We start from the raw sequence: 57,671 nt of genomic DNA on the forward strand, positions 1-57,671 counted from the left end.
GCCGCGATCTCATCGCGTGTCCAATCATTACGTAGCATCATTTCAACCTATCCTATTGCCGAAAAACAATCTAACCTGAATCTAACCGTTTTATGCAGAGCGTGCACGTGTAAAACGTGACTGCAACTTACGCGCATGTTTGAGCGCAGGCTTGACTTTGGCCAAGATCGGTTTCGGAATCTTTGGCACAATCATTTTTGAAGCTTGGTTAAACCACATCAATAAACTAAAGTCGCCTTCCATTTGTACAGAGCCATCTTGCATGCCGGTCATAAATGCCGCTGGATTCCCCTGTTTGAGAATCTGTACCGCTGAGTCGCCATCTTTAAAACGTAAAGTGAAATCTGGTTTTGGTGCAAGACCACTAGCCATGCTGACCTGATTATTCAGCACCGTAAAATTACGGGCGATGCCATCTTGCGACTCAATCTGAATGGTGAATGAACGATTTTCTAAAATCGCCTTAAATTCTGGACTGGTATACGCCAACTGAATCATGCGTAGCCCTAAACCCGCTAACAACAAATCAAACGGATGCGTAGATAGATTGAGCACTGGTAGTTGAACGACAGGAAGAGTCATAGTAGAAGCTCGCATGGAGGATATAAGTTGGCATATACACATAGTGCTTAATCAAAAAAAAAATTAGATGCCGATGTTTAAAATATAAAATACCGTCTCAATGAGACCCATCATAGACACGATGCATTTATGCAATACAACCTGTCAAAAAGACAAAACGGCATTCACTCTAGCACCAGTTGTTGATGCTGTCACTGACATTAAGATCAAAAATAGTGGGCTTTTGTCGATAATCTGGGCGAATTACGGGATGAAAGACGATAAGCAAGAATCTTGCCGTAATCAAACCGTAACAATATTCGTTGTAATATTACTGTCATTATTAGTTTGACGTTGCTTTTGGATATTGTTTAACTATCGTTAAACTTAAAAATATCCTAAACAATTGTCACGATCTGGTTATCACGCATTGCACTGGGCAGTGTGTTGCCAGCAAATGGATCACAGAAACCATGACAGACCGTATTTTAATTGTTGACGACGAAGCCCCTATTCGTGAAATGATTCACACCGCGCTTGATCTCGCAGGCTTTGACTGCGTGCAAGCCGAAGATGCCCGTACCGCACATGCCATTATCGTCGATCAACGCCCAGCACTCATCTTACTCGATTGGATGATGCCGGGCAGTATGAGCGGGATTGAGCTTTGTCGCCGCTTAAAGAAAGATGAGTCCCTCTCTGAAATACCCGTCATTATGCTGACCGCTCGCGGAGAAGAAGACAACAAAGTGCAAGGTCTTGATGCAGGCGCCGATGACTATATGACCAAACCCTTCTCGACTCGTGAATTAGTCTCGCGCATAAAAGCGGTTTTGCGCCGTGCCAGTGCGCTTAATGCCGACCGTGCAATCAATGCCGATGGCTTGACATTAGATCCGGTGAGCCAGCGCATCAGTGTTGGAACGCATACGGTTGAAATGGGGCCGACTGAATATCGCCTGCTCGCTTTCTTTATGACGCACCCAGAACGTGCATACACCCGCACTCAAATGCTTGATCAAGTGTGGGGTGGTAATGTCTACGTGGAAGATCGCACCATTGATGTGCATATTCGCCGTTTACGCAAAGTATTAGAGCCACATGGCTTTGATCGCTTTATTCAAACGGTGCGAGGTACAGGATATCGTTTCTCGACCCGCATCGACTTGCAACCGGCAACTTAAAGCCATAAGGGCAGATCATAATGATTCACAGCATTCTGCTGAAATCGGCTAAACTGCCCACATGAGTAATTCAACGACCTCTTTATTAGACTTTGTCTATCAGGATTTATTACGTTTAATTGGGCTGGTGCTAATCTTTTTTTGCATCGGCTGGGTCGTTGGTATGCCTTGGCTGGCGGTCTTGCTGGCTTTGTTTCTATTTTTACTTTTACAGTGGTATTCACTGTATCGACTCTATCGCTGGATGCAGCACACGCCCGATCAAGAACCTCCTGAACTGGGTGGTGTCTGGTCTGCACTGTTGTACAACATCACCCGTATCCAGATCAGTGAACATCGTTCACGCAAAAATCTGCTGGGTGTCATCAGCCGTGCACAAACCTCTGTTGCCGCGCTTGAAGAAGCGGTGGTCCTGATCGATGCTAGTTCACTGATTGAGTGGTGGAATCCTGCTGCAGAAAAAATACTGGGCTTAAAGTCTGGCGATCAAGGTCGCAATATCCTGAATTTCTGCCGTGCCCCAGAGTTTGTCAGTTACTACCAACAAGGTAACTATAGCCAAGAGATTAAGCTTAAATCGTGGATTAATGAAGCGCGTTACTTTCAATGTAAACTCACCCGCTTTGGGCAAAATGATCGCTTGCTGGTCGCTTACGATGTTACCCGCTTGCATAATTTAGAGTTAATGCGCAAAGACTTTGTAGACAATGTTTCGCATGAGCTACGTACCCCGTTGACTGTACTGTCGGGCTATCTTGAAACCTACATGGATCAGGATGACCTTAACCCACGCTGGCGCCGTGGCTTTGAACAAATGCGCCAACAAACCACACGCATGACTAACATTGTCAAAGACTTGCTATTGCTATCACGCCTGGAAAATAGCAGTGCACAGACTGAACGCAAAGTCATTGATATGCCCTATTTATTGAACAAAATCTTTGATGATGCTCAAGCCTATAATGCTGAATTCAAGCACGAGTTGAATCTGGAGATCGAAAGCTTCCGCAGTATTCTCGGCGCTGAGCAAGAGCTGACCAGTGCGTTTACCAACCTGATTACCAATGCAATTAAGTACACACCCAAAGGCGGCATCATCAGAGTCCGCTGGTTTGATGATGGCGATGACTGCTGCTTTAGCGTGACGGACAACGGGATCGGCATTGAGTCGCATCATATTAATCGTTTGACAGAGCGATTTTACCGTGTTGATAGTGACCGCAGCCGTGATACCGGAGGTACGGGGCTGGGGCTCGCTATCGTGAAACACGTTATGCTGCAGCATGAGGGACGCTTGGAGATCACCTCAAAGCGTGAGCAAGGCTCGACGTTTCTATGCCGCTTTCCTAAAGAGCGATTGGTTGAATAGTCAAGTAATCCTTAAGTTCCCCCATAAAAAAAAGCCAGCGTCATATACTCTGGCTTTTTCAGATTTCTCATCACCACATCAACATCAAAAGTCCGCTTTTAACACCACGCGATAACGCGCTTTGCCACTTTTAACATGCTCAATGGCTTCATTGATCTGCGACATTGGAAACTCTTCGACTTGCGGCGCAATCCCATGGCGGGCAGCAAAATCAAGCATAGTACGCAGCGCCCAGGGTGAACCCGTGGGTGAACCTGACACACTCTTCGCACCGCCAATCAAGCTAAAAGCAGGAACAGGAATCGGCTCTAGCACGGCACCAACCACATGCAGCGTGCCTTCTGGGGCAAGCGCGGAAAGATAAGAGTTCCATTCCAGCGGTACATTCACCGTACTTACGATGAGATCAAGCGTGCCTTTGATCTTGGCAAGTTCAGCTTTGCTGCGGCTGGATACCACCTGATGCGCGCCCATTGCTTTGACTTCATCAATCTTTTCTGGATTCGAACTGAAAGCGGTAACTTCACAGCCCCATGCCTTAAACAATTTGATCGCCATATGACCTAGACCACCAATGCCCACCACACCCACTTTATGAATCGGCAAGGTGTTATGTTGCAAGAGTGGTGCGAATACCGTGATACCACCACATAGCATTGGACCCATTTTGGCCGGATCGACATTGTCTGGTAGCGGAATCGCCCATTGCCAACTGGCACGAACTTTTTCAGCAAAGCCGCCATGATGACCAATGATCGTTGCGGTTGATGTTGCGCAGAGGTTTTGTTTACCGTGGATACACGGATCGCAATATTGACAACTGTCGGCAGTCCAACCGATACCCACCGTTTGCCCGATTTCGAGTCCACGGGCTTCTGCACCCAATGCTGTAATCTTGCCAATAATTTCATGACCACCAACAACGGGGTAAATACTATTGCCCCATTCGTTATCAATCACAGAAATATCAGAGTGACAGATTCCGCAATATTCAACTTTGACTTCAACTTCATGCGCTTTGAGCGCACCAGCTTCATATTGAAAAGCTTGTAAGGGTTGATTGGCCGCAAGTGCGGCATAGGCACGAATTGTCGTCATCACAGTTCCACTCATCCAATTTGAAATGTCTGTTTTAGCCCCAAATCAGCAAAAGATAAAGGGGACTCTTGTGACAACCAGAATCAGTCCCTCTCCCCTCAATCTTCATATCACCGAGCGGATTAAATTATGCAGCGGATAAACCGTGATGATCTTTGACTTTATGCTTTTTGGACAATTGCCGCCAAAAACCCAATAAAGCACGCGCCGTCATTTGCGGCACTTCAACCATGGGCAAATGCCCAACTTCACTGAAGACTTTCACCTCGGCTTGCGGAATGAGCTGTTTGAATACGGTGGCGCAGGAAGCATGTAGTATGCGATCTTTCTCTCCCCACAGCACCAAAGTCGGCGAAGTGATATGGGCAATTCCTTCAAACATGGTCGGTGGGGCATGCTCAAGTAACTGGTGAAACATATGCTGATTGATATGGCGTCTTGAAACCAGCTCCTGATACATCAAGGGCACCAATAACGCCGTCAATGTCCAGCGGTTATAAGACATCACAGTACTCATCATACGGACAACATCGGTCAGACGATGCGCAATCAAATGATTGTTCCCCTTTTTCAGCTCTTGCTCAAAATGAGTCGACTCGGGGCCAAATACCCCTAATGCATTCATGAGCGTTAAGCTGAGTATTTTTTCTGGGTGGCGCGCCGTAAAGAGAGCAGCAATGCCTCCACCCATCGAACTGCCCACGATATGAAACTGACTGGGCATATAGCGCCCAGTCCAATTGTCGACGCGATCAAGCTGTTTTTCTAAACTATATTGCTCAACATAGTTAAACTCACTCTCACCCCAACCCGGTAAATCCAGTACAAATACCCGATAACGTCGGGTTAGAAACGGCAGTAATAACACCCAGTTTTCTTTACTCGAAGCAAAGCCGTGCAGGAGTAAGACAGGCTCGCCATGCGGATTACCGCCTTCAAGCCAGACAATCTTTTGAGATTTAACGAAAGTACTGCGACGTTTCATACCTGTCGCGTAGCCTTGAACTTTACGCAGTAGTGCGGTCGTGAGGCCCGACGGTTCCCAGTTTTTAAGGGCTTTGATATTGATGGGTTTTGGATTGTTCTTTAAAGCCGATTGCAACTCATCAATAAACGACTCTACACTATTCTCTACGAAATCAGACATTCACTACGCTCCACATCTTGCTTAACCGCTCAAATGACACCCCCAATGAAGTGTCCGCTTAATCACAATTTGTAATATGATCAGACTGTATCTGAAAGCTTGAAGTAAGCGATTAGCATTTTCTTCCAGATGGATGAAAGATTAGGCGCGGAATGTCAAGTGAGGCATATGACTTATTCAAAATAGGTTATCGCTCTTGGTATGATTCTTTCATAACTATTTAAGACTGATCAGCAATACCCGCAAAAGGAAGCACCATGGAACTCACGCCGCACGAAAAAGACAAAATGCTGATATTCACCGCAGGACTTGTGGCAGAAAGACGCAAAGCTCGCGGTTTAAAACTCAACTATCCTGAAGCCATTGCCTATATCTCTGCGGCGCTATTAGAAGGTGCTCGTGATGGCAAGAGCGTCAGTGAGCTCATGCACTACGGGACTACCCTGCTCACCCGTAATGATGTAATGGATGGTATTGCGGACATGATCCATGAGATTCAAGTCGAAGCGACCTTTCCTGATGGCTCAAAACTGGTCACGGTTCATCAACCGATTATCTGATCGCAGCAAATCAATGATCTGTACAGCACACTAAAAAGGGAAAACATGATGATTGCTGGTGAATATTTCCTCGATGAAGGCGACATAGAACTCAATGCCGGACGCGAAACACGCACGCTTGATATTACCAATGTCGGTGATCGTCCAATTCAAGTGGGTTCGCATTTTCATTTCTTTGAAGTCAATGATGGGCTGCTATTTGATCGTGCAGCCGCTCGTGGATTTCGGCTCAATATCGCTGCGGGTACTGCCGTACGCTTTGAGCCCGGTCAAACACGCCGTGTGGAATTGGTTGAACTGGCAGGACTAAAAACGGTCTACGGCTTTCAAGGACGGGTCATGGGTCCGCTATCAGATACAGACGGCAATACTGCTACCGAGAATTAATCATGAAAATGTCACGCCGCGCTTATTCAGAAATGTTTGGTCCAACCAAAGGGGATCGTGTTCGTCTTGCCGATACCGACCTCATCGCCGAAGTGGAACACGACTACACCGTATACGGCGAGGAAGTAAAATTTGGGGGCGGCAAGGTCATCCGTGACGGCATGGGTCAATCCCAACTGCTGGCTGCAGATGTTGCCGACACCGTCATCACCAATGCGCTCATCATCGACTACTGGGGTATCGTCAAAGCCGATGTCGGCATCAAGAATGGTCGCATCTGGAAAATCGGTAAAGCAGGCAATCCAGACATCCAGCCCAATGTCGATATCCCTTTAGGTGCAGCAACCGAAGTCATCGCAGGCGAAGGACAAATCCTGACTGCTGGTGGTATTGATACTCATATCCACTGGATCGCCCCCCAGCAAGTTGAAACCGCTCTGATGTCTGGCATCACGACCATGGTTGGTGGTGGCACGGGTCCTGCGGCTGGCACCAGTGCAACGACCGTGACACCGGGTCCTTGGCATATGGCGCGTATGCTACAAGCGATTGATAGCTTACCGATGAATATTGGTTTATTGGGCAAAGGTAATGTCAGTTTGCCACAGCCCATTGAAGAGCAAATCCGCGCGGGCGCAATTGGATTAAAACTACATGAGGACTGGGGTACAACACCAGCAGCAATCGATAACTGTCTATCGGTCGCGGATCGCTTTGATGTGCAAGTTGCGATTCACTCAGACACCTTGAATGAAGCGGGCTTCCTTGAAACTACTCTTGCAGCCTTTAAAGACAGGACCATCCATACCTACCATACCGAAGGCGCTGGTGGCGGTCATGCACCCGATATCTTAAGAGCCATTGGTGCAGCCAATGTGCTGCCCTCCTCAACCAACCCGACACGACCATTCACGGTTAATACCATTGATGAGCATCTCGATATGCTGATGGTCTGTCACCACCTTGATCCCGCTATTGCCGAAGATGTCGCCTTTGCTGAAAGCCGTATCCGCCGTGAGACGATTGCGGCTGAAGACATCTTGCAGGACCTCGGTGCGATCTCAATGATGAGTTCGGACTCGCAAGCCATGGGTCGTGTCGGTGAGGTGATCATCCGCACATGGCAAACTGCACATAAAATGAAAGTACAGCGTGGAGGCCTCATCCTGCTCGACGGCTCAAGCGATAGCTCACGCAATGACAATAACCGCATCAAACGCTATATCGCCAAATACACAATTAATCCTGCGATTACTCACGGACTCTCCCATGAGGTCGGTTCGGTTGAGGTCGGTAAACTCGCCGACCTCGTACTCTGGCGTCCGCCCTTCTTTGGTGTAAAACCGTCGATGATTATCAAAGGCGGGATGATTGCAGCAGCGCCGATGGGTGATATCAACGCCTCAATCCCAACCCCACAACCCGTGCATTTCCGTCCGATGTTTGGGGCATTGCCTGAAGGTGTACATGCTTCTAGCCTAACCTTCCTCTCGCAACTGGCGATTGACGAAGGCGTGCATCATCAGTTGAAACTGAAGAAACAAGTCAGTGCAGTCTCTAAAACCCGCGAACTACGCAAAAGTGATATGAAACTCAATGACTATTTGCCAGTGATGGAAGTTGATCCTGAGACTTATCATGTGCGTGCGGATGGGGTATTACTGACCTGTGAGCCTGCGGATGTGTTGCCGCTGACGCAAAGGTATTTTTTATTTTAAGGAAATTTCCATTTATTAAGACTAAAAAATCAATATTGCCTTGTCTAAAAAGCTGGGCAATTCACCCCAATGGAATACATTCATGAACCTCTACACTATCCGCCTCCCAAAGGACTTCCAGCCCAAAGCAGACGTTGAAACCCTTGCCCTGCCTTTTGACACCCGTCAAAAATCTCGCTTCCGCGCAACCCTCGCGAGCGGCGTTGACATCGGTGTGGATCTGCCGCGTACGGGTGTGCTACGCAGTGGCGCATATATTGCGACGCAGACCGATGAAGCCTTGCGAATCATTGCAGCTCCTGAGACGGTCATGCAAGCTTCGGCATCGGATTCGTTCACTTTGCTTAAAGCCGCCTATCACTTGGGGAATCGTCACGTACCGCTCATGCTCACCCCCGATGCCGTTTACTTTGAGCCCGATCATGTACTGGCAGAAATGGTCGAAGGTTTGGGGCTGACAGTGGCAAGGATGCAACATCCGTTTGAGCCCGAAAGCGGCGCTTATGCGCAGCATGCGCATGAAACACGATTGCGCCCACTACCAGTTCACCACTAAAGGTTGATCCAAACAACTCATGTCTAATCTGACTCAAAGCGCCATCCCGATCACGACACCACAATCCTTATTGAGATTGTTGATGTTGAGCTCGACTGCACTGCCCGTGGGTGCATACTGCTACTCTCAAGGCGTGGAGTCGGCGATTGATCGGGAGTGGATTCGGAATGAATCGACTGCTCTTGCCTATTTTGAAGATGTGCTGGAGCTGATGCTTACGCGATTTGAACTGCCGATGCTGGCGCGTATGATGCAGGCAAGCCGTGACAAAAATAATGCAGAGTTCCAGCAGCTTGCAGCGCAATATTGTGCCAGCCGGGAAAGCAGTGAACTGCTCGCAGAAACACGGCAATTGGGATTCTCTCTCACCGCTTGGGTACGGGAAGTCGCCAAAATTCCGGTGACGGTTGATGAGCGTTTGGGCTTCCTACCTGTCTATGCGGTGCTGTGTGTCAGCCTAGGGCTGCAAACAGAAGAATGCCTAACCGCATATGCCTTTACCCAACTTGAGAATCTTGTACTTGCAGCGGTTAAAACCGTGCCCCTCGGGCAAATCAGTGGCCAGCGAATTTTATGGGCAGTCTATGCACAAGTCCCCGCAGGTGTGGCGCGCGCTTTGCAAAGTGATGCGATCATCAGCAGTAGCTTACCAGGACTTGCGATGTTATCGATTGGGCACGAAAGTCAGTATTCACGTTTATTTAGATCTTAGTACATCACCTATATTTAAAGGAAAAAGGAACATCTCATGTCTGAACGCTCTCCCCTTCGCGTCGGTATCGGCGGTCCTGTTGGCTCAGGCAAAACAGCGCTAACACTCAACCTCTGCCGCGTCCTGCGTACCCGCTATAACCTTGCCGTAGTGACCAACGACATCTATACCAAAGAAGACTCAAACTTCCTAACCCGTAACGAAGCCTTGTCGCCCGACCGTATCGTTGGTGTTGAAACAGGCGGTTGTCCACATACCGCGATTCGCGAAGATGCCTCAATTAACCTTGCGGCAATTGCCGATCTCAATCGTAAATTCCCGAATCTTGAGCTCATTCTAATTGAAAGTGGCGGGGATAATTTGGCGGCAACCTTTAGCCCAGAACTCTCTGACCTTACGCTTTATGTGATCGACGTCGCAGGCGGCGAAAAGATTCCACGCAAAGGCGGCCCCGGCATTACCAAGTCAGACCTCTTGATCATCAATAAAACCGACTTAGCTCCAATGGTCGGCGCGTCTCTTGAGATCATGGCGCAAGATGCCAAACGCATGCGCGGCGATCGTCCTTTTCAATTTTCCAATATGAAAGATGGTGATGGACTGGATGAGATTATCGCGTTCATCGAAAAGCAAGGTTTACTCACCGCTTCTTAAGCAAGTGTCCTCTACATTTTAGATTTCCATGGAGTATAAATATGCGTATTTCTCGACTGGCTGTATTATTCACGACCTTACTGGCCTCAAGCTTCGCTCTCGCCCATCCGGGTCATGCAGGACATCAGGCGGCTTTTGTTGAAGGTTTGCTGCACCCGTTAACTGGACTCGACCATCTCGCGATGGGCTTGGGTTTTGGTTTACTCATGGCACGTACCTTCAAGCGTGCCCGCGTTGCTGGGCTTGTATTTCTTATGGGTGCATTGGTTGCGGGCTTTAGTTTAGGCGTAGCCGGATTGATCGGTGCGGATTGGGCTGAGTACGGGATTGGTGCTTCACTGCTTGTGCTCGCAGTCGCCTTATGGATGCGTTCGCATTCGGCATTTCTCGGCATAGTGGCGGCCTTAGGCCTCTTCCATGGCGTTGCACATGGGGCTGAGGTTCCTGCCGGACTCAATCCAGCAGTGTTCCTCGCAGGAATGCTGGTGACTTTGGGCGGCTTATATGGCACTGGCTTACTACTGGGTCGTACGCTACAGCGCTACGCCAGCCAGTATGTCAAAGGCGGTGAACGTCTTGCAGCAGTACTTGCAGGCTCTGCCATTTTCTTTGGCTAATGTTTTTTGAGTAAGGATTGTAAATCATAAGCGCTATCCTGCTTTGATAGCGTAAGCTTTGATACTTTCTGCCTTGATAAGAAGCGAAATCGTATGACGTCCAGCAGCGACACGCCAAGTATGGCATCTGATAAGCCCCAGAACTATAGACCACTCCTGTGGCTAGTTGCGATGGGGTTCTTCATGCAAGCTCTGGACTCTACGATTGTAAATACCGCCTTGCCCGCCATGGCACGAAGCCTTGGCGAAAGCCCACTGCGCATGCAGTCAGTCATCATCGCCTATATGCTCACCATGGCGATCATCATCCCAGTCAGTGGCTGGCTTGCAGATCGCGTTGGTACGCGTAAGATTTTCTTCAGTGCGATCTTCCTGTTTACGCTGGGTTCGATTCTTTGCGCCAGCTCACAAACACTACCGCTGCTCGTGGCTTCTCGTGTGGTACAAGGCGTCGGCGGTGCAATGCTACTCCCTGTAGGGCGATTGACCATGCTGCGTGCCTTGCCACGTCACTTGTTTTTGCCCGCGATGAGTTTTATCACTATTCCCGGTCTTATAGGTCCGCTGATTGGTCCGACTCTCGGGGGCTGGCTCGTTGAAGCATTATCGTGGCATTGGATCTTTCTGATCAACGTTCCGATCGGGATCATTGGCGGACTTGCCACATTACGTTTTATGCCCGATATCCGTAGTGATGCGTTGATGCCTTTTGACAGTGCAGGGTATTTCCTATTGACCAGTGGCATGGTGGCATTATCGATTGCTCTGGATGGACTATCAGAACTCCATCTGCCTCACGCCACCGTGATGCTGCTCCTGATTTTTGGATTTGTATCCCTCACCACCTATTGGCTACATGCGGGTCGTAAAGGGGATGCTGCCTTATTTAGTCTTAAACTTTTTATCTTGCCGAGTTATCGAATTGGGGTTTTGGGCAATCTGTTTGCACGCATCGGTAGCGGCAGTATGCCGTTCTTGTTGCCACTGCTACTACAAGTTTGCTTAGGTCATACTCCTGCTGAAGCCGGGATGATGATGATCCCAGTGGCCCTCGCAGCGATGCTGTCCAAGAACTTTGTCACGCCACTGGTACGTAAGTTTGGTTATCGCCAAGTGCTGGTTGCCAATACGGTATTGGTGGGACTCAGCATCGCCAGTTTTGCGCTGATGACCGGTGACGAACCTACATGGCTGCGTGTGATTCACATGGGACTCTTTGGCTTCTTTAACTCCATTCAGTTCACCTGTATGAATACGTTGACCTTAAAAGACCTCGATGGCAAGCTGGCCAGCAGTGGCAATGGACTGCTGTCAATGGTGATGATGCTGTCGATGAGTTTGGGGGTTGCCAGTGCTGCAGCGGTCTTGGCTGGGTTTACCCAGATCATGGGTAATGTGGCAAATACCTTAGAGGCCTTCCACTCCACCTTTATTTGTGTAGGGCTCATGACCTCGGCTGCTGCATGGATTTTCTGGCAATTGCCACACGATGAACCTGTTGTAACTGAAAAATCGGATACAGCGCTGGTTGAGTGAGTCTAAAACTCTCGGTGCGGCCCCATTCTTATCCATGAAGAACTTCTGAGTCTGAGTACGTTATGTCTACGCTCCGTATTGCCGCCGCACAATCGATATCTCTCGCAGGGGACATTGCTGCCAATATCGACATTCATCTGAAATTCATGCGTGCAGCGCATCAAACAGGCGTAAACTTTTTGGTTTTTCCAGAGCTATCGCTCTCTGGTTATGAACTACCTTTACTCAAGAGTCTCGCGATCAAACCCGACGATACCCGCCTAGGTCCCATTCGGAAATTGGTCAACGAAATACAGATGACCGTGGTGATCGGTGTTCCTCTTGAAGCAGCGGATGGTATCACCATCAGCGCGATCACTTTTTTTCCCGATGACACGATGCAGACATACCATAAACAATATGTACATAGCAGCGAAGCACCTTATGCAATCAGCGGCGAAAGAATTAATCTCAAATACCCGCTTGGAGACGAGTCATTTGCACTTGGAATTTGTGCGGATACCACGCACCCCATTCATGCAGAACAGGCCGCAGCGACGGGGGCTTCACTCTATGTTGCCAGTGTATTAGTCTCTGAATCGGGCTATGCTAAAGATGCGGCTCTACTACAAGGCTATGCAAAGCAGCATCACATAGGCGTGCTTATGGCCAATCATGCGGGGCCTTCAGGAGAATATATCTCCGCAGGAAAAAGTGCATTCTGGGCACCTGATGGCAGCTTAATTGTGACCGCTCTCGGCACGGGAAATGCTTTAATAATTGCGACAAAGAATGGAAGCACATGGTCTGGTGAAGTGATCGATGTGACTCTCTAAGCACTAAGACCAAGAGCATTCAACGCTCCTTTGATTTGCAGAGTATAGAATATGTCCAAAATTGCGCCGATCACGCTTTCAGCAGTCCAGACCGATGACTTCGAGCAACTCGTTGAAATTCGTATTGCGGCGATGCGAGAGAGCCTGGAACGGATTGGACGCTTTGATCCGGAGCGCGCGAGGGAGCGTTTTCGCCAGGGCTTCTCACCAGAGCACACGCGCTTTATTGAAATCAATGGTCGTAAAGTGGGCTTTGTCGTAGTCAAACCCGTACTCAATCAATTGTTGCTCGACCATCTGTATGTCCTCCCCAAAGCACAAAGAAAAAAAGTAGGCAGTCAAGTTTTAGCCCATATCTTTATCGAAGCTGACACTCAAGGTCTGCCCATACGTGTTGGCGCCTTGAAAGACAGTGATTCCAATCGCTTTTATCAGCGCCATGGCTTTAGGCGCATTGAACAAGATGAATTTGATAACTACTATATTCGACACACGATTAGGAATATTGATTCATGAAATTCATTTCATTACGGGTTAAAACTGCACTACTCGTTCACGGTTATACCGAAGACCATAAAGAAATTACTGAAATCGTCAATGACGAGTTGTTTGTTGAAAAACTGATTGCCGTTGATCGCATTCAATCGGTGACGGAAAAATATCTGCTTGTATCGTCTTCTCATGGCAGGATCATGTATTTGGGATATGAAGGTAATCTGGCTTCTGTCACTGAGCGTTTAAACCGCGCAGGACTGGTGATTCAATAAGCTGTCACAAACAAGATTTATGCTCATCCAATAAAAAGATTCACCCCGCCACAACAACGCAAAACAACCACAAAGGAATGCATCATGGAACTGAATATTTATCTCTCATTTAAAGGTCAATGCGAAGAAGCGTTTAATTTCTACGCCAAGGTTTTGGGTGGAACCATCACCATGAAGTTCACCCATAAAGACTCGCCGATGGCGGCTGAAACAGCTCCTGAATGGCTGGATAAGATCATGCATATGCGTATGAACATCGGTCAATCTGTGCTGATGGGTGCAGATATGCCTGAGGGTCATCAAGTCACGCCACAAGGTTTTAATGCCTCTCTACAAATCAAAGATCCTGCTGAGGCGGAACGTGTATTTGCTGGACTCGCCGAAAATGGCACGATCCATATGCCGATCGCAGAAACCTTTTGGGCGCAGCGCTTTGGCATGTTGGTCGATCAGTTCGGGATTCCCTGGATGATCAACTGCGAGAAAGCGATGTAAATGTCTGCGCTCCATATCTAAGGCCAACGCACAAAATAAAAAATCAGGATGGACAACTTCCTCCATCCTGATATCAAGGGAAAACCATCAAGTATGGCAAACGGCTTAGACTTTCGCCAATGCCTGTTCCAAATCGGCAATGATGTCATCGACATGTTCCAGCCCTACCGAAATACGCACCAGATCGACACTCACGCCAGCTTTCGCAAGCTCTTCAGGGTTAAGCTGACGATGAGTCGTGGTCGCAGGGTGAGTCGCTAAACTTTTCGCATCACCAATATTCACCAAGCGGGTGATCAACTGCAATGCATCAATAAACTTGGTACCGCCTTCCAGACCGTCTTTCACGCCAAAAGACAGAATGCCTGATGCTTGCCCCCCGAGATATTTCTGCGCCAGATGATGCTCTGGATGATCAGGAAGTCCTGCGTATTTGACCCACGTCACCTTGTCATGCTTTTGCAGATATTGCGCAACTTTCAGTGCATTCTCACTATGCCGGGCAATACGCAGCGGTAAGGTCTCTAAGCCTTGTAAAATTTGAAAAGCATTAAACGGGCTAATTGCAGCACCAGTATTACGCAGTGGCACCACGCGCGCACGGGCGATATATGCAGCCTCACCCAACGCCTCAACATAATTCACCCCATGATAGCTAACATCAGGGGTGTTTAGGCGCTTGAATCGCTCCGGATATTTGCCCCATGGAAACTTACCGCTATCAACAATCACACCGCCAATGCTGGTGCCATGACCACTGATATATTTAGTCAGGGAGTGCACGACAATATCCACACCATGATCAAAGGGACGCCCGAGGATGGGTGTTGATACCGTACTATCTGCAATCACAGGTATACCGTGCTGATGCGCGATGGCACTGATCGCTTCTAGATCCACAATATTGCCAAGTGGATTGCCAATGGTTTCGATAAATACCGCCTTAGTGCGGGAGTCGATCAGCTTGGCAATTTCTTCAGGCTTTGAATAATCAAAGAAGCGCACCTCGATGCCTTGCTGTGGGAAGGTATGCGCAAATAAATTATAGGTTCCCCCGTAAAGAGCCGATACGGAAACAATATTATCCCCCGTCTCGGCAATGGTTTGAATTGCATAGGTGATTGCAGCCATACCGGATGCCACCACCAGCGCACCGATTCCGCCCTCCAGCACTGCGAGACGCTGCTCAAGGACGGCTGTGGTCGGATTCATAATACGGGTATAGATATTACCCTGCACTTTCAGATCAAAGAGATCGGCACCGTGCTGAGTACTATCAAATGCATACGAAGTCGTTTGATAGATCGGTACTGCAACCGACTTCGTGGTGGGATCAGGGCTATAACCGGCATGGATGGCAAGTGTTTCAGGCTTCATGATTGTCCTAAGCAATTCTCTAAAAACTCATCATGCCTAAATCAAGACCCTTTTCGGGCATTTGCCATTCTAAAAATTTGAGATATGCTTTTTCAAAAAGCTGCAAATTATCCCGACGACTTATAACTTATCCTGCAAAGCATACTCAAAATGCACATTAAACACATTTTATTATTTATAAACAAATAGTTAATTATTTCACATTTACACAAACTGTTATTGATCATTGCCTGTATTTCAGTGCACCATAGACCTATATCAATTTTTCACTTCCGTCACCACCTTAAAAGATAGAATTATGACTATAGCAGCCCAAGCTTCTGAATCCGTAACGAAAAATTCTGGCATTGCCGTCTACAACTCCAATGCCGAATCGATTGGTAATACCCCGCTGATCCGCCTAAATAAACTGGCACCAGCTGGTGTGACCCTACTCGCCAAGATCGAAAGCCGCAACCCTGCAGCTTCGGTCAAAGACCGTATCGGCGCCAATTTAATTGCTGATGCTGAAGCACGTGGCGTTCTGAAAAAAGGGGTAACGATTGTTGAACCCACCAGTGGTAACACCGGGATCGCCCTTGCTTTTGTTGCCGCTGCAAAAGGCTATGAAATCATTCTAACCATGCCCGCCAGCATGAGTCTGGAGCGCCGCAAAGTGCTCAAAGCATTGGGCGCCAAACTCGTCCTGACCGATGCCGCACTCGGCATCAAAGGCTCTGTAGATGAAGCACAGCGCATCAAGGACAGCGACCCTGAAAAATACTTTCTGCCCCAGCAATTTGAAAACCCTGCCAACCCAGAAATCCATGTCAAAACTACCGGACCTGAGATTTGGGAAGCAACAGGTGGGAAAGTGGATGCCTTGGTCGCAGGTGTAGGCACGGGCGGAACCATCAGCGGCGTATCGCGTTACTTCGAACAAGTCAAAGGTCAGGCATTGCATAGTATTGCCGTAGAGCCCACTGAATCCCCGCTCATTACACAAACACGCAACGGCGAGCCGCTAAAACCAGCCCCGCACAAGATACAAGGTATTGGTCCAAACTTTCTACCGAAAAACCTCGATCTATCGATCGTCGATGAAGTGCAAACCGTCAGCAGTGATGAAGCAATTGCCTGGTCTCGTCGCTTAGCCAATGAAGAAGGAATCCTGAGCGGCATTTCCGCAGGTGCTGCAGTTGCTGCGGCAGTTAAAGTCGCAGAACGTCCAGAGTGGCAAGGCAAAACCATTGTAGTGATTCTGCCGGACTCAGGGGAGCGCTATCTGTCATCGGTACTGTTCGCAGGGCTGTTTGACGAAGAATAAAAATCTAAACTTGCGATACTCACATAATAAAAAATCCCCCTCGGTAACGGGGATTTTTATTATTCACCAGTACTTACTTAATATTCGCTGCGGCCCAAACATCAAGTGGTCGCAAAACCTCACTTAACGACATCCCTAAAGAACTCAAGCGATAGTCCACATGCGGCGGCACTGTTTGATAATCCGTGCGGATTACCCAGCCCTGTTGAATCATTTCTTTCAATGTTTGCGTCAGCATTTTCTGTGAAATGATTTCGATTTTACGCAGTAGTTCATTGTTACGCATCGTGCCGGAATCCAGTGCCCAGATAATATACAGAATCCATTTATTGGAAATCACCTCTATCAGTTGCCGTGATGGGCAGGCTTGGATGAACTGCTCTGCCGCAGAGAGCGGTATCGTTGAATCCATGTTGCTTTCAGGCTGGCGTAAGCTTTTTGTAAGAGAGTTCATGGTTACTCAAAAGTGCGTACTGGTCTACAAGTGACCATAGCGCTAAGCTGTCTGAAAATCAATGTGGGTATAGGTGTCATGGCGTGGCTTTTTATCGCAGCAGCAGGAATGGTAGAAATAGCCTTTGTACTCTTACTCAAATACTCCGATGGGCTCACCAAGCTCATCCCTAGCGTGCTGTGCTTCATCGCAACCTTTGCCAGTATCTTCTTGCTTGCACAAGGTACAAAGCACATCCCTATCGGGACTGCATATGCTGTTTGGGCGGGATTGGGCTCAGTGGGCGTAACGGCTGTAGGCATTGTATTCTTGCAGGAAAGCCCCTCGCCGATTCGCCTCATGTGCATTGCATTGATCTTGACCGGGATTATGGGTTTAAAACTCAGCGACGTGCATTGACCATTGAGTCAGAGGTGAAAGGTTGGGGTTATGAAAAAGATCATTTGTCTATATAATGGACGAGAACCTCTACTTATAGCGCGATGATCTATGGACGGAAAAATCTGGCTGTATTGTCTACTTTGTATATCTTCTACAACGGTTTATGCAGAATTAGGCACCCCGATGCCTCAGCAGATGCTGAATAATCTGAGTAGCGTAGATGTGGCTCCTTTAATCCAGCCCGCACCCCTGCACGATACCCACTTTCGTCAAAAGGGGTTTGATCGTGACTGCTGTCAGGAATCTCAGCAAGATTTGTCTCAAGCTCAAAACCGTTTCCACTTCGAAACCCAAAGTGTCTCAAAGTTCCCCCGACTCTTAAAATACGGAGTAACATTTATTGCACGCTCAATCGCGCTGAGCAGTGGTGTGACAGCACCGCAGGAATCATTTGGCATCGTGCCCAAAAATCTTGACCGTGCCCCGATCATTGCTCAGGAAGGAATTTTCAATATTCGCAACTGATTGCAGAAAATTTTATGCTTCTCATGGCATACTTAAGATATACAAATCACTGAATCTCATAACATGCACGCGCTCTCTTATGCCATCTATGCCATGATCGCCGCCAGCGTTCTACCCTTCTTTACCGCACAAATCTCCAAGATACTGGGCAAATTTAAGCTCAACGACAATCATAATCCCCGTGATTTCCAAAAGAATCTGACTGGTATCGCAGCGCGTGCCCAAGCCGCTCAAATGAACAGTTATGAAACCTTGCCTGTGTTTTTGGCTGCGGTTTTGATGGCTGAATATATGGTGATTAATCAGCATGTGATTAATCAACTCGCATGGACTTATGTCTTACTGCGCATCTTTTACATCGTCACTTATCTTGCTGACTTGGCGACATTACGCTCAATTATTTGGCTTTTGGGCTTTGCTTGTCCGCTACTCCTGCTCTACATGTCTGCAACTGCTGGCTAATTCATGTTCCCAAAGCATGCGTTAAATCGGGTTTTCAAAAAATTTAACGCATTGCTAACATGCAAACTCAAACATTGACGTGATTTGTCGCTATAATACGTAGCGCAAAATTTCCTATTCTAGACTTAATGAGTGTATGCGATGAGCTATAACAACATTCCAGCTGGCAAAGATGTTCCACATGACATCTATGTCGTAATCGAGATCCCAGCAAATAACGATCCAATCAAATACGAAATCGACAAAGATTCTGACGCGCTTTTCGTTGATCGTTTCATGGGTACACCCATGTTCTACCCAGCGAACTACGGTTATATTCCAAACACCCTGTCAGAAGATGGCGACCCACTAGACGTGTTGGTTGTTACCCCGTATCCAGTCGTTGCGGGTTCAGTAATCCGTGCACGTGTTGTTGGTAAACTCGACATGGAAGATGATGGCGGTATCGATGCGAAACTCATTGCAGTTCCACACGACAAATTGACCCCCATCTACAAAGATGTTAAAGAATATACCGATTTGCCACCATTATTGATCAAGCAAATCGAACACTTCTTCACACATTATAAAGATCTTGAGCCAGGCAAATGGGTCAAAATCAGCGGATGGCAAGGTGCTGAAGTTGCACGTCAAGAAATCCTCAAATCAATCGAAGCTGCTAAAAAGTAAGCTCTAATGTTTTGAGCGAAAAAATGCCCCTGTTTTGGGGCATTTTTTATTGTGGATATTCGCACATTACATATTTTTCTATTCAGGAGTCACTGATGAGTATTATTCGTAAACATGTTGGGCCTCGCATGAGTGAAATCGTGATTCATGGCGATACGGTTTATCTTGCAGGTCAAGTCGGTGAAACCGGCAAAACAGTAGAAGCACAAACCGCTGAAGCACTGGCTTTAGTGGATAAATTCCTCATTGAAGCCGGTTCTTCGCGGCAGCACATTTTGCAAGTGATTATCTGGCTCAAAGACATTTCTGATTTTGCTGGCATGAATAGCGTATATGACGCATGGGTTCCTGAAGGTCATACCCCAGCACGCGCAACCAGCGAAGCCAAGCTTGCTGATCCCTCACTATTAGTTGAAGTCATTGTCACCGCGGCATTGGTGAAGTAAATATGAGCATGCCTTGAAGCTTAAGGCATCAATCGTTCAATGACCCACTTCTGAGTTGTGGGCGCCGTCTCGATATCATCTACTAGGCGATATTGCAGACGGTCATGCAAACGGCTTTTTCGCCCCTGCCAGAACTCAAAGACTTCGGGCAATATGCGGTAGCCGCCCCAGAACTCAGGTTTTGGAACGACAGAGCCTTCAGGATATTGCTGCAATAAATCTTTAAAACGCTGATCTAGAACATCACGGGTCGCAATCACACCGCTTTGTGGCAAACTCGCACATGCGGCAACTTGGCTACCATGTGGACGGCTATGAAAGTACGCTGTTGACTCTGCTTCTGTCAGCTTTTCAACTGGACCGGCTATTCGGATCTGTTGCTCAAGCTCATTCCAAAAGAGCAGCACTTCAGCATATGGGTTATTCGCCAAGTCTTCGCCTTTATGACTATCATAGTTGCTATAGAACACCGCACCATGCTCATCAAATTGGCGTAGCAGTACCGTTCTGGCACTCGGGCGACCTGACATGTTGGCGGTCGCCAAGGTCATGGCATAAGGTTCTTTTTGATTGCTGGTGAGGGCATGATCAAACCAGCGTTTAAACTGCTTAAAAGGATTGGGGTCCACATCCGCACGATGCAGCGCCCCTTTCTCATAAGACTGACGTAAAGAAGCCAAATCACTTCGATGGGTTAACTTGGTTAAATCCGTCATGCCTTCAGCACTCAATAAAAAAACTAAGAAAACAAAAGCAATCAGCTTAGACGTGTGCGTACTAGGTCGGCCAGATCATTGGCAAGCTTGGTCACTTGAACTTCGTTCTCGCCCTCAACCATGACCCGAATCATCGGCTCAGTACCAGATTTACGAATCAGCAATCGACCACGACCCGCTAGCGATGCTTCTGCCTTGGCAAAGGCCTCTTTTAGTACTTCATCCGCAAAGGGATCACGCATTTCTGCCAAACGCACATTGACCAACACTTGTGGGAAGACTTTCAGCACAGAGGTGAGCTCCGCCAGAGATTTGCCCTGCTCAATCACCGCAGACAGGACTTGCAGCCCCGCGATCAGCGCGTCACCAGTCGTGCTCTTGTCCAGACACAGGATATGACCTGATGCCTCTCCACCCAATTGCCAGCCCGCCTCATCCAATGCCGCCATGACATAGCGGTCACCGACGTTGGCGCGTTTAAAGGCAATGTTCTGATCACGCAGTGCGAGCTCCAGTCCCATGTTACTCATTAGTGTTCCGACCACACCCGGCGCGGGTTGACTCGGACGCGTGGCCAGTACATACAAAATACTATCTCCATCGACCAGTTCACCGCGATGATCGACCATCACAATACGATCACCGTCACCATCGAGTGCAATGCCGATATCAGCACCATTCTCAACCACAGCTTTTTGCAGTGCTTGGGGATGAGTTGAACCGCAACCGTCGTTGATATTCAAACCATTCGGCGCATTAAAAATCGGAATCACGGTAGCACCCAATTCACGTAGAACGGCCGGGGCGACGACATAGCCTGCACCATTGGCACAATCAATCACGATCTTTACACCGCGTAGACTTAAGTTATAGGGAAAGGTTGACTTACAGAACTCAATATACCGCCCCGCTGCATCGGTAATACGATTGGTTTTACCCAATTGATCTGGTGCTTCAATGGTAATCGGCAATGCGAGTTGGGCACTGATCTCATTTTGTACTGCGTCATCCAGCTTCTTCCCTTCGCCAGAGAAAAACTTAATCCCATTATCAAAATAGGGATTATGCGACGCGGAAATCACAATGCCAGCATCCGCGTGAAATGCACGGGTCAGGTGGGCAATGGCTGGCGTCGGTAGCGGTCCGAGCAAACGCACATTCACACCTGCAGCATTGAGGCCCGCTTGCAGCGCAGCCTCAAGCACATAACCTGACAGCCGGGTATCTTTCCCCACCATCACTTGCGCCCGCCCTTGTGCCGCAAGGACTTTACCTGCCGCATAACCTAATTTTAATGCAAACTCAGGCGTAATCGGATCATCACCAAATTTGCCACGGATCCCGTCAGTTCCAAAGTGACTCATGCCTAATTTCCTGTTCTTTTATTAATGCGTTGATTGTGACAAATTATGTATCTCGGACGCAAATGAAAGCGCGACTGATGATGCAATAATCAACAGATATCACATCTTTCAAACAATTCCACACCGATTTCACGCAAAATTCACTCGTTCTATCGTACGATAGAAATCAATGATCAGGCACTGCGATCCCACTGCCGCAGGTAATATCTGAAAAGATTGATTTTGGAGTAAGCTTTGAAAAATGCGACACCGCTCAAGACCATTCCCACCTGTAGCTCTATGGGCGTGCTCATTTTGTCTACAGAACATGATGCAGAGGCGACTCAGCTTAAAAGCAATATTTTATCCAGTGGTGGCTATGTCGAACGTCAGGCGATTTGTACCGTCCAGATTCATCCCGATATGACCTGTTTATCCTATGTTATTAGCGACTATGCCGCGATTAAAACACTGCGTAAGCACCGCATGATTCTCGCGGCCATAGGCAGTGGTACCCTGCTCTGTTGCCCTGAACGCCAGCAAGTGATCTTGCAACGTCGCTCAAGTTTAGTTGATACTTACCCCCATAAACTCTCGGCTTTTGGTGGGCACTTCTCACCAGATCGCGACAGTCTGGGCCATGGCGCGCTCATCGACACCTTGATCGCCGAACTTCAAGAAGAAGCTGGGATTGACTTACTCACTCTTAGTGCAAACTTTGTTGATGATCTACCACCCATTTATATGATTCATGAGCCCGATACAGGTGCCATTCAATTTACTCCACTTGCTTTTGCACTCACTCCAGATCAAGCCGATCGGGTCATCGGCAGTGAAGAAGGCGCGATTGAGGTTTTCCATCTAGTCGAGGACGTAGAGACGCTGATGGATGACAGCCAATGGTCGCAGATGGGCTTTACCTGTTTTCAGACTTGGCGTGAGCAAGGATTTCCTGTACAGAAGAATTGGGTAGGTCCCACTATCTAAGCGCATAAAAAAACCAGCACGAATGCTGGTTTTTTCTTTAAACAACAATCCATCAACCCACGCGATAGTTCGGCGCTTCTTTGGTAATGGTTACGTCATGCACATGCGACTCTTGCATACCTGCAGCGGTGATCTTGACGAACTTCGGTTCGCTACGCATCGTCGGAATGTCTTTAGAACCGGTATAACCCATCGAAGAACGCAGACCACCCACCAACTGATGCACGATACCGCTCATTGGGCCTTTATACGGTACACGGCCTTCAATGCCCTCTGGCACCAACTTCTCAACACCATCTTTGGCATCCTGGAAGTAACGATCACTGGAGCCTGACAGACCAGACATCGCACCGAGTGAACCCATGCCACGATAAGCCTTGAAGTAACGACCCTGGAAGAGTTCAACTTCACCCGGAGCTTCTTCAGTACCCGCAAGCAATGAACCGACCATGATACAGCTTGCACCCGCAGCGATTGCCTTGGCTACGTCACCAGAGTAACGAATACCGCCATCCGCAATCAGTGGAATCTGCTCTTTCAGTGCGCGGGCAACGTTATCCACTGCAGAAATCTGCGGTACACCGATCCCAGCAACAATACGAGTGGTACAGATCGAACCAGGGCCAATACCGACTTTCACGGCATCTGCACCCGCATCAAGCAATGCAAGTGCAGCATCGCCAGTTGCGATATTGCCACCAATCACTTGAATATTTGGAAACTCGCGTTTAATCCAGCGTACACGCTCAATCACACCGTTGGAATGACCATGTGCAGTATCAACCACCAATACATCGGCACCAGCTTCAATCAACGCGATCACACGATCTGGAGTCTCTTTACCTGTACCTACTGCTGCGCCAACACGTAAACGACCCAAATGGTCTTTACAAGCGCTTGGATAGAGTTCCGCTTTGCGGAAGTCGTTAACGGTGATTAAACCTTTAAGGGTGTAGTCATCGCCAATCACCAGCACTTTTTCAATACGATGCTGATGTAACAACCCTTTGATATGTTCGCTTGATTCGCCTTCACGCACCGTAACCAATTGGTTTTGCGGGGTCATGATGTTACTGACAGGCTGCTCAAGATTAGTTTCAAAGCGCATATCGCGGCTAGTCACGATACCCACTACTTTGTCACCAACCACAACGGGTACACCGCTAATACGATGAGCAGTAGTCAATGCGATAAGCTCGCCTACACTTAAATCAGGGCTAACGGTAATCGGATCTTTTACCATTCCCGCTTCGAATTTCTTAACACGACGGACTTCAGCGGCTTGCGCTGCGATATCCATATTTTTATGAAGGATCCCAATACCGCCTTCTTGTGCAATCGCAATCGCCATACGGGATTCAGTCACAGTATCCATCGCAGCAGAAACAAGAGGAATATTCAGATCAATGCCGCGCGTTAAACGCGTCTTGAGCGACACATCTTTAGGGAGTACGTTGGAAAAAGCAGGAAGTAACAACACGTCGTCGAAGGTGAGGGCTTCTTGTACGATAGTCAGCATGGTGTCCTCATGGTGCTTATAACACTGTAATTTCAATGCGGCATTATACACAAGGGCAACTCATTAGTCTGTAACCTGTTGCATGTACGTCATGAATAACGATCAATTTGCCACTGAATACTGATCAACATCTTCTCTGAGTACTACTAGCGATTCAATTAAAATAAATTGTCCAACAATACTTAAACTAAAAATACGAAATTTGACCGCAAAGGCTACGATCAGTTAGGATTTTTGATACCATATTCCTCTAAAAACACCAACAAACATCTGACTTCTTGTAAGACAAGTGCTATAAAATATGTAGGATAGTATCCTAACGCTCGTCATTGGCTATGTTGACCCAATCCAGAAAAACCTTGATTCTCTTAATTTGCCTGATTCTGATCGCAGCGATCTTAGGGGGAATGTTTGCCAGTTGGTTTATATTCAAACATGTCGATGCCAAACTACTCATCCAAGATCAAAAAGCCACGGTTGAGCTCCCACCCGTTTTTCCTGCCCGAGCTAAAATTCTCAATAACCTTGATATCATGCTACAAGGCAAGATCGAGACTGTCGCCCCTGTCAATCAAACAATCACGGTACCTATCGACGATACCTTAAATATTCTGGCAACTTTCGACAGCAAAATGCCAATCAAGATGAATATCCCGATCAAAGATACGATTCCACTGGATCAAGTGATCCACGTCGACTCCCAAGTTCAAGTGAAAGTACTGGGACGCTATATCACGCTACCACTGCGCGGGGATATTCCAATCAAGACAGCCATTCCGATTGAATTGAATGTGCCGGTTGATCAGGATATCGACTTAAAATTTACCACACCATTGAAAGCCAAACTCAAGCAGAGTCTACACGTGCCACTGAAGGCCGACATCCATACTACCATCCCAGTCAGTGGCATGATGTCGGTGCCTGTTAAGTCCGATCTGGAAACAACAATTCATATTGATCAGCCACTAGATATGATGATTAAGCGAACCGAGCTGAATATCCCACTGCGCACGATTAAGCTACATACCAAAAATTCGACATCACCCACCCCCAAGACTCAAGCACAGCTTGAAGACCTGCTCATAGCACCACCAAGCGAGACAAGTAACACACCTCAGGCCAAACCCTAAATGCGTAGCCTACATATTCTGCTATTTGGACTTGGCTTTCTGGGGCTCATTGCGCTCGGGGGAAGTCTAGGATTTTGGTTATATCGCAGTTTGTTCATTGAGTTGCAGTTGAAGAATCAACCTGCAACCATCGTATTACCGAAGCAGCTTGATGCAGACGCGAATATCACCAATATCGTCAAAATTCGACTCGATGGACAGCTCCATGCCGACGTCCCAATTCATCAGGATTTTGCAATCCCACTGCATTACGATGCCGAGAGTAATATTGAGATGAAAGCCGATGTCCCTGTGCGCTTTACCCTTAAAGTGAATCAGACCATCCCGATCCATAGCTATACGGATATTGAAGCCACAACCGATCTGATTTATCAGAGTCGTTTTTTACCAACCCTACCCATCAAGATTCGCTTACCCCTGGAATTCAACCTGCCCATCGCACTCAATGTGCCCGTAGATAGTCATGTGAAATTTGATTACAACGGCCCGATGAAGCTTCAGTTTAACCAAACGACGCATGCCAACATTCACGAAACACTGCATTCGCTCATCCCCATTCATCGCGATATCGCAGCTCCGATGTATTCAGAGCTGAAGCTACAGATATTCCCACCCACCACGCCGCTACCAATTGTGATCCGTGATAGCACACTGCACTTCCCTGCTCAGGCATTGACCTTAGAATGAGATGAAACCATCACTGATTGATGATGTGATCCATTTGAGCTTGTTTGAATGCCGCAGCCTTTTGTTGTAATGGCGTGGGTTTGAAATTTGATCCTTCTTGATCGGGTTCTTGCTTGGACAACTCGGTATGAAACGTCGTGCCTTTGGTCGTGTCCACAACGCGAGGTCGCGCTTGACCATGCTGTTTATCAGAAAAAGCTGCTTCTCCGCGCTTGCCTTGCGACTCATAGACCGTAATTTTACCCACGGATTCAGCTTGATCAGATTTGATCAGATGCATCACCGCAGTCTTGAGCTTGACATGCTGTTCTTCCGGCATTAAAAAATCAGCCCCGACAACACCTACTGCAATCACGCCTAATACTGCAAAACTATTTTTAATAAGAGACATAATGAACCGTTATATTTATTTATAAAAAAATAAGGACTGATCGATTTAACCAGTCCTTAGTGTACTACTTCTCATTCTAACGTATTTTCAAGATATTGCAGTTACAACTGCAATTACAACAGCACCCGCCTTAAGTCGCCCAATAACACAGCTAGAGCCCGTGCAAAACGGGCAGCATCCACGCCATTAATCACACGATGATCATAAGACAATGACAATGGCAACATCAGGCGTGGCTGGAAGGTCTGACCATCCCAAATCGGCTGCATCGCCGCAGGTGACAAGCCTAAGATCGCCACTTGCGGCCAATTCACCAGTGGGGTAAAGCCTGTGCCGCCCATAGCACCTAAACTGGAAATGGTAAAGGTTGCACCGGACAGGTCATTCGGCCCCAGTTTCTTATCGCGAGCCTTTTGACCCAGCTCACCCAATTGTTTGGCGATCTCACGAATGCTCAAACGATCTGGATTGCGCAGCACAGGCACGATCAACCCATCATCCGTAGCAACTGCAATACCCAAGTGAATTTCTTCACGCACTTTAATGGACTTGTTATCGTCATTTAAATGGCTATTGAAACGTGGCTCTTGCAGCAACAAATGCGCTGTTGCTTTAGCAATGAACGCCAAAATGGTTAAACCAATCCCGGCTTTCTTATAGCCATCTTTCAGCTCAATGCGTAGGGCTTCAAGCTCGGTGATATCCGCATGATCAAACTGCGTCACTTGCGGCATATACAGATTCAGAGATAACTGCGGAATCGCCGCCTGCTGCAAACGGGTCAGTGGCTCATCGTGAGACGCCCCCCATTTACTCAGGTCTGGTAATGGCGGTAAACCAGATGCCGCAGTGAATATACCGCCGCCAGCACTTGCAGCAGGCGCAGTGGTGAGCCGTTGTTTGACATAAGCATAAACGTCTTCTTTAAGAATACGACCATTGAGACCGCTCGCCTTCACTTTAGTCAGGTTGACACCTAACTGACGTGCTGTTTGCCTCACCGCAGGTCCTGCATAGACATCGGCGTTTTGACTTAAGTCTTCATTCACTGTCACGCTTTGTGCGGATTGAGGTGCCGTGCTCACTGCCTGTGCTTTAGTCTCAACAGCCGGAGCTTTTTCTATTATGGCTATGGCTGGTGCCTGTGTATCTTTGTCAGAAGCAGACAATTGCGTAATCTTTGTCGCACCGCCACCAGAAGAACCGCTTAATACCAGTAATGCAACGCCTTGCTTGACCGTTTGACCTTGCGTCACTGCAATACTTTCAACCGTACCTGCCGATGGACTTGGGATTTCGACGCTGGCCTTGGCAGACTCAACCACCACTAGACTTTGACCCGCAGTAACGACATCGCCCACCTTGACCAGAATCTCAGAAATATCGGCTTGATCAACACCAAGATCAGGCACCTCAACCGATTGAGAAGTTGGTGTCGATGACGCCTCAGCCGTAGGCTTTACATCCGCAACTGGCGCGGCGGGTTTTGCTTCCTCAGCAGGCCTACTTTCCACAGGTGCAGCAGTAGCGGTCGAACCAGACAACGTAAACAGTGCAACACCTTCTTGCACCATGTCGCCAAGCTTAATCAGAATGGCTTCAACCACACCATCCGCAGGACTCGGTACTTCGACACTGGCTTTAGCGGACTCAACCACAAGCAAGCTCTGATTCTTTTCAACCTTATCGCCCACTTTGACCAAAATTTCTGAAACTTCGGCTTTTTCTACACCCAAGTCTGGGGTCTTGACTTGATAGCTTTGATCGTTAGCACTCATGATGATACCTCCTGCGAAGTTGCAGGGGTATCGGCGACGGGCTCTCCATCGGCAATATCCGCTTCAATGCCTTCAAGCGGTGCAGCTTGATCGGGAACATGCGGTGCAGGGGCGTCATGGTTATTTTCAAGATGTGGCTGCGGCAACCATGGCGGTGGTAAGGTGGTCTCTAACTCAAAACTTGAAATCGCATCTTTCACCAAACGCACATCAATTTCATCTTCATCAGCCAGTAACTTCAATACCGCAACCACAATGTTGGCAGCATCGACACCAAAGAATGAACGTAGATTTTCACGGGTATCCGAACGACCAAAACCATCCGTACCCAGAGTCACATAAGGACGATGATCAGGCAGGAAGCTACGGATTTGTTCGCTATAGGCACGGATATGATCGGTAGCCGCCAAAACCACACCCTTATGCGGTGCCAGTTGTTCTGCGACCCAAGAGACTTGAACAGGATCATGAGGATGCAAGCGGTTGTGGTAGTCCACCGCCATACCATCACGCGCCAACTCATTAAAGCTGGTTGCACTCCAGACGTTAGCATGGATGCCATATTCATCTTTCAATAGTTTGGCCGCTTTGATCACCTCACGCAGAATCACACCAGAGCCTATCAGTTGCACTGTTGCATCTTCTTCTTTCTGGAAGAGGTACAACCCTTTACGAATCCCCTCTTCCACGCCTTCTGGCATTGGCGGATGGGTATAGTTTTCATTCATCAGTGTGAGGTAATACAGCACGCGCTCGCCTTCAGAATACATGCGGCGTAAACCATCCTGCACGATGACCGCCAACTCGTAACCAAAGCAAGGATCGTAGCTCACAACGTTTGGCACAGTCGCTGCCAAGACATGCGAGTGTCCATCCTGATGCTGCAAACCTTCGCCATTGAGTGTGGTACGACCTGCGGTTGCACCCAGTAAGAAGCCTTGTGCTTGGCAATCCCCTGCAGCCCAGATCAAATCACCCACACGCTGGAAGCCAAACATCGAGTAGAACATATACATTGGAATCATTGGCAAGGCATTGGTCGAATAACTGGTACCCAGTGCAATCCACGCCGATGTTGCGCCCGCCTCGTTGATGCCTTCTTCAAGCATATGTCCAGTTTTATCTTCACGATAATTCATCAACTGTTCATTGTCTTCTGGGGTGTACAACTGACCCACGGCTGAGTAAATTCCCAACTGGCGGAACATGCCTTCCAGACCAAAAGTGCGTGCTTCATCCGGCACAATGGGAACAACACGTGAGCCGATATCTTTGTTTTTGAGCAAAATCGAGATAATCCGTACCATCACCATGGTCGTGGATTGCTCTTTATTTCCAGAACCTTCCAGAACCGCTTTAAAATCTTCCAGTTCTGGGGTCGTCAGTGGGATATGACCACTACGACGTGCGGGTAATGCGCCGCCTAATGCTTCACGGCGTGCATTCAGATAACGAATTTCTGGAGAGTTTTCGGCCGGACGGTACAGCGGCAGATGTTCCAGTTCCTCATCGGTAAACGGTAAGTCGAAACGATCACGGAAGTACTGTAGCGATGGCATTCCCATTTTTTTGATCTGGTGACTTTTATTGGCGCTTTGCACTGCATCGGACAAGCCATAACCCTTCACGGTCTTCGCCAGAATCACGACTGGTTGCCCGACCGTTTTCATCGCCGCATCATAGGCTGCATAGACCTTCACGGGGTCATGACCACCGCGATTCAGATCATCGATTTCCTGATCAGACATGTTGGCAACCATTTCTGCCAGTTCTGGGTATTTGCCAAAGAAGTGCTCACGAGCATATGCCCCACCATGCGCTTCAAACGCTTGGTACTCCCCATCCACCGCGTCCTCCATACGCTGTCTTAAAGCACCAGTCACATCGCGAGCCAACAAGGCATCCCAACGACGGCCCCAGACCACTTTAATCACACGCCAGCCGGCACCGCGGAAACTGGACTCTAGCTCCTGAATGATTTTGCCGTTACCGCGCACAGGGCCATCAAGACGTTGTAGATTACAGTTAATCACCCAGATCAAATTGTCGAGCTTTTCACGACCAGCCAGACCAATCGCACCTAAGCTTTCTGGCTCGTCCATCTCACCATCGCCTAAGAATGCCCAGACTTTACGATTTTGTGTTTCCAGTAGGCCACGGTTCATCAGATACTTTTGCACATGCGCTTGATAGATCGACATGATCGGTCCCAAGCCCATTGATACAGTTGGGAATTGCCAATAATCCGGCATCAAATAAGGATGCGGATAGCTGGATAAACCTTTACCGCCGACTTCACGACGGAAGTTCTGTACTTGCTCTTCGGTCAGACGTCCTTCCAAAAAGGACCGTGCGTAAATACCGGGTGCCGAGTGACCTTGGTAATAAATCATGTCACCACCAAAATGATCATTGGCGGCACGGAATACATGGTTAAAGCCCACATCATAGAGCGTTGCTGATGACGCAAACGTTGCTAAGTGTCCACCGAGTTCATCATTATTTTTATTGGCGCGGAGTACCATCGCCAACGCATTCCATCGGATCAAGGCGCGAATACGGCGTTCCATATGCGCATCACCCGGAATACTCGGCTCTTCTTCAGTCGGGATGGTATTGATATATGCGGTGTTGAAGCGTTGGATCGGGACATGGGCACTAATGGCTTGCTGGTAGAGCGTTTTAAGCAAAAAAGCGGCACGATCTACACCAACATTCTTAATTACTGCATCAAAGGCTTCTTGCCATTCTTGAGTTTCGAGCGAATCTGGGTCTTGATAAAATGGCATATCTGGGGTCTCTTAAAATCCTTCTTGGTGCCTTCTATGAAACGCTTTTTATGTGACAGAGGCAAGATAGTTATAGCGACTGGAATAGATATTTTGTTGTATTTATAGTGCTAAAAAAACAAAATACCATTTGAAATAAATACAGGGCGATCTTAGACCTCCGCCCTGTAGTGAACAATGTCAAAAATGGTCATTTCTCTAGACTTGAGTAATATCCCGACTTACTCCCAGTCCTGCCAATGGGTCGTCAGTTCCGATACCCATGCATTGCCCACGCGGTACAAATTTTCACGGGAAATATCGAAGCCACCAGAGTTGGCTTTTAAGGATTGCTCAGCGGTTTGCTTGGGATAAGGACGATCATAATTCGACGCAGAGCGCAGTACAGCGACACGACTTATATCAGCTAGACCCGCATCTGCCGCACGACTAATCGCAGTCAACGTTGCATTGTCTTCTTGCTGGGTGGTGCAGTATTCGCCTTTACCATCAGTGAGTAATTTTCCCCACTGAGTTGCCCGCTCGCCGAGCAGTTTTCCATGCCACCACGTGTTCCCAGATAGGGTTGTACAGGTGAGGACAAACGGGGCTTTTTTAGCGGTCGCATCAAGATAATGTGCACGATATTTTTGCGCAGTCTCATCATCCACCAAGGCTGTTGCTTTGGTTAGATCAAAGAGTCGCTTGGTGAGTTTTTCATCCAGTTTAAACACTTCGTTTTGATACTCTAAAACGGGTTTTTTTAATGGGTCAAACGTACCGATACCCACATAGCCAGTCGGCCAACTTTTCGGTTTTTCACGGGCATCAAACTCTTGGGCAATGCCAAAGTCCACCACATAATCTGACCATGCAACACTCCCCGTGCTTGCCATATGCGGATTCATCCCCGCAATGCCCGCCACCATAAAATAGCTTTTGCGCCAGTCAAAAGTCGTATTCTGTAAAAGCGCCGTGACCGTCGTTGCGACATTGGCATAGCCCATCCCCGTCGTCACCTGACAAATCCCCGCATCCGTACAGTTAAGAGTCGGGTATTGAGGATTTAAACCGGCAACTTTGATCTTCTGCGTAAATTTCAAATGGTCTTGCCAAGGCTGTGCCTCGGGCTGAAACATACTGATGATGAGAAGCTTAGGCGCAAGTTTCGTCGAAGATGCCATCACTGGCACAGGTACAGTTGGCTCAGTGGCATAGATACTGGTCGTAAGGGTTGCTAGACAGAACCCGAAGAGACCCAGAGCAGAGGTAATCGTTGATGCTTTCATCATAGGGGTGCCTAATAAATCATTTTTAAAAATAGGGTCTGTAACACCCAAGCTTATTTCACATTCGGTGCCCATGCTTCTACAAAAGCCATAGTCAATTTGGCGGAGTTACGCTGGGCAACACCTGACGCAAAGAAAGCACCCACATCAGGATTGGCATCCGCTCCGGCAAGATCCGATAAGCTGCGGAAGGCAATAAAAGGAATTTGATTGGCGTAGGCCACATGCGCAACACCCGCTGTCTCCATATCGACACAGTCGGCTTGGACGTTCTTTTCCAAATAATCACGGTATTTGGCATTGGCCAGAAATGCACCGGAAGAAATCCCGCGACGGCCCATCACCAGATTTGGTGTACGGCAACTGGTTGGGCTGGTACAAATCGGCTCTAATGTAGTCGTTGCCTTCAGACCGTTGGCAACGACCAACATCTGCGGATCTACAGGATAATCAGAGCGCATCTCGCCATGCACAATCGCCTTGCCCGAATAGGTATCAATCAGGGCTTCTTGCTGACTATTTTTAGCATTTAAGACATTGGTTTCACGTAAGAAGATGCCATCCGCATAAGGCGGTACATCCGGCATGAGTTTTAAGCCCAAGCAGGTCAGATCATTCTCCTTACCGCAAGGCGCAGGGACCGCCGTACTATTGGCGTAATACACTTCATTCGGAGCGAGCCAACTTTGTGCTACAACCACATCACCGACATGGTACTGTGAGTTGGTGCCCCCTGCGATGCCGCTAAACACAAGCTGGCGCACGTTATAATGATCAAACAGCAACTGGCTGGTCATCACGGCATTCGACATGCTGATGCCACTTAAGACCAAAACTACGGGAACACCGCGCAAGGTACCCGTAGTAAAGGACTTGCCATTGATCAGTACGGTTGATTTATCCTGCATTTGCGCAAGGAGCAACTCGGCTTCCTGTCCAAATGCCGCCATGATGCCTAAGCGTGGACTGCACTCAGTCAAGCAATGCTTGTTTGCTTTAGATACTGTTGAAGACGTCGCGAGCTCATGCGAACTTAAAGACGCACAGCCCGTCATCAGTGCAGCGAATCCTAGTGTCACGCATAGCGCAGTCTTTTTGAAAGTCTGGATAAAATCACGAGAAATGATCGAATGACGCATAATGAACAACCTGTGCAGTCTATGATTTTTAAAGCAATAATTTATTAGGGAATAATCAAGGTTCGCTTTATAAAAAAGCAGCTGAGGTAGAGGATTACCTCAGCATGCTATGGTTCACTGCCCCTGATCCTTCAGGGCAATATCAAGTGCTTATTTTGGTAAAACACCTTCTACGCCTTGCACGTAGAAATTCATTTTACCGAGATCAGCGTCAGAGTAGACCTTACCTTTAGGCAAGAACACGACGCCCGCTTGATTGGTCAGAGGACCAGTAAAAGGATGTAATTTTCCGGAGTGAATTGCATCGCGTACACCCAGCGCATATTTCTGCACCTCTGGAGAAACGTCTGGACCAAACTTCTCGATGTTGATCGCATCTTTATCTACGCCCCACCAGATGCTGCTGGATTTCCACTTCCCAGCCAACACATCCGCCAGCACGCTGTCATAGATCACATCCCAATGCAGTACGGATGCTGCCAGTTGTGCTTTGGCACCAAACTTACTCATATCCGAATCCCAACCAAAGGCATGGATGCCTTTTTCCTGAGCGGCCTGTACTACGGCTGGTGAATCCGTGTTTTGCATCAAGGTATCGCAACCTTGCGAAATCAAAGCCAATGCCGCATCACGCTCTTTGCCCGGATCAAACCATGAGTTCACCCAAATCGCACGAGTCGTGATTTTTGGATTCACACTGCGTGCACCTAGGGTAAAGGCATTGATATTCCGCACCACTTCTGGAATCGGGAATGATGCAACAACACCTAACTTATTCGTCTTACTGGTTTTACCCGCGACGACACCCAGTAGATAAGCACCCTCGTAAGTACGGATATCATAGGTCCCTAAGTTTTTGTCCGTTTTATAACCGGTAGCATGCATAAAAACGGTATTCGGAAAAACTTTGGCGACCTTCGCCATTTGGTTCATATAGCCAAATGATGTCGCGAAAATCACTTTATTGCCTTGTTGTGCAAGGTTACGGAACACACGTTCAGCATCGGCTGTTTCAGGAACGTTTTCAACATAAGACGTCTTAACCTTGCCTTTTAGCTCAGCCTCACTGGCAAGACGACCTTGGTCATGCGAGTAAGTCCAGCCATGATCACCTGTTGGTCCGATATATACAAATGCAGATTTCACTGGATCTGCGGCATAGGCCGTCGACAGCAAACCCAAAGTCAATGCACTGCTTGCAGCAATCGCTGCAATCATTTTTCTTAGTGGCGATTTTCTCAATGGCGATGCACTCGGTTGAGATGACATAGCCGTATGTTCGGTATTTAGCATAGTGGGTCCTGTGACGCTGTGTTGGTGGTCTCGTTGAAACATGAATGTGCTCCCCGGATATTTATCATTGATTTAATCATTTGCAGATGGTTTTAACACCCCAGCAACGTCATCTCTTGTCTTCAAATCGCCTGGCTCTACACCTTGGCTTTCTAGCTTTGATACTAGCAAGTTATATACCACCGCTCTATGCGTTCGCTGTTATGTACAATATTGCAAAATACGATAGACAGTTGACGCATTGATGACGGTGAGATAGCGGACTCTTGGATGACTCACTTAATGGAGGTCGGACTTGCTTGGGGCTGCGGCCGATTTAAGATCGTGATCATCATTTTCTCCAGTGCTTTAACATTCACGTTACGCACTACGGTGTTTACCCGTTCTCCCAGATCAGGCCCCCAGCCTTGTGCCCATGACAAGGTATTGCCATAGCCTGCACCCGAGTCCGTATCGACATCCACCAGCAGATCGTCGGATTGGGTGATGATGCTGGGATCAAGCCACACTGCTGTCGCAATATCATCCCAAAGCGGGAATCCGGCCTCGTTATATTGTCTCAGCGCCTTGGCGATTGGCGTCTGTGATGCCGTCATGTCATTGAGCAATTTCGGTGTTAGCTCGGTTGCGGTCGATGGATCAACAGGGATCATCACGATATGCTTCCAAGGCTCACGCAATACGATGCGCGCCGCCTCAGGGTCCCAGCGGAAGTTAAATTCTAAACGCGGCGTATTGCGATATTCACGGCCAAACTGCTCGGCACTTTTGGAAGTGAGCTGCTGATGCGGATTGACACTCCCCCCCATATAGATCAGCTCTTTGGCGGTTGCGGCAAAGGTAGGGTCTAGACGCGCTGCCAACGCCAAGTTGGTCAAAGGCCCTGTCGCAATAATCGAGACTTGTCCCGGAAACTCATGCACTTTACGGATCAGAAAATTCGCCGCAATCTCATTGGAAGGTTTGATCTGTGGATCACCCTCAGGCAAATGAGGAACTTCATATGGCCCATGAAACTTAGGCTGAGTTTGAATCGTACCTTCGGGGAACTTATCGTCCATCCACGCCCCTTTCCACACCAAACGACCATGCAATGCCTCCCATTTATTGGTAAAGGCCTTGGTATTTAAGAGCGGAAAAATGGCACCGGGCACCACAGGGATATCTGTACGCCCAGCTATCTCTAGCATACGCAGTGCATGGGCGACATTCTCGTCCCGCCAAGCATCGCCACTCACCACAGTAATCCCCAGTACATCGACATTGGGTGACATCAAGGCCATGAGCTGCGCAGCTCTGGGGCCGGCAATGTCATCATCCAAAATGACTTTACGCTGATCTGCCGCATTCGCGGGGATAGTAGACGCCAAACAGCACAGTGTGATGGCGGAATACATGAATTTACGAGGAGAAAACATTATATACACCTCAAAAAAAAGCGACGTTTAGCTAAACGTCGCGGAGGAAGGAAAGAAGTGAATCATGAAAAGTTAGAAGTTCTGTTTGAACTGAACACCAACCATACGCGGTTCGTTGATCATGCCGGTCAAGTTGTTAAAGTCGATCCCACTGGTGGTGCGAATGGTATTGGTAATATTCCGCGCAAAAACTGCCGCTTCGTATTTACCTGCATCCCAGTTATAACCCACTCGCAGTCCACCCTCGAGGATAGGCTGGCTCTTAAACTCTGCCGACTCATACAAGAAGAAATTGGCTGAACTACGATATGACCAATCGGTGTAAACAAAAAACTCGTCATCTTTATTCAAGTTCAATGGAATGCCATAACGGAGCGTCATGTTGCTGATCCACTTCGGTGCTTGAGGCAGTGGATTACCATTGATCGATACTAAAGTTTTGCCATTTGACACAATCTCAGGATCGGTAACGGTACATGTGCGGCAAGGCGCGACATACAAATTCGGGTCTTTAATTTCGGTATCGTTATAGCTGGTGCCCAAAGTGAATTTTAAGTGCTCTGTCAGATTGGCTTGGAAGTCGACTTCAGCACCTTGTCCAATGCTCTTATCCGCATTGATCAACACGTTGCTGTTGTTTTGTCCACCAACGACAGTTAACTGTTGGTTTTTCACGTCATAGCGGAAAACGCTAAAGTTCAAGCGAGCACGTTTATCAAACAAGTCCGACTTAAAGCCCGCTTCATAGGAAGTGACCGTCTCCGCTTGTGCAACTGTGATCGGTACAAACTCTGTAGGTGGCGCGATACTTGGTGCGCGGAAGCCTGTTGCGACACGCGCATACAAGTTCACATCTGGCGTAATGGCATAGGTACCGCTCACATCCCAATTTACTTTATTGACATCGGCATCTGCGCTTTTCGCACCGAGCATCGGTACTTGATCCGCAAGCTTCACGTCAAAATTACGCTCATCGTGGGTGTAACGTATCCCGCCGCGTACTTTTAGTTTATCCGTTAGATCATAACTGGCGGAACCAAACGCAGCCCAAGCCTTATTGTCTTGTTCCCAAATCATATCCGTGGTTTTCTGACCTGACGGATTGGACAATGTGTTATAACCTACTGATTCACCAGTGATATCATCCCAGAAATAATAGACACCCGCTTGCCAGTTCAGTGGTTGTCCACTCTTGGATTCGATACGGAACTCTTGGGTCAGCTGTTTGTGATCATTCACGCTACCACTGGTTTCTACTGGGAATGGAATTAAACCCGGGCCTGAAGGTGGAGCAAATACAGCACCGTATCCACCATCAATGTCACCACGTGTAAAGTATTTATTAATCGTTTCATAACCGGTAATCGAGCTGATTTTGAATTGATCAAAATTCCAGGTCAGATGCAGATTTGTACCCGATGTTTGTAGCTCTTGCTTGTTATGTGCATCGGTTGAGATTTCGGCAGGATCAAAACCATCGATGAGCTTATTGGTGCCTGGTTGAATAATGTTTGCACGGAACAATCGTGCAGAGCCACTCATATCCCGCGCATGCACATTCAATAACGCTGAAAAGTCATCGCTCGGTTTGTACAGCAACTGGATGCGTCCCGCTTTCTCATCGTAACCTTCCAGCTTGCCGCCTGTGACGGAATCCTTGACCCAATCATCACGATGCTGAACCAAGCCCGATACCCGTACCGCCAAGACATCGTTCAAAGGAATATTGATCGCACCTTCTGCATTCGCCGTATTATAAGTTCCATCGGAAAGGCTATAGTAACCACTGACTTTATTGTCTAACGTCGGTTTGACGGAGTCAAACTTCACCACACCAGCGGGCGAGTTACGACCAAATAAAGTGCCCTGTGGACCACGCAATACTTCTACAGCCGCCAAGTCAAACATCGGATAGCCTTTTAGTACGGCATTTTCCTGCACGATATCATCATAAACGAGAGACACGGGTTGAGAGGCGTAGGTGTTAAAGTCGGTGTTGCCATAGCCACGGATATATAAACGCGGGAAGCTACGACCATTTGAAGACTCAATGTTTAAGCTGGGTGTTTTAGCCGCAAGCACACGAATATCCTGTCCGCTGGAATTGAGTACATTCAATTGTTCACCGCGGATCAAAGAGACCGAAACAGGCACATTTTTAATATTTTCAGTACGACGCGACGCTGTAACCGTAACAGCTTCCAATCTCGGTGCGGCTTCAGGGGTTGCAGTTGCTGAGGAATCTGTTGCGGGTGCTGCGACTGCCGAATCGGCAACAGGTGCAGGCTGAGGGGCATCTTCTGCCCAAGTCATTCCGATTGGTAAAGTCATCCCCAAAAGCAAGCCACCAATTTTTCCCAGTGAACTGGCTTGACTCAAGTGTTTAGACGTCATTTCAAAACTGGCACGGCTCAAGGCTTGTGCTAGCACATTTTTGACCAGCTTTAAGGAAGGCGAAGATGGTTCGCCATGCTGTTTGACACGCCTAGATTCACTCATAATAGTCCCCAATGGCATAATGAAAATGATTAAAAGCAGGCTGCCCCCCTGCTTGACCCCAGATAGGCGATTACAGACTGCAAAAGAAAAAACACATTCCAACAACATGGACCCGATACTAGCAACTAATTCTTGTGCCACCCATGTTGCGGCGGTTATGTGGAGTATTGGTAAAATCGAATTTTTAAGCCCTGAATTCCGTCCTATACTCATAGTCATGTTGGCTTTGCAGCCTCCCATTGATCGTAATGTGCAGATCGGTAGAGCCGGTCTGACCTTTCATTACCCTGATTAGGCATGCTGAAAACATGAATACAGAAATAGAAGCCGCTATAAACACATCAGCGCCTACAGAAACACTATCCTTGTCTACTCGCGATCAGGATTTTTTGCGTCAATCCATTGCCCTATCACAGCAATCCCGCGAACAAGGCAAACATCCTTTCGCGGCTATCGTGGTCAATCCAGACGGGAAAATCATTGCCCAAGCAGGAAATAACTCCCTGCCACCAGAAGGCGACCCGACGCGTCATGCCGAAATTGTGGCTGTAGGTATGGCGGCTAAAATTCTTACCCCGCATGAGATGCAAGGGTGTACGCTCTATACCAACGCCGAGCCCTGTGCGATGTGTGCTGGTGGGATTTATTGGGGCGGGATTGGTCGCGTGGTTTATGGCATTTCTGAAGTTCATTTACTTGAGATCACGGGGAACCACCCAGAAAACCCAACACTTTCCTTGCCCTGTAGGCAAGTATTTGCCAGTGGTCAGCGTCCAACAACCGTGATCGGACCCTGCTTAGTTGAAGAAGCTGCTGCTGTACACGAAGGGTTTTGGCAGTAACGATTTTTGTGCCTGCTGATCACTTTCACTGATGTAAAACGATGTGGCAACGGTGCATGATTGGAATAAGACTTGCTGCACCATAAGAGATTGCTCGACGATCTAAAACAGTTTGAACACCCTGTTGAAACATCGACATGTTTCAATATCGTTAATGAGGTTGATATGTCTTCACGCGCTATTCAATTTTACTTCCGCGGTGAAGTCCAGCAGGTGGAGGCGATTTCCCCCACCCGTACCGTCTTGCAATATTTACGCGAAGATTGCCACCATACTGGAACCAAAGAGGGCTGCGCCGAAGGAGACTGCGGCGCGTGTACGGTTGTGGTCGCAGAACTGGCTTCACGAGACGGTAAAGAACTCTTGCAGCTACGTACGGTAAATTCATGCATTCAATTCCTACCTACATTAGATGGTAAAGCCTTATTTACGGTCGAAGATCTGGCGCAGATTCAAGCACTGCAAACGCTTAAAGACACTGACTCGCCTGCGATCGATGCACATTCAGCCTATGCCGCAAGCAAAGCACTGCACCCGATTCAGCAAGCGATGGTGGATCACCACGCCTCACAATGTGGTTTTTGTACGCCGGGCTTTGTCATGTCGCTGTGGGCAATGTATGAAAACCAAACCCACGCCCCCACTCGTACGGAAGCCACTGAACACATCTCGGGTAATCTATGCCGCTGCACGGGCTATCGCCCAATCCTGGATGCCGCCATTGCAGCTTATGACTTGCCACGGGTTACCCTTGAACGCGAACCGATCATCAGTACCCTGAAAGCACTGGAAGCACTCCCCTCACTGAGCTATCACATCGCAGGTCAACGGTTCTTTGCACCACGTAGTCGTGCAGAACTGGCAGCGTTACGTATTGAACATCCACAAGGGCGGTTGCTTGCGGGGAGTACGGATGTCGGTCTCTGGATCACTAAACAAGGTCGTCAGTTAGGCGATGTGATTTATTTAGGTCATGTTGCGGATCTCAAAAGGATTGATCATCAAGATGCTTACATTGAGATTGGTGCGATGGTATCGCTGACTGATGCCTTTGCCACGCTCACCCGTCTAGATACGGGCTGGACAGAACTGGCACGGCGCTTTGCCTCCGAACCGATCAAAAACGCAGGCACCTTGGGTGGCAATGTCGCCAATGGATCGCCGATTGGCGACTCCATGCCTGCACTGATTACACAGTCTGCAGAGATTGTTCTGCAGCACGGTGCATCCACGCGTCGCCTACCCCTTGAAGATTTTTATCTCGATTACCAAAAAACCGCGCTGTTGGATGGAGAGTTTGTTGCGGCGATTCGTGTGCCCATCTCTAAAACAATCATGGGGATGTCTGCATACTTTCATACCTATAAAATCGCCAAGCGCAATGAGCAGGATATTTCTGCAGTATGCGGTGCATTTGCTGTGGTACTCGATTCAACAGGAATCGTACAAAGCGCACGAATTGCCTATGGGGGCATGGCTGCAATTCCCAAACGTGCGACATCTTGTGAAACCGCGCTGGTTGGGCAGCCTTGGTCCAGGGCCCTCATTGAAACAGCACAAAATGCATTACGCCTAGACTTTGCACCGCTTAGCGATGGTCGTGCCAGTGCCGAATACCGTCAGATTGTCGCGGCAAATCTGCTGACCCGCTTCTGGTTTGAGACTCTATCAGAAGATGATGCCTCTCATGGACAGTCACAACACGCCATGCGCTTAAGTGATCTGATCCCGACTCAAACGGTGGAGGGCTAAGTCATGAATCAAGCGACTAATCTATCTGAAGTCATTCACATCAATAAAGACCCCGCGCTCAAGAACGCCGGACCTATCGGCAAATCGATCCCGCATGAAAGTGCGCATCTGCATGTCAGTGGCCAAGCGACCTATATCGATGATCTACCCGAATGGGAAGGCACCTTGCATGCGGCACTGGGTCTATCCACCTGCGCGCATGGGCGGATTAAGAAACTCGATTTAAGTGCCGTGTATACGGCGGCTGGCGTGCGCTGTGTGTATCTGGCCAAGGATATCCCGCATCATAATAACTGCGGACCCATCGTTGCCGATGAACCGATCATCGCTGATGATGTCATTCAGTTTTATGGACAAGTCATTTTTGTGGTTGCAGCAGAGACCTATCAACAGGCACGTGCCGCAGTTCGTCTGGCTCAAGTCGAATATGAAGCTTTTGAGCCCATCCTGACCATTGGCGAGGCCATCAAGGCAGAGTCTTGGGTTTTACCTCCTGTTGATCTTAAACGTGGTGAAGCGGCAGAAGGTCTGGAGAACGCCCCCCATCGTCTGCAAGGATCAAGCGCTGTCGGTGGACAAGAGCACTTTTATCTGGAAGGGCAAATCTCTTATGCCTACCCCAAAGAAGATCACACCATTCACGTTCACTGCTCAACCCAGCACCCCACTGAAATGCAGCATCTCATCTGCCATGCATTGGGTTATCGTGCTCATCAAGTCAGTGTGGAAGCACGGCGTATGGGCGGCGGTTTTGGCGGCAAAGAATCGCAGTCGGCGCAGTGGGCCTGCATCGCATCGCTACTCGCCGTCAAAACTGGAAAACCCGTCAAACTGCGCCTTGATCGAGATGATGACATGGTCGCAACTGGCAAACGTCATGGTTTTGATTTTGAATGGGATGTCGGCTTTGATGATGAAGGACGCATCCTAGGACTACAAATTCAAATCGCCTCAAACTGTGGTTTTTCAGTCGATCTATCCGGTCCTGTGAATGACCGTGCAATCTGTCACATCGACAATGCCTACTATCTGGATGCCGTTGCAATCCGTAGTCTGCGCTGTAAGACCCACACTGTCTCCAATACTGCCTTTCGTGGATTCGGTGGTCCGCAAGGCATGTTTCCGATCGAATACATCATCGACGATATCGCCTACTATCTAGACCATGATCCGTTAGCAGTCCGCCTGATCAACTTCTATGATGATGCTACACAGATCGCAGCCCATCCTGAAACTGCACGGAATACCACCCACTATGGCACGACCATTACGGATAATGTCATTCCAAGTCTTGTCAAAGAGCTGGCGCAAAGCTGTGATTACACTGCCCGCCGGGCAGAAATTGACGCATTCAATGCACAAAGCCCCATTATCAAGAAAGGTTTGGCACTGACACCCGTAAAGTTTGGAATTTCCTTTAATGCGACGCTATACAACCAAGCGGGTGCCTTAGTCCATGTCTACAGTGACGGTACAGTACTGCTCACTCATGGCGGCACAGAAATGGGACAAGGCCTCTATAGCAAAATTCGCCAGATTGTCGCCCATGAATTCGCCATTCCCTTAGCTGATGTCCGCTTCTCGGCAACCGATACCAGCCGAGTGCCTAACACATCCGCAACTGCCGCCTCCAGCGGCACTGATTTAAATGGTAAAGCCGCTCAAGCCGCTTGCATCACGATTCGCACCCGTCTGGCAATCTTTGCAGCAGAGCTTGCCCATACGACACTGGATCATGTCGTGTTCAGTGAGGGTCACGTCTATGCTGGAACCGATGACGCGATTGATGGTAAAGGGTTGCAAAAATGGACCTTTGGGGAATTGGTGCTGCGCGCCTATCAAGCACGGATCCAGCTCTGGGACAGTGGTTTCTATAAGACCCCCGATATACACTGGAATCCGGCCATTCGTTTTGGACGACCTTTTTACTACTTCGCGTATGGCGCTGCCGCAACCGAAGTCGCAATCGATACCCTAACCGGCGAAACACAGATCCTACGTGTGGATGTACTCCATGACGTGGGACAATCGATTAACCCCGCCATTGATATTGGTCAGATTGAAGGGGGATTTATTCAAGGGATGGGCTGGTTGACCAGCGAAGAGCTGTATTGGGTCAAAAGCGGTGCCAAGACTGGGCATTTATTTACCCATGCGCCATCGACCTATAAAATTCCCACCGCTGCTGATTGTCCTTCGATTTTTAATGTCAAACTCTTCAATAATCAGAATGTTGAAAACACCATACATCGCTCTAAAGCAGTTGGTGAACCGCCATTTATGCTGGCACTGTCCGTCTTTTCTGCACTGCGCGATGCCGTGAGCGCTGCGGTTGAAGCGGAAACAGGCATCAGAACCAAACTAAAACCTAAGCTTGAAGCACCGGCGACACCTGAGTCGATCTTGCGGGCAATTCACCTTGGAATCAACCAACCCTTCGGATTACGGCCATGAAAGCATGGCTCAATACCCTGCCCACTTGGCTACAATCCCGAGATTGTATACTGGTCACCGTTGCGCGAGTCGAAGGCTCTACCCCGCGTGAAGCGGGTGCTTCCATGTTGATAGGTGTCGATGAAACGGGTCAAGCACTCCAAATCGATACCATTGGCGGCGGTCATCTGGAATGGCAAGCGACCGACATCGCTCAAAAGATGCTGGTAGGCTCCGAGTCCACACATTCAATTCACTTTGAACGCTTTAATCTCAGTGCCCGTTTAGGGCAATGCTGTGGCGGCGTTGTATGGCTCATTTTTGAAAAGATCACATCGAATCATTCGCAAAGTTGGCAAGCATCGATTAACGCGTTAGAACAAGGTGCATGCCTACTCCGTACACTTCGTCATGATCAGAATCACTCGACGTGGGCCACTCACACAACAGGCAAGAACAGAGTTCAACTTGATCATAGCGCCGCAAAAAAATCATCTATGGAAAAGGCTCAGACGGCCGAAGCCTTATGGCAATTTGAACAAGAAATTCTGGGTAGCCCATTTACCGTTTATCTGTTTGGTGCAGGACATGTCGGCCGTGCTGTGGTCGAAGCGCTACGCCCACTTGATGCAAAAATTCGCTGGATCGACTCGCGTGATCATGGCTTTCCTGAGCATCAAGAAGCACACATTGATTATGTCAGTAGCGATCAACCTGAAGATGAAATTGCTCACGCACCCGCCAACAGCTACTTCCTGATTATGACTCACAACCATGCACTCGATTTTAGATTGTGCTTAGAGTTATTCAAACGTAATGACTTTGCCTACTTTGGCTTGATTGGTTCGGAGAGTAAACGGGCTGTTTTTGAGCATCGCCTGCACTCACGCGGGGTTGATGCACTGCGTTTTCAAGAGATGACCTGCCCGATTGGCATTCAAGGCATCTACAGTAAAGAACCCGCCCTGATTGCAGTGTCAGTGGTCGCTCAGATGCTGCAAATCCATACCACCCATCTCCAGACCGAACGGATCTATGGCGGCAAAATCTCCCAGTCATCAAACCTTGGCTAGAGAAGGCTGCGAAGGATTTCCTCACATGCTATGGCTTGCGCGTCAAATGCGTGATGATCTCAACATACTGAGGAAATGCGGCAAGCAGCGCGCTACGCGATCCGATTTCAAAATCTTCAAAATCAAACCCCGGACTCACCGTACAACCGACTAGCGAATACTCACTGCCTACCGCGGGTTCTGCCGCAAACCAGCTGCCACGCGGTGCCAACGCCTGAAAGACCTGCCCTTGATGCGGATCATTTCCTAGCAGATGAATGATCAGTTGACCATCAGGCATCAGCACATACAGTTTCAGCGGTCCTCCAGCATAAAAGTGCCATAACTCATCGGATTGCAAACGATGAAAGGTACTGTAGTCGCCTTTGTTCAATAGAAACTCAATTGCGGTGCTTGTCGAGCGTGGGCCTTTGTAGCGTGCGGGGAGCATCGCTTGTGTGTATTGCTCCTCAGACTTATACGTCTGCTTGTAGTAGCCCCCTTCTGGATGAGGCTCCAGCGAAAGCAATTTGACGAAATCTAACGACTGATCCTGTGGTGACATGGCACACCCCGAAAGCAGTAAATAGGCAGGAATGGATATCATCCAGAAACAATGACGCATCGCATGACGTAGATATTTCATTGCTCAGATCCGTCCTTCATCAAGGTTTAAGCTGACTCAACCAGAAAGGTAAGCTCGCCTCATTAAACTAACGGATATGACCCATTGAACATAGCTGAATCTGGATATAACGTCTATCTGATTAACGGCATATGAGCGTTAAAATCGGACGAATTAGATGAGACTATGGGAGGCGAAATCATCAGCGTGACTCGCCCCTGATAGACTTTAGAATCGGTAGCGTACACCTACGGCTGTCGACATCTGGTTTTGATTGGGGTATCCACCACCAACACAGTCAGCTTGGGTATTCACAAAAGACTCCGTAGCACCGCCTTGATTGTGCAAGTAAGCCAAATTGGCCGTGAGACTGAGCGGCTTAGAAATCTTATATTCACCAGACAAACGATACATGAGTGTCTGGTTCGACAACGTCGTATTATCACGATAAATCACATCGGCAGATCCAGTAAACGCTGAAGTAAACGGATAGTCCACCCCGACTTCCATAGCGTAAGCCTTACGTGCCGACATGGCACCGATCGACTGTAATTTAGCTGGACCTGAAATATCGGCATAGGTCAGCCCAAGCCTGCCGTTAATCCAGCCCCAGTTATAACTGCTGCCTAGAGTGGTGAGCAAATATCGATTGCCCGTGTGGTTTTCATCCACCCCGGTGTCTTCCTCATGGTTATGGGTTAAGCCCACCATGAGTGGACCTGCCGTATATTTGACGCCCAAACTATACATGGAGCCCGCTTGCTCAAGCTTACGGTAATCATTCAGCCCATACATGGCACCGACTTGCAGACCTGAGATTTCAGGCGAGGTGTATTTTACGGTATTACGATACAGCTCGCTGATCGCATCAAACTCGGAAAATTTAAAGATTGCCCCAGTGTTATAGCCGCCCTTAAAAACAGTGCCAAAAAACCAATCATCGTTAAAGTCCCACTGTTTACCCAGCGTAAATGTACCCCACGGACTTTCAAGCCCGGCATAGGCATTGCGTGAGAAGAGCTCATGGTTGGTTGGAATTTGTAGTCTGGAAGGACTAAAGCTTGCCTGCAGATTCACAATCGCCTTGAACCCAGAACCAAAATCATAATTGCCGCCTAGACCTAGCCCCGATGCACTTAAAATCCCATCAGTCGTATCGGTCTTGGTTTGATGTCCATCGCCAGTATGGGTCACTGCTACTAGGCCTGTATCAATCAAACCAAATGCCTTCAATGTCGCATTGCCGCTAGTCACACTTAAATCCGCACTTGCATTACCACTCCCTAATACCGCAGTGCATGTCAGCGCTGCTAAGGGAAAATTCAAAAACTTCATCAGTACAGCCTAAGTATCATTCTAATCAGTTGTTATTTTATCTTATTCCAACCAAGCATATAGTTATCAATTAAATAAAATTACCTTTTGGTCAAATTTAGCACTGCATATATTTTATTCTTCGCCCTAACAAATGCATTTTATTAAGAATAATCAGGATAGATACTCCTCTCATTTCCCCGACCCATGTGTCGCATCCATTGACTCTATCGCCATAAGACTATAGATTTAATCAGTATCATTTTAGAACTAACTTAAAAAACCATTCTGATTAGAGATCGATTGATGGCAAACTCATCCAGAAATTCAACACTGACCATTCATGGGCGTTCGCTCCCCGACAGCCATCGACCACCACAAGGCATAAAAGACCGTCTCGCCAATAAAGCCGCCCAGTCGATTGCAGCACTTTTTGGTATTCCCAAACCTGGACAGCAGATCCCATTTCCAGCCCTGGCCTTATTCTCACCGCATGTCGATTCCCTACGCTTTGGCAGTACGCATTTTGGCATCATGATTCCAGATCTACCCGCGCCTCACCAGTTCATGTCATTTGCTTCGATACTGGGGATGCTCGGCGTCAAAATTGTCGATGTAGATCATGCCGTCAGTAGCGATGGACCACGCCATACGGCGCTGCTGGTTCACGGTACGGCTCAAACGCCTAACGATGCTTTTTCATCCTATGGGATGAAGACTGACATGGACATTAAGGCGGATGGCAGTCTGATTCGCTTTGGCAAGGATGCAGAGCTCTCTGGGGTTTACCCCAACTTTAAACTCAAAAGCCAGCGCGATGGGTTTAGTACGGACATCAATCTGACAGCCACAGGCGATATCACATGGTTTGGTCACAGTCCCTTTTATCAGCATTTCAGTTTACTGATTCGCTATGACGGGACATTCACCCATCACGGAAAATCGATCCCGATAACAGGACTTTGTACTTGGGAATACTGGCAGGCAGTGTCTTTGTATCTCCCTGTCAACAAGTTGATCCCACGACGTTTTAAACTGGGCGCGGATTTCTTCACCTATCAAGTGATCAATTTGAATCAGGAAACCCAACTGCTTCTCGCCTATGTGGCGTTCTTGGATCGTCCGTTGGCTAAATTTGCGTATATCAGAACAGTTGGCGGAGGAAGTCAGCAACTGGATGCTGATGTACGCTTTAAAGTCCTGACTGCACAAGCAGAACCAGCCATTGCACCAGATGGTTTTGCCATGACATTACCACAGACCTTCCGCTGGACCATCACCAGCCGCACCGGAGAGAGTCTCTTTGAAATCAATGCAACCGTCGATACCCCCATGCTCTATGGGTTGGCGGCGGGGTATGTCGGTGCATATCATTGGGAGGGTACTCGGAATGGTCAGCCGCTGACTGGGCGCGGCTATGTCGAATATATCGATCAGCGTGACTAAGATCATGCCGCTAAACCGAATTTATAGTTGAAAGATAAAATGGATATCCTCAGGATCCAGTGCATACAGCGCTGGATCTGGCTGCAGAGTGATCGTGCAGCCTAAGCCTTGGTAAAAATGAACGGTACTCTCAGACGGCGTTGCGGAAATATAGAGAGATTGGGCGCCGCGTCTTCTTGCCTCGGCGACTGCCAAGTTAAACAGTTGTCTCCCTAGTCCTTTGCCGCGGTATAAACTACTGACATGCAGAAACTTCAACTGCAACTGGTCCTGATCATGACTCAAAAAGCGATTATCGACCACCACAACGCCGATGAGTTTTCCACCATCAAACAGTCCATAAAACCAACCGCCACGATCATAACAAGCCTCTAAAATCGGCGTATATTGCCCAGCCTCTCCCTCTGGCCAGCCATCCATATCGTAGTACTCGGGCTTTAAGACCAGTTCACCATCGATCCGATAATAGATATGATGAATAATCTCGCTGCGATCAATCGTCCATACGTCTTTGACCTCATCACGGGTCAACGCTCTACCTAACATCACACTTCTCTCTTTATAAAATGAATCACCGCGTTACGGCAGCTATAGACAATGACGTATCCACGGTACAAGTCAACTGACTAAACGTGTCCGTCAGTTCTTTTCTCATGGCATGAAGTGCTTGTATCTTTTGATCGATCTGATCAATTTTGGTTGCCAAGCGCTTCTCGATCTCTATACGACCAAATTTTCCATCCAGTACATCCGACATGATGTCCTTGATCTCAGCTAGAGAAAAACCCAGTGTCTGACTACTCCGAATAAATCGCACGTGACGAACATCATCGTCCTTATAGAATCGGTAGCCATTGTCTTGACGCTTGGGCGTTCCCAATAGACCCTGCTTTTCGTAATAACGAATCGTATCTGTCGTCGTTTGAGTCACTCTTGCCAGTTCACTGATATTCATCCGCCCACTCCCTCGTCTACAGCCCAATCATAACACTTGACCTTGGTCTATAGACCAAGGTTTAAGGTGTGTTTTCTAGCGTTGTTTGACAACGCCCAGTGCTAACTCTCTATAGAAGGTAGTGAATGATGATGCATACTCAATATCGACAAATTGTCCGCGCTTCGGCAATTTATGACTTGGTGGTGACGGCACCCTTTGCAACTCCGTGGACATTTGCAGTCATATACCAACTCTTAAACACGATCGCCCCTATCCCGCCCTTCGAACCTACCCATGTTCTTTTTGTTAATCTCTTTGGCTCAATCGTGCTCGTCTGGTCAATCCTGAGGATCCGTGATCCTCAAGCCGTTTATGGTTTTTATGATTCGATAGGTCGGGCGCTCTTTTCAATATGGTTCTTTTATTATTTAATCCGTTACGACATCAATCCGGTCACTTGGATTTTTGCCGTACTTGAACTGTCTTGGTTTGTTATTCAGGCGTATGGATTCATCAGACTGTCTAAGCAAACGGTCTGAGTAAAATAGGTCGGCTCCTCTCAATTAGGCATGATGACCATACATGTGATGACAAAGACCTTGCGGACTATTGTTGCAAGGTCTTTGTTCTATCCAAAGTTACTGAACCCGCCATGCAGCCCAAATCCGGTCAATCTCCGTCAGCCACTTGGCTTTCTCAGTATCACTCATCCATGCTGCCTCAAAACTATTCTTAGCCAATTGCACAATATCAGCATCCGACAAATCTAAAGCCGCACGGCACGCGATAAAGTTGTCATTCACATAGCCGCCAAAGTAGGCAGGATCGTCGGAATTGATCAGGACGGCTAAACCCATTTCCAGCATCTTTTTCAGCGGATGCTGCTTCAAATCGTTATAGACCTTTAAGCGCACGTTAGACAGCGGGCAGACTGTCAGCGGCATCCGCTCAGCGACCAGACGCTTGACCAAGGCCTCGCTTTCAAGACTGCGAACACCATGATCAATACGCTTAACCTGCAATAGATCCAGCGCTTCATAGACATACTCAGGCGGACCTTCTTCGCCCGCATGGGCAACGACCGGTAGATTCAGCGCATGACAGCGCGCATAGAGACGCTCAAATTTTGAAGGCGGGTGACCCTTTTCACTGGAATCCAGACCAAAACCATCAATCCCCGACAAGTAAGAGGTTGCTTGCTCAAGCACATCAAAGCCTTCTGCCTCAGACAAATGACGTAGAAAACTCATGATCAGCTTAGAGGTTAGTCCCCATTTAGCCTGCGCATCATCCAGCGCGCGGCGTATGCCGTTGTAGACAGTCGCAAACTGAATACCGCGCATCGTATGTGTTTGCGGATCAAAGAAAATCTCGGTATGCACCACATGATCCTGATGAGCTTTTTTAAGGTATGCCCAAGTCAAATCATAAAAATCCTGCTCATGGATCAGGACATCCGCACCTGCATAGTACAAGTCTAAAAAGGATTGCAAATCTTTAAAATCATACGCTGCGCGAATCGCATCGATGTCCGCATAATTTAACGTCACGCCATTACGCTCGGCCAACATCAGCATCATTTCTGGCTCTAAGGAGCCTTCGATATGCAAGTGCAGCTCGGTTTTGGGTAATTGTTGAATCAAAGAATCCAGAGGATGTGTGGTCATGCTGTTTCGCCCGCATAGATGAGGTGACTGGCAAATCTGCCTACACGTTTTGACGCCAATCACCATAAATGAATCTGCATAAAATACACTAATCTAGAGCCTGATAGCGTCTACTTTATGCTTTATATGCAATCTGCTATAGCAAATATAGATGGATACAAACGGTATCTGATTATGGCTCAGCGATTGCTTACTATTTGATGATGCTTAAAACATTAAGCGTGAACCGATGGTTCGTGCTTGATCAGCACTTGACTCAAAACACAGTTCAGGAAATCTCATGACGCCGACGACCGAATCCATAGCACCGGCTCCATCACAAGATGCAACGCGATTTTTGCCCAAGCGTTTAGAGCTGCACAACATCACCAAACGCTATAGCAGTGTCGTGGCGAATGATGATGTGAGTCTCAGTGTCGCAGCAGGTGAAATTCATGCTGTGCTGGGTGAAAATGGCGCTGGAAAAAGTACTTTGATGAAAGTCATTTACGGTGCGACCAAGGCCAATCAAGGCCATATCATTTGGAATGGGCGCGAAGTTGAAATCGACAATCCTGCGGCTGCACGTCGTCTCGGCATCGGCATGGTCTATCAGCATTTCTCACTGTTTGAAACCTTAAGCGTGGTGCAAAACATTGCGCTGGTTTTAGAAGAGAAATATGACTTGGCAGGGCTTGCCGCGCGGGTCAAAGCCGTGTCTGAGAAATATGGTCTACCGCTTGACCCGCATCGACTTGTCAATAGCTTGTCGGTTGGTGAACGACAACGTGTTGAAATTGTACGCTGTTTATTACAGAACCCGTCACTGCTGATTCTGGATGAACCCACCTCAGTCCTCACCCCTCAAGCCGTACTCAAGCTGTTTGAAACCTTGCGTCGTCTGGCCAGTGAAGGTGTTTCGATCCTCTATATCAGCCATAAGCTCCACGAGATTCAAGAGCTGTGTGATAGCGCTACGATCATGCGCGGTGGCAAGGTCACAGGCACTGCCAAGCCCAAAGAAGAGACGACGGCAAGCCTTGCGCGCATGATGATTGGTCGCGATCTACCTGCTTATGAAAGCCCAGCCTATCAAGGTATCAGCCACCCGATCCTGCAAGTCAGTCATCTCAGCTTAACGTCGGAAGATCCTTTTGGTACGCAGTTGGATGAGATCAATCTGACCGTCAACTCAGGAGAGATTCTTGGCATTGCAGGTATATCGGGCAATGGTCAAGCGGAATTACTTGCCGCATTGTCAGGTGAAATGACCAGTAAAAAACAACATATTTCGTTAGACGGTGTTGATGTTGGGCATCTGGATGCTGGCAAACGTCGTGCGTTAGGCCTCGGTTTTGTACCCGAAGAGCGCCTAGGGCGGGGTGCTGTACCCGCCATGTCACTCACACAAAATGCCCTCCTCACTGCACATGCACAAGGCTTCGTAAAGTTCGGGCTGGTCAGTTACCAAAAAGCCCGCGCGTTTGCTCAAGCATGTATTACGCGCTTTGATGTGCGTACGGGTGGTACGGAGTCTGCGGCACGCTCCCTATCGGGTGGTAATCTACAAAAATTCATTGTGGGCCGTGAAATCATGCAAACCCCGAAAGTCATGATCGTTGCCCAGCCGACATGGGGTGTGGATGTTGGCGCATCCGCCTTTATACGTCAGACCCTGATTGATTTGTCTAGGCAAGGCGTTGCAATCCTCGTCATTTCTGAAGAGCTTGAAGAGTTGTTTGAAATCAGCGACCGCATCGCAGTCCTTGCAGAAGGCAAGCTCTCCGATGCCCGGCTGAAATCTGAAACCAATGCCGAGGCCATTGGCCTCATGATGTCAGGTCTCAAGAGCCAAAAGACAGCAGAAAAATCTATGCTTGAGTCAGCATAACCCGATTATTTTTTTATTTTCATATAGAGCATTGATGTTCTTCAGAATTATAGGACTGCCCTATGCACTTACTTGAGCCACGCGCCCATCCGTCACAACTCATGAAATGGTTGTCGCCTTTGATTGCGATTGCCCTCATGCTGATCACGGGAAGTCTGCTATTTCTTGCGCTGGACAAGAATCCGATTGAAGCGTTTAAGGTCTTTTTTATCGATCCACTAACCAGTAGCTATGGATGGGGTGAGCTATTGATTAAAGCCAGTCCGCTGATCCTGATTGCTCAGGGTCTTGCGATTGGATTTCGAGCCCGCATCTTTAACATCGGTGCCGAAGGCCAATTGATCATGGGTGCACTGTTTGGCGGGGGGATCGCGATCACGTTTCAGGGCATGACCGGATGGTGGATTCTACCCTTAATGGTCATTGGTGGTGCGATTGGTGGTGCATTATGGGGCGCCCTGCCTGCCCTGCTCAAAACTCAGTTCAATGCCGAAGAGACACTGACCACGTTAATGCTCAATTATGTGGCAACTTTTATCCTGCTCTATATGGTTAATGGTCCATGGCGCGACCCTGCAGGCATGAACTTTCCACAATCGATCATGTTTGATGGCAGTACGCTACTTCCGATCCTGATTGAAGGATCACGGGTAAATGCCTCGGTATTTATCACACTCTTTGCGGTGTTTGCTTTTTGGCTATTCACCTCACGCAGCTTTCTTTCTTATCAATTAGAAGTCGGGGGGCAAGCCCCAGCTGCATCGCGTTATGCAGGTTTCTCCGCCAAGCGCACTGTGTGGTTCAGCCTCTGTATCTCAGGAATGATGGCCGGAATCGCGGGCGTTGGTGAAATCGCTGGACCTGTCGGGCAGCTCAACCCAAACATCTCCCCGGGCTATGGTTTTGCCGCGATCATTGTCGCGTACTTAGGCCGTTTAAACCCTATCGGCATGGTTTTATCTGGGTTTCTGATGGCGCTTCTTTATCTCGGCGGAGAGGCGGCACAAATGGCCATGCAATTACCCGCGGCGATCACGGGGTTATTTCAGGGCATGTTGCTGTTCTTCCTGCTGGGGTCTGATGCGTTTATTGAGAATCGTCTACGCCGCCGTGCAGGAGCAAAACCTGCATAACAAGTTTGCACATAGATAAGAAGCCCTATTTTGAATTATTGGATTTTGAGGAAATAACGCCATGCTTGATTTAGTTCCGATCCTTGCAGGCACGCTCGCAGCAGGCACGCCGCTCATTTTTGCGGGTCTTGGCGAATTAGTCACCGAACGTACCGGAGTCATCAATCTCGGTGTCGAAGGGATGATGCTGATTGGTGCTGTGGCAGGTTTTGCCTGTGCGGCTGAGACAGGTATGGGCGCTGGAGCAGGACTGCTTGCCGGTGCAGCGGCTGGCATGGGAGCCGCGCTGCTCTTTGCCATTCTGGCCTTATCTTTAGCCGCAAACCAAGCGGCATGTGGTCTGGCACTCACCATCTTTGGTGTAGGACTTTCGGCATTTATTGGTCAGCACTATGTCAGTTATAGCCTGCCGGGTCTAAAACCGTGGGATATTCCTCTGCTTTCTGACATCCCCTTTCTCGGCAAGGTTCTCTTTCACCAAGACTTCGTGGTGTATCTTTCGATCATTGCCTTTGGGATCGTCTGGTGGGTACTGGCCAAGACACGCTTAGGGTTATTGCTTAAAGCGGTAGGCGAATCCCCTGAAGCCGCCCATGCAATCGGCTATCCTGTTCTGGCCATTCGCTATGGTGCCACCCTGTTTGGCGGAGCGATGGCCGGTATAGGCGGTGCTTATCTATCGACGGTCTATACCCCACTTTGGGTTGAAAATATGGTCGCCGGGCGCGGCTGGATTGCGATTGCATTGGTGGTCTTTGCCACATGGAAACCCGCTCGCCTGATGCTGGGTGCTTACCTGTTTGGCGGTGTCACCATCTTGCAATTCCAAGCGCAGGCACTGGGCATTAACCTTCCGGTACAGCTCCTAGCGGCCTTACCCTATGTCGCAACCATCGTTGTGCTAGTCGTCATTTCACGTGATCGCAAGGTCCTCCAGATGAATTTGCCTGCATCATTGGGTAAATCATTTTTGCCCTGAGGTGATGCCGATCAGCTTTCCTTGTTTCATCAAAGCCAGATGAAACAAGGAAATAAAACCCACCACGACAGAACCGATAATCTCATCGTATGCATCGCCAGCTAACACTTCTCTCATATAATCCTTGAGAGAAAAATACACCTGCTCCAAAACTGCACCTGCAATGAAATAAGGAAAACCCATGTCTACACTCCTCCTCAAGCATGCCGACGTCGTCATCACCATGGATACTACGCGTCGAGAAATCAAAGATGGCTCCGTATGGATTCGGGATGGTGTGATAGAGGCAGTAGGGAGCAGTGCAGAACTGGCAAAGTATGCTGCCGAGGCAGATGAAGTCATCAATATGACAGGGCGCATTCTGCTCCCGGGATTGATTAATACCCACCACCATATGTACCAAAGCCTGACTCGCGCGATCCCCGGCGCACAAGATGCCGAGCTTTTCGCATGGTTACAGCGACTGTATCCGATCTGGGCAGGACTAACGCCTGAAATGATCAAGGTTTCGACGCTAACTGCCATGTCTGAGCTCATTCTGTCGGGTTGCACCACATCCAGCGATCACTTGTATATCTACCCCAATGGCTGCCGTCTGGATGATTCAATTGAGGCAGCCCATCAAATTGGAATGCGCTTTCATGCCTGCCGTGGCAGCATGAGTGTGGGCGAAAGCCAAGGGGGCCTCCCCCCTGATCATCTGGTCGAAGCAGAAGACTTTATCCTGAAAGACACACAGCGTCTGCTTGAACGCTGGCACAATCCCGAACGTCACGCCATGTTGCGTATTGCTGTTGCACCCTGCTCTCCCTTCTCAGTCAGTCGCGATCTGATGCGTGAGTCCGCAGTACTCGCCCGCTCTTATCATGTCTCTCTGCATACCCACTTAGCTGAAAATGACAACGATATTGCCTATAGCCGCGCCAAGTTCGGCATGACTCCTGCCGAGTATGCAGACTCACTGGGTTGGGTCGGTGAAGATGTCTGGCACGCGCATTGCGTCAAACTCGATCACGCAGGAATTGCACTGTTTGCACGGACAGGCACGGGGATTGCACATTGTCCTTGCTCGAACATGCGACTGGCTTCAGGCATTGCGCCCATTCCAGCGCTTCGGGAAGCAGGCGTTGCTGTTGGACTGGGTGTCGATGGTTCAGCCTCCAATGATGGTGCGCATATGCTCGGTGAGGCACGACAAGCCATGCTGCTTGCACGCGTAGGTCATGGGCAGTCGGCAATGAATGCACGGCAAGCCTTAGAGATGGCCACACTGGGCGGCGCACGCGTATTGGGTCGGGATGATATCGGGGCACTGGCGATAGGCATGTCCGCAGATGTAGTTGCGTTTAGAAGTGATACTTTGGCGATGGCAGGAGGCGCAGTGCATGATCCTGTCGCGGCTTTAGTCTTTTGTGTGCCTCAGCAAGTCGATCTCTCCGTGATCAACGGCAAAGTGGTGGTGCGTGAGGGGCGTCTGACAACGGTTGAACTGCCAGTCTTGATTGAGCAGCACAATCATTTTGCGCGTCAGCTTATGATTTAAGTTTTCTCACAATCGTTATTTCTTTCGAATACGTGCATCATTCATGCACTGAGGCACAGGGTTATGTCATCCGCTTTAACGTTAGTTCGTGGTCAAATTTTGCACTTTCTGAGTGACCCGATTCATGACGATCCGTCGTCGTATGAATACTTCGCAGACGGTGCTTTATGGATTGAGCAGGGTAAGGTTCTCAAAGTCGGCAACTGGGAAACGATCACCTCAAACATCACACCAGAAAAACTAAGTCGGGCAACGCTGTATGACTATTCGGGCAAACTCATCATGCCAGGACTCGTCGATACCCATTGCCACTATCCCCAAGCTAAGGTCATCGGGTCTTATGGGCGACAGCTCCTGGATTGGCTCAATGACTACACCTTCCCCACCGAAGCGGCATTTGCAGATCCCGATGTTGCACTGCGCGGTGCGGAATACTTCGTCAAACGCCTGCTGGCTCACGGTACCACCACCGCCTCGGTCTTTGCGACCGTGCATCCGACATCCGTCGATGCCTTTATGCAAACTGCAGAGAAATATGGCTTAAGAATGCTGTGTGGCAAGGTCATGATGGATCGCCACTGTCCGGATAATCTACGTGACACTGCGGAACAATCGGGAATTGAAAGCCAAGACTTGATTGATCGCTGGCATGGCAAGGGACGTCTACGCTATAGCATCACCCCACGCTTTGCACCGACCTCCACGCCGGAACAACTCCACATCGCTGGTGAGCTCTATCACAGTCGCCCAGATTTACATGTCCAGTCTCATCTTGCTGAAAATTGGGATGAAATTCATTGGGTGCGTAGCTTGTTTCCAGAGCGCTTCGACTACCTGAATGTCTATGAGTACTATGGGTTGACGGGAGAGCGAACCATTTACGGCCACTGCATTCACCTATCCCCGCGTGAAATCCAATCGATGAGTGAGCAAGGCACTGCCGCAGCCTTCTGTCCGACGTCTAACTTATTCTTGGGCAGTGGCTTCTTTGATTACAGTAAAGTAGCCGAAGCCAATGTCCGCATCGGCCTTGCAACAGATGTCGGCGGTGGCACCTCATTCAGCCTGATTCGTACCCTCGGCGAAGCCTACAAAGTCGCTCAAGTGCACAAACAACCGCTGTCCGCACTGCGCGGCTGGTATTTGGCGACCTTGGGCGGGGCTAAAGGGCTTTATCTCGATTCGTTTATTGGTAACTTCACATCTGGTAAAGAAGCCGACTTTATCGTGATCGACACCAGTACAATTGAGGAACTGGATTATCGCCTACAAGGTGTAGAGTCGTTATCTGAGCGGCTTTTTGCGCTGATGATCATGGGCGATGA

The 57,671-nt window shown here is 48.5% G+C and carries 57 protein-coding genes (2 of these 57 cut by a window edge); 34 read left to right on the forward strand and 23 right to left on the reverse strand.

Annotated elements, in window-relative coordinates; all coding sequences use genetic code 11:
- Together bioB and ACLHG7_RS01950 are read right to left on the reverse strand one after the other, a co-directional pair.
- Positions 1-41 carry the 5' portion of a biotin synthase BioB gene (gene bioB, locus ACLHG7_RS01945; protein ID WP_410209401.1) on the reverse strand. Its footprint begins 949 nt before the window's first position, so 41 of the gene's 990 nt are visible here — the first part of the coding sequence; it begins with the start codon at positions 39-41; its stop codon lies beyond the left edge, outside the window.
- Positions 42-90: 49 nt separating this feature from the next.
- On the reverse strand, positions 91-582 hold the full coding sequence (locus ACLHG7_RS01950) for an SCP-2 sterol transfer family protein (RefSeq protein ID WP_410209402.1): 492 nt from the start codon (positions 580-582) through the stop codon (positions 91-93).
- Positions 583-1,034: 452 nt separating this feature from the next.
- On the opposite strand from ACLHG7_RS01950, the gene phoB reads away from it, so the two are divergent.
- Positions 1,035-1,745: a phosphate regulon transcriptional regulator PhoB gene (phoB, locus tag ACLHG7_RS01955; RefSeq protein ID WP_114899555.1), complete on the forward strand. Its 711-nt coding sequence runs from the start codon at positions 1,035-1,037 to the stop codon at positions 1,743-1,745.
- A 61-nt stretch (positions 1,746-1,806) separates the two neighbouring features.
- Positions 1,807-3,114 (forward strand): phosphate regulon sensor histidine kinase PhoR, encoded by a 1,308-nt coding sequence (gene phoR, locus ACLHG7_RS01960; RefSeq protein ID WP_410209403.1) that lies wholly within the window; start codon positions 1,807-1,809, stop codon positions 3,112-3,114.
- Between the two features lie 84 nt (positions 3,115-3,198).
- Here the strand turns inward: phoR and ACLHG7_RS01965 are convergent, their stop codons facing one another.
- Positions 3,199-4,212, reverse strand: coding sequence for an NAD(P)-dependent alcohol dehydrogenase (locus ACLHG7_RS01965; RefSeq protein WP_410209404.1), 1,014 nt, complete (start codon positions 4,210-4,212; stop codon positions 3,199-3,201).
- A 127-nt stretch (positions 4,213-4,339) separates the two neighbouring features.
- Positions 4,340-5,359: an alpha/beta fold hydrolase gene (locus tag ACLHG7_RS01970; RefSeq protein ID WP_410209405.1), complete on the reverse strand. Its 1,020-nt coding sequence runs from the start codon at positions 5,357-5,359 to the stop codon at positions 4,340-4,342.
- 257 nt (positions 5,360-5,616) lie between these two features.
- Here ACLHG7_RS01970 and ureA point away from each other — a divergent pair, with 257 nt between their 5' ends.
- The 12 genes from ureA to ACLHG7_RS02030 all read left to right on the forward strand — a co-directional run bounded on the left by ureA (position 5,617) and on the right by ACLHG7_RS02030 (position 14,176).
- Positions 5,617-5,919 carry an urease subunit gamma gene (ureA, locus tag ACLHG7_RS01975; protein WP_410209406.1) on the forward strand — a complete coding sequence of 101 codons (303 nt, stop codon included), beginning with the start codon at positions 5,617-5,619 and terminating at the stop codon, positions 5,917-5,919.
- A 48-nt stretch (positions 5,920-5,967) separates the two neighbouring features.
- Positions 5,968-6,306, forward strand: a complete 339-nt coding sequence (locus ACLHG7_RS01980; RefSeq protein ID WP_410209673.1) for an urease subunit beta — start codon at positions 5,968-5,970, stop codon at positions 6,304-6,306.
- 2 nt (positions 6,307-6,308) lie between these two features.
- The gene (ureC, locus tag ACLHG7_RS01985; protein ID WP_410209407.1) at positions 6,309-8,024 is read left to right on the forward strand and encodes an urease subunit alpha; all 1,716 of its coding nucleotides are present in this window, start codon (positions 6,309-6,311) and stop codon (positions 8,022-8,024) included.
- An 82-nt stretch (positions 8,025-8,106) separates the two neighbouring features.
- Positions 8,107-8,580, forward strand: a complete 474-nt coding sequence (ureE, locus tag ACLHG7_RS01990; protein ID WP_410209408.1) for an urease accessory protein UreE — start codon at positions 8,107-8,109, stop codon at positions 8,578-8,580.
- Positions 8,581-8,623: 43 nt separating this feature from the next.
- The gene (locus ACLHG7_RS01995) at positions 8,624-9,292 is read left to right on the forward strand and encodes an urease accessory protein UreF (RefSeq protein ID WP_410209674.1); all 669 of its coding nucleotides are present in this window, start codon (positions 8,624-8,626) and stop codon (positions 9,290-9,292) included.
- 36 nt (positions 9,293-9,328) lie between these two features.
- Positions 9,329-9,946 carry an urease accessory protein UreG gene (ureG, locus tag ACLHG7_RS02000; RefSeq protein ID WP_410209409.1) on the forward strand — a complete coding sequence of 206 codons (618 nt, stop codon included), beginning with the start codon at positions 9,329-9,331 and terminating at the stop codon, positions 9,944-9,946.
- Positions 9,947-9,987: 41 nt separating this feature from the next.
- Positions 9,988-10,563, forward strand: coding sequence for a HupE/UreJ family protein (locus tag ACLHG7_RS02005; RefSeq protein WP_410209410.1), 576 nt, complete (start codon positions 9,988-9,990; stop codon positions 10,561-10,563).
- A gap of 93 nt (positions 10,564-10,656) precedes the next feature.
- Positions 10,657-12,099 (forward strand): multidrug transporter subunit MdtD, encoded by a 1,443-nt coding sequence (gene mdtD, locus ACLHG7_RS02010; RefSeq protein WP_410209411.1) that lies wholly within the window; start codon positions 10,657-10,659, stop codon positions 12,097-12,099.
- 62 nt (positions 12,100-12,161) lie between these two features.
- The gene (locus ACLHG7_RS02015) at positions 12,162-12,914 is read left to right on the forward strand and encodes a carbon-nitrogen hydrolase family protein (protein ID WP_410209412.1); all 753 of its coding nucleotides are present in this window, start codon (positions 12,162-12,164) and stop codon (positions 12,912-12,914) included.
- Between the two features lie 51 nt (positions 12,915-12,965).
- Positions 12,966-13,430, forward strand: coding sequence for a GNAT family N-acetyltransferase (locus tag ACLHG7_RS02020; protein ID WP_410209413.1), 465 nt, complete (start codon positions 12,966-12,968; stop codon positions 13,428-13,430).
- Positions 13,427-13,681, forward strand: a complete 255-nt coding sequence (locus tag ACLHG7_RS02025) for a hypothetical protein (protein ID WP_410209414.1) — start codon at positions 13,427-13,429, stop codon at positions 13,679-13,681. The genes ACLHG7_RS02020 and ACLHG7_RS02025 overlap by 4 nt, the downstream gene beginning before the upstream one ends.
- A gap of 84 nt (positions 13,682-13,765) precedes the next feature.
- Positions 13,766-14,176, forward strand: a complete 411-nt coding sequence (locus tag ACLHG7_RS02030) for a VOC family protein (RefSeq protein WP_410209415.1) — start codon at positions 13,766-13,768, stop codon at positions 14,174-14,176.
- Between the two features lie 105 nt (positions 14,177-14,281).
- On the opposite strand, the gene ACLHG7_RS02035 is transcribed toward ACLHG7_RS02030, so the two are convergent.
- Positions 14,282-15,553, reverse strand: coding sequence for an O-acetylhomoserine aminocarboxypropyltransferase/cysteine synthase family protein (locus ACLHG7_RS02035; RefSeq protein WP_410209416.1), 1,272 nt, complete (start codon positions 15,551-15,553; stop codon positions 14,282-14,284).
- Between the two features lie 298 nt (positions 15,554-15,851).
- On the opposite strand from ACLHG7_RS02035, the gene cysK reads away from it, so the two are divergent.
- The gene (cysK, locus tag ACLHG7_RS02040; RefSeq protein WP_410209417.1) at positions 15,852-16,859 is read left to right on the forward strand and encodes a cysteine synthase A; all 1,008 of its coding nucleotides are present in this window, start codon (positions 15,852-15,854) and stop codon (positions 16,857-16,859) included.
- 73 nt (positions 16,860-16,932) lie between these two features.
- Here cysK and ACLHG7_RS02045 read toward each other — a convergent pair whose 3' ends face one another.
- The gene (locus tag ACLHG7_RS02045; RefSeq protein WP_410209418.1) at positions 16,933-17,313 is read right to left on the reverse strand and encodes a winged helix-turn-helix transcriptional regulator; all 381 of its coding nucleotides are present in this window, start codon (positions 17,311-17,313) and stop codon (positions 16,933-16,935) included.
- Positions 17,314-17,325: 12 nt separating this feature from the next.
- On the opposite strand from ACLHG7_RS02045, the gene ACLHG7_RS02050 reads away from it, so the two are divergent.
- The 5 genes from ACLHG7_RS02050 to ACLHG7_RS02070 all read left to right on the forward strand — a co-directional run bounded on the left by ACLHG7_RS02050 (position 17,326) and on the right by ACLHG7_RS02070 (position 19,796).
- A complete protein-coding gene (locus ACLHG7_RS02050; RefSeq protein ID WP_410209419.1) occupies positions 17,326-17,712 on the forward strand; it encodes a DMT family transporter in 387 nt (128 codons plus the stop codon).
- A gap of 90 nt (positions 17,713-17,802) precedes the next feature.
- The gene (locus ACLHG7_RS02055) at positions 17,803-18,219 is read left to right on the forward strand and encodes a hypothetical protein (RefSeq protein WP_410209420.1); all 417 of its coding nucleotides are present in this window, start codon (positions 17,803-17,805) and stop codon (positions 18,217-18,219) included.
- A gap of 63 nt (positions 18,220-18,282) precedes the next feature.
- Entirely contained in the window at positions 18,283-18,681 is a 399-nt protein-coding gene (locus ACLHG7_RS02060; RefSeq protein ID WP_410209421.1) for an MAPEG family protein, read from the forward strand.
- 141 nt (positions 18,682-18,822) lie between these two features.
- A complete protein-coding gene (gene ppa, locus ACLHG7_RS02065; protein ID WP_410209422.1) occupies positions 18,823-19,350 on the forward strand; it encodes an inorganic diphosphatase in 528 nt (175 codons plus the stop codon).
- Between the two features lie 95 nt (positions 19,351-19,445).
- Complete coding sequence (locus ACLHG7_RS02070; protein WP_410209423.1) at positions 19,446-19,796, forward strand: RidA family protein; 351 nt, start codon at positions 19,446-19,448, stop codon at positions 19,794-19,796.
- Between the two features lie 20 nt (positions 19,797-19,816).
- On the opposite strand, the gene pdxH is transcribed toward ACLHG7_RS02070, so the two are convergent.
- Positions 19,817-20,512, reverse strand: a complete 696-nt coding sequence (gene pdxH, locus ACLHG7_RS02075) for a pyridoxamine 5'-phosphate oxidase (RefSeq protein WP_410209424.1) — start codon at positions 20,510-20,512, stop codon at positions 19,817-19,819.
- Positions 20,513-20,553: 41 nt separating this feature from the next.
- The gene (gene glmM, locus ACLHG7_RS02080; RefSeq protein ID WP_410209425.1) at positions 20,554-21,876 is read right to left on the reverse strand and encodes a phosphoglucosamine mutase; all 1,323 of its coding nucleotides are present in this window, start codon (positions 21,874-21,876) and stop codon (positions 20,554-20,556) included.
- 234 nt (positions 21,877-22,110) lie between these two features.
- On the opposite strand from glmM, the gene ACLHG7_RS02085 reads away from it, so the two are divergent.
- Entirely contained in the window at positions 22,111-22,842 is a 732-nt protein-coding gene (locus ACLHG7_RS02085; RefSeq protein WP_410209426.1) for a hypothetical protein, read from the forward strand.
- Between the two features lie 52 nt (positions 22,843-22,894).
- Here the strand turns inward: ACLHG7_RS02085 and guaB are convergent, their stop codons facing one another.
- Positions 22,895-24,361, reverse strand: a complete 1,467-nt coding sequence (gene guaB, locus ACLHG7_RS02090; protein ID WP_114899581.1) for an IMP dehydrogenase — start codon at positions 24,359-24,361, stop codon at positions 22,895-22,897.
- Between the two features lie 335 nt (positions 24,362-24,696).
- Between guaB and ACLHG7_RS02095 the strand changes: the two genes are divergently transcribed.
- Positions 24,697-25,491: a hypothetical protein gene (locus tag ACLHG7_RS02095; protein ID WP_410209427.1), complete on the forward strand. Its 795-nt coding sequence runs from the start codon at positions 24,697-24,699 to the stop codon at positions 25,489-25,491.
- Positions 25,492-26,178, forward strand: a complete 687-nt coding sequence (locus tag ACLHG7_RS02100) for a hypothetical protein (protein ID WP_410209428.1) — start codon at positions 25,492-25,494, stop codon at positions 26,176-26,178. It abuts the gene before it with no gap.
- 10 nt (positions 26,179-26,188) lie between these two features.
- Here the strand turns inward: ACLHG7_RS02100 and ACLHG7_RS02105 are convergent, their stop codons facing one another.
- From ACLHG7_RS02105 to ACLHG7_RS02140, 8 genes are all read right to left on the reverse strand, one after another.
- Entirely contained in the window at positions 26,189-26,569 is a 381-nt protein-coding gene (locus ACLHG7_RS02105; RefSeq protein ID WP_410209429.1) for a hypothetical protein, read from the reverse strand.
- Positions 26,570-26,682: 113 nt separating this feature from the next.
- On the reverse strand, positions 26,683-28,347 hold the full coding sequence (locus tag ACLHG7_RS02110) for a 2-oxo acid dehydrogenase subunit E2 (protein ID WP_410209430.1): 1,665 nt from the start codon (positions 28,345-28,347) through the stop codon (positions 26,683-26,685).
- Complete coding sequence (gene aceE, locus ACLHG7_RS02115) at positions 28,344-31,136, reverse strand: pyruvate dehydrogenase (acetyl-transferring), homodimeric type (RefSeq protein ID WP_410209431.1); 2,793 nt, start codon at positions 31,134-31,136, stop codon at positions 28,344-28,346. The genes ACLHG7_RS02110 and aceE overlap by 4 nt, the downstream gene beginning before the upstream one ends.
- A gap of 221 nt (positions 31,137-31,357) precedes the next feature.
- Positions 31,358-32,407, reverse strand: a complete 1,050-nt coding sequence (locus tag ACLHG7_RS02120) for a purine-nucleoside phosphorylase (protein WP_410209432.1) — start codon at positions 32,405-32,407, stop codon at positions 31,358-31,360.
- Between the two features lie 50 nt (positions 32,408-32,457).
- A complete protein-coding gene (locus tag ACLHG7_RS02125) occupies positions 32,458-33,543 on the reverse strand; it encodes a 5'-methylthioadenosine/S-adenosylhomocysteine nucleosidase (protein ID WP_410209433.1) in 1,086 nt (361 codons plus the stop codon).
- A 150-nt stretch (positions 33,544-33,693) separates the two neighbouring features.
- A complete protein-coding gene (locus ACLHG7_RS02130) occupies positions 33,694-34,812 on the reverse strand; it encodes a BMP family ABC transporter substrate-binding protein (RefSeq protein ID WP_410209675.1) in 1,119 nt (372 codons plus the stop codon).
- A 299-nt stretch (positions 34,813-35,111) separates the two neighbouring features.
- Positions 35,112-36,254, reverse strand: a complete 1,143-nt coding sequence (locus ACLHG7_RS02135; protein ID WP_410209434.1) for a nucleoside hydrolase — start codon at positions 36,252-36,254, stop codon at positions 35,112-35,114.
- Between the two features lie 72 nt (positions 36,255-36,326).
- Complete coding sequence (locus ACLHG7_RS02140) at positions 36,327-38,753, reverse strand: TonB-dependent receptor (RefSeq protein ID WP_410209435.1); 2,427 nt, start codon at positions 38,751-38,753, stop codon at positions 36,327-36,329.
- 308 nt (positions 38,754-39,061) lie between these two features.
- On the opposite strand from ACLHG7_RS02140, the gene ACLHG7_RS02145 reads away from it, so the two are divergent.
- The 4 genes from ACLHG7_RS02145 (at position 39,062) to xdhC (ending at position 44,853) form a co-directional block, all read left to right on the forward strand.
- A complete protein-coding gene (locus ACLHG7_RS02145) occupies positions 39,062-39,595 on the forward strand; it encodes a nucleoside deaminase (RefSeq protein ID WP_410209436.1) in 534 nt (177 codons plus the stop codon).
- 165 nt (positions 39,596-39,760) lie between these two features.
- The gene (gene xdhA / locus ACLHG7_RS02150; RefSeq protein ID WP_410209437.1) at positions 39,761-41,347 is read left to right on the forward strand and encodes a xanthine dehydrogenase small subunit; all 1,587 of its coding nucleotides are present in this window, start codon (positions 39,761-39,763) and stop codon (positions 41,345-41,347) included.
- A 3-nt stretch (positions 41,348-41,350) separates the two neighbouring features.
- Positions 41,351-43,801 carry a xanthine dehydrogenase molybdopterin binding subunit gene (xdhB, locus tag ACLHG7_RS02155; RefSeq protein WP_410209438.1) on the forward strand — a complete coding sequence of 817 codons (2,451 nt, stop codon included), beginning with the start codon at positions 41,351-41,353 and terminating at the stop codon, positions 43,799-43,801.
- Complete coding sequence (gene xdhC, locus ACLHG7_RS02160; protein WP_410209439.1) at positions 43,798-44,853, forward strand: xanthine dehydrogenase accessory protein XdhC; 1,056 nt, start codon at positions 43,798-43,800, stop codon at positions 44,851-44,853. Before xdhB ends, xdhC begins: the two co-directional genes overlap by 4 nt.
- A 28-nt stretch (positions 44,854-44,881) precedes the next feature.
- On the opposite strand, the gene ACLHG7_RS02165 is transcribed toward xdhC, so the two are convergent.
- Positions 44,882-45,478, reverse strand: a complete 597-nt coding sequence (locus ACLHG7_RS02165; RefSeq protein ID WP_410209440.1) for a cupin domain-containing protein — start codon at positions 45,476-45,478, stop codon at positions 44,882-44,884.
- A 207-nt stretch (positions 45,479-45,685) separates the two neighbouring features.
- A complete protein-coding gene (locus ACLHG7_RS02170) occupies positions 45,686-46,792 on the reverse strand; it encodes a porin (protein WP_410209441.1) in 1,107 nt (368 codons plus the stop codon).
- Positions 46,793-47,077: 285 nt separating this feature from the next.
- On the opposite strand from ACLHG7_RS02170, the gene ACLHG7_RS02175 reads away from it, so the two are divergent.
- Complete coding sequence (locus ACLHG7_RS02175) at positions 47,078-48,217, forward strand: DUF6670 family protein (protein WP_410209442.1); 1,140 nt, start codon at positions 47,078-47,080, stop codon at positions 48,215-48,217.
- Between the two features lie 21 nt (positions 48,218-48,238).
- On the opposite strand, the gene ACLHG7_RS02180 is transcribed toward ACLHG7_RS02175, so the two are convergent.
- Positions 48,239-48,763, reverse strand: a complete 525-nt coding sequence (locus ACLHG7_RS02180) for a GNAT family N-acetyltransferase (RefSeq protein ID WP_410209676.1) — start codon at positions 48,761-48,763, stop codon at positions 48,239-48,241.
- Positions 48,764-48,788: 25 nt separating this feature from the next.
- Positions 48,789-49,172 carry a MerR family transcriptional regulator gene (locus tag ACLHG7_RS02185; protein ID WP_410209443.1) on the reverse strand — a complete coding sequence of 128 codons (384 nt, stop codon included), beginning with the start codon at positions 49,170-49,172 and terminating at the stop codon, positions 48,789-48,791.
- Positions 49,173-49,297: 125 nt separating this feature from the next.
- Here ACLHG7_RS02185 and ACLHG7_RS02190 point away from each other — a divergent pair, with 125 nt between their 5' ends.
- Complete coding sequence (locus ACLHG7_RS02190; RefSeq protein ID WP_410209444.1) at positions 49,298-49,693, forward strand: hypothetical protein; 396 nt, start codon at positions 49,298-49,300, stop codon at positions 49,691-49,693.
- Between the two features lie 99 nt (positions 49,694-49,792).
- On the opposite strand, the gene ACLHG7_RS02195 is transcribed toward ACLHG7_RS02190, so the two are convergent.
- Entirely contained in the window at positions 49,793-50,821 is a 1,029-nt protein-coding gene (locus tag ACLHG7_RS02195; protein ID WP_410209445.1) for an adenosine deaminase, read from the reverse strand.
- A 280-nt stretch (positions 50,822-51,101) separates the two neighbouring features.
- Here ACLHG7_RS02195 and ACLHG7_RS02200 point away from each other — a divergent pair, with 280 nt between their 5' ends.
- The 3 genes from ACLHG7_RS02200 (at position 51,102) to ACLHG7_RS02210 (ending at position 54,803) form a co-directional block, all read left to right on the forward strand.
- Positions 51,102-52,691 carry an ABC transporter ATP-binding protein gene (locus tag ACLHG7_RS02200; protein ID WP_410209446.1) on the forward strand — a complete coding sequence of 530 codons (1,590 nt, stop codon included), beginning with the start codon at positions 51,102-51,104 and terminating at the stop codon, positions 52,689-52,691.
- Positions 52,692-52,753: 62 nt separating this feature from the next.
- Entirely contained in the window at positions 52,754-53,824 is a 1,071-nt protein-coding gene (locus ACLHG7_RS02205) for an ABC transporter permease (RefSeq protein ID WP_410209447.1), read from the forward strand.
- A 61-nt stretch (positions 53,825-53,885) separates the two neighbouring features.
- Positions 53,886-54,803: an ABC transporter permease gene (locus tag ACLHG7_RS02210; protein WP_410209448.1), complete on the forward strand. Its 918-nt coding sequence runs from the start codon at positions 53,886-53,888 to the stop codon at positions 54,801-54,803.
- On the opposite strand, the gene ACLHG7_RS02215 is transcribed toward ACLHG7_RS02210, so the two are convergent.
- A complete protein-coding gene (locus ACLHG7_RS02215) occupies positions 54,789-54,986 on the reverse strand; it encodes a hypothetical protein (protein WP_410209449.1) in 198 nt (65 codons plus the stop codon). The genes ACLHG7_RS02210 and ACLHG7_RS02215 overlap by 15 nt on opposite strands.
- On the opposite strand from ACLHG7_RS02215, the gene ACLHG7_RS02220 reads away from it, so the two are divergent.
- Complete coding sequence (locus ACLHG7_RS02220) at positions 54,985-56,346, forward strand: 8-oxoguanine deaminase (protein ID WP_410209450.1); 1,362 nt, start codon at positions 54,985-54,987, stop codon at positions 56,344-56,346. The two genes, ACLHG7_RS02215 and ACLHG7_RS02220, sit on opposite strands and share 2 nt — an antisense overlap.
- Positions 56,347-56,409: 63 nt before the next feature.
- Positions 56,410-57,671, forward strand: the 5' portion of a protein-coding gene (gene guaD, locus ACLHG7_RS02225) for a guanine deaminase (protein WP_410209451.1). It continues 55 nt past the right edge of the window; 1,262 of the gene's 1,317 nt are visible here — the first part of the coding sequence; the start codon lies at positions 56,410-56,412; its stop codon lies off the right edge, out of view.

It is taken from the genome of Aquirhabdus sp. (assembly GCF_046462495.1).
Classification (GTDB): Bacteria; Pseudomonadota; Gammaproteobacteria; order Pseudomonadales; family Moraxellaceae; genus Aquirhabdus.

Excerpts from the sequence above, each read along its gene's own strand:
- ACLHG7_RS02100 (WP_410209428.1), top strand. The coding sequence starts at position 25,492 with ATGCGTAGCCTACATATTCTGCTATTTGGACTTGGCTTTCTGGGGCTC.
- ACLHG7_RS02020 (WP_410209413.1), top strand. The coding sequence starts at position 12,966 with ATGTCCAAAATTGCGCCGATCACGCTTTCAGCAGTCCAGACCGATGAC.
- xdhC (WP_410209439.1), top strand. The coding sequence starts at position 43,798 with ATGAAAGCATGGCTCAATACCCTGCCCACTTGGCTACAATCCCGAGAT.
- ACLHG7_RS02195 (WP_410209445.1), bottom strand. The coding sequence starts at position 50,821 with ATGACCACACATCCTCTGGATTCTTTGATTCAACAATTACCCAAAACC.
- ppa (WP_410209422.1), top strand. The coding sequence starts at position 18,823 with ATGAGCTATAACAACATTCCAGCTGGCAAAGATGTTCCACATGACATC.
- ACLHG7_RS02210 (WP_410209448.1), top strand. The coding sequence starts at position 53,886 with ATGCTTGATTTAGTTCCGATCCTTGCAGGCACGCTCGCAGCAGGCACG.
- ACLHG7_RS02165 (WP_410209440.1), bottom strand. The coding sequence starts at position 45,478 with ATGAAATATCTACGTCATGCGATGCGTCATTGTTTCTGGATGATATCC.
- ACLHG7_RS02070 (WP_410209423.1), top strand. The coding sequence starts at position 19,446 with ATGAGTATTATTCGTAAACATGTTGGGCCTCGCATGAGTGAAATCGTG.
- mdtD (WP_410209411.1), top strand. The coding sequence starts at position 10,657 with ATGACGTCCAGCAGCGACACGCCAAGTATGGCATCTGATAAGCCCCAG.
- ACLHG7_RS02140 (WP_410209435.1), bottom strand. The coding sequence starts at position 38,753 with ATGAGTGAATCTAGGCGTGTCAAACAGCATGGCGAACCATCTTCGCCT.
- xdhA (WP_410209437.1), top strand. The coding sequence starts at position 39,761 with ATGTCTTCACGCGCTATTCAATTTTACTTCCGCGGTGAAGTCCAGCAG.
- ACLHG7_RS02175 (WP_410209442.1), top strand. The coding sequence starts at position 47,078 with ATGGCAAACTCATCCAGAAATTCAACACTGACCATTCATGGGCGTTCG.
- ACLHG7_RS02045 (WP_410209418.1), bottom strand. The coding sequence starts at position 17,313 with ATGAACTCTCTTACAAAAAGCTTACGCCAGCCTGAAAGCAACATGGAT.
- ACLHG7_RS02030 (WP_410209415.1), top strand. The coding sequence starts at position 13,766 with ATGGAACTGAATATTTATCTCTCATTTAAAGGTCAATGCGAAGAAGCG.
- ACLHG7_RS02145 (WP_410209436.1), top strand. The coding sequence starts at position 39,062 with ATGAATACAGAAATAGAAGCCGCTATAAACACATCAGCGCCTACAGAA.
- ACLHG7_RS02105 (WP_410209429.1), bottom strand. The coding sequence starts at position 26,569 with ATGTCTCTTATTAAAAATAGTTTTGCAGTATTAGGCGTGATTGCAGTA.
- ACLHG7_RS02135 (WP_410209434.1), bottom strand. The coding sequence starts at position 36,254 with ATGTTTTCTCCTCGTAAATTCATGTATTCCGCCATCACACTGTGCTGT.
- ACLHG7_RS02110 (WP_410209430.1), bottom strand. The coding sequence starts at position 28,347 with ATGAGTGCTAACGATCAAAGCTATCAAGTCAAGACCCCAGACTTGGGT.
- ACLHG7_RS02025 (WP_410209414.1), top strand. The coding sequence starts at position 13,427 with ATGAAATTCATTTCATTACGGGTTAAAACTGCACTACTCGTTCACGGT.
- ureC (WP_410209407.1), top strand. The coding sequence starts at position 6,309 with ATGAAAATGTCACGCCGCGCTTATTCAGAAATGTTTGGTCCAACCAAA.
- ACLHG7_RS02120 (WP_410209432.1), bottom strand. The coding sequence starts at position 32,407 with ATGATGAAAGCATCAACGATTACCTCTGCTCTGGGTCTCTTCGGGTTC.
- ACLHG7_RS01965 (WP_410209404.1), bottom strand. The coding sequence starts at position 4,212 with ATGACGACAATTCGTGCCTATGCCGCACTTGCGGCCAATCAACCCTTA.
- ACLHG7_RS02060 (WP_410209421.1), top strand. The coding sequence starts at position 18,283 with ATGCACGCGCTCTCTTATGCCATCTATGCCATGATCGCCGCCAGCGTT.
- ACLHG7_RS01980 (WP_410209673.1), top strand. The coding sequence starts at position 5,968 with ATGATTGCTGGTGAATATTTCCTCGATGAAGGCGACATAGAACTCAAT.
- phoB (WP_114899555.1), top strand. The coding sequence starts at position 1,035 with ATGACAGACCGTATTTTAATTGTTGACGACGAAGCCCCTATTCGTGAA.
- ACLHG7_RS02015 (WP_410209412.1), top strand. The coding sequence starts at position 12,162 with ATGTCTACGCTCCGTATTGCCGCCGCACAATCGATATCTCTCGCAGGG.
- ACLHG7_RS02205 (WP_410209447.1), top strand. The coding sequence starts at position 52,754 with ATGCACTTACTTGAGCCACGCGCCCATCCGTCACAACTCATGAAATGG.
- ACLHG7_RS02220 (WP_410209450.1), top strand. The coding sequence starts at position 54,985 with ATGTCTACACTCCTCCTCAAGCATGCCGACGTCGTCATCACCATGGAT.
- ACLHG7_RS02170 (WP_410209441.1), bottom strand. The coding sequence starts at position 46,792 with ATGAAGTTTTTGAATTTTCCCTTAGCAGCGCTGACATGCACTGCGGTA.
- xdhB (WP_410209438.1), top strand. The coding sequence starts at position 41,351 with ATGAATCAAGCGACTAATCTATCTGAAGTCATTCACATCAATAAAGAC.
- ACLHG7_RS02190 (WP_410209444.1), top strand. The coding sequence starts at position 49,298 with ATGATGATGCATACTCAATATCGACAAATTGTCCGCGCTTCGGCAATT.
- aceE (WP_410209431.1), bottom strand. The coding sequence starts at position 31,136 with ATGCCATTTTATCAAGACCCAGATTCGCTCGAAACTCAAGAATGGCAA.
- pdxH (WP_410209424.1), bottom strand. The coding sequence starts at position 20,512 with ATGACGGATTTAACCAAGTTAACCCATCGAAGTGATTTGGCTTCTTTA.
- ACLHG7_RS02125 (WP_410209433.1), bottom strand. The coding sequence starts at position 33,543 with ATGCGTCATTCGATCATTTCTCGTGATTTTATCCAGACTTTCAAAAAG.
- ACLHG7_RS01970 (WP_410209405.1), bottom strand. The coding sequence starts at position 5,359 with ATGTCTGATTTCGTAGAGAATAGTGTAGAGTCGTTTATTGATGAGTTG.
- ACLHG7_RS01950 (WP_410209402.1), bottom strand. The coding sequence starts at position 582 with ATGACTCTTCCTGTCGTTCAACTACCAGTGCTCAATCTATCTACGCAT.
- ACLHG7_RS02095 (WP_410209427.1), top strand. The coding sequence starts at position 24,697 with ATGTTGACCCAATCCAGAAAAACCTTGATTCTCTTAATTTGCCTGATT.
- ACLHG7_RS02130 (WP_410209675.1), bottom strand. The coding sequence starts at position 34,812 with ATGTCATCTCAACCGAGTGCATCGCCATTGAGAAAATCGCCACTAAGA.
- ACLHG7_RS02180 (WP_410209676.1), bottom strand. The coding sequence starts at position 48,763 with ATGTTAGGTAGAGCGTTGACCCGTGATGAGGTCAAAGACGTATGGACG.
- ACLHG7_RS02035 (WP_410209416.1), bottom strand. The coding sequence starts at position 15,553 with ATGAAGCCTGAAACACTTGCCATCCATGCCGGTTATAGCCCTGATCCC.
- ACLHG7_RS02005 (WP_410209410.1), top strand. The coding sequence starts at position 9,988 with ATGCGTATTTCTCGACTGGCTGTATTATTCACGACCTTACTGGCCTCA.
- ureE (WP_410209408.1), top strand. The coding sequence starts at position 8,107 with ATGAACCTCTACACTATCCGCCTCCCAAAGGACTTCCAGCCCAAAGCA.
- ACLHG7_RS02200 (WP_410209446.1), top strand. The coding sequence starts at position 51,102 with ATGACGCCGACGACCGAATCCATAGCACCGGCTCCATCACAAGATGCA.
- ACLHG7_RS02185 (WP_410209443.1), bottom strand. The coding sequence starts at position 49,172 with ATGAATATCAGTGAACTGGCAAGAGTGACTCAAACGACGACAGATACG.
- glmM (WP_410209425.1), bottom strand. The coding sequence starts at position 21,876 with ATGAGTCACTTTGGAACTGACGGGATCCGTGGCAAATTTGGTGATGAT.
- guaB (WP_114899581.1), bottom strand. The coding sequence starts at position 24,361 with ATGCTGACTATCGTACAAGAAGCCCTCACCTTCGACGACGTGTTGTTA.
- ureA (WP_410209406.1), top strand. The coding sequence starts at position 5,617 with ATGGAACTCACGCCGCACGAAAAAGACAAAATGCTGATATTCACCGCA.
- cysK (WP_410209417.1), top strand. The coding sequence starts at position 15,852 with ATGACTATAGCAGCCCAAGCTTCTGAATCCGTAACGAAAAATTCTGGC.
- ACLHG7_RS02055 (WP_410209420.1), top strand. The coding sequence starts at position 17,803 with ATGGACGGAAAAATCTGGCTGTATTGTCTACTTTGTATATCTTCTACA.
- ACLHG7_RS02215 (WP_410209449.1), bottom strand. The coding sequence starts at position 54,986 with ATGGGTTTTCCTTATTTCATTGCAGGTGCAGTTTTGGAGCAGGTGTAT.
- phoR (WP_410209403.1), top strand. The coding sequence starts at position 1,807 with ATGAGTAATTCAACGACCTCTTTATTAGACTTTGTCTATCAGGATTTA.
- ureG (WP_410209409.1), top strand. The coding sequence starts at position 9,329 with ATGTCTGAACGCTCTCCCCTTCGCGTCGGTATCGGCGGTCCTGTTGGC.